The following is a 55,341-nucleotide window of genomic DNA, read 5'->3' as shown; positions in this document are numbered from 1 at the left end:
CGGCGTAAGGCGCGCTGTCGCCGCGTTCGGCGATCCACGCGGCGCGCAGCGCGTGCAGGCCGCGGTGCACGTCGATGGCCACCGCGGGGTCGGTGTAGGGGCCGGAGGTGTCGTACAGCGACACCGTCTCGCCATTGGTCAGCTGCACCTCGCGCAGCGGCACCTGCAGGTCGGCGCGCGAGCCGGCGAGGTAGGCCTTGCGCGAGGCCGGGAAAGGCTCACGCGTGAGCGCGAGGCGCTCGGCCAGCGGCGGCAGGTGTTCGGGGGCATTCATCGGCGGGCTCCTTGGTGCGACAGACAGTGCTCCGAAGGTCGCCCCCGAGACCTTGGCGCGCAGCAGCACGCGAAGCCGTGGGTGTGACAGCTCTTCTTACGCCGGTACTAACCGGTTCAAGTTCGCGGGTTCGGATTCACCGTCTCAGCACGCACCCTGCGTGCACCCCGGAGCGGGGCGGATTGTGCGAGCGGGCTTGCGGCGGTGTCAATTGACCGCGGGCAAGAAAGCCGCGCCGCGCATTGACAATGCGGGCCCGCCTGCCGTCCGACCCGATTTCCGGAGTGCCATCGCCATGACCGACCTGCCGACCCACCAGCTGACGATGACGGTGCTGATGACGCCCGATACCGCGAACTTCTCCGGCAAGGTGCATGGCGGCACGATCCTGAAGCTGCTGGACCAGGTGGCCTATGCCTGCGCCAGCCGCTACTCGGGCTCGTATGTCGTGACGCTGTCGGTCGACCAGGTGATGTTCCGCCAGGCCATCCAGGTGGGCGAGCTGGTGAGCTTCCTGGCCTCGGTCAACTACACCGGCAGTTCGTCGATGGAGGTCGGCATCAAGGTGCTGGCCGAGAACATCCGCAGCCGCACGACGCGGCATGTCAACAGCTGCTTCTTCACGATGGTGGCGGTGGGGGACGACGGCAAGCCGGTGCCGGTGCCGCCTCGGCAGCCGGCCAGCGACGACGAACGCCGCCGCCACGCCGCCGCCCAGTTGCGCCGGCAGCTGCGGCAGGAGCTGGAACAGCGCTCGCAGGCGATCCGTCAGGCCCCGGTCGGCAGTGGCGGCGCATGAGGCGACCGGGCGCAGCCAGAAGCGCCCGGAAGCGCCCCGGACACGGCCGCCAAGGCGCGAACAATGCCCCGATGGCCGGCCAAAAAGACCGCACGGCGCCAGCCAAAATCGCTAAAATAGAAATATGTTGTAAATAAGGCCGTTCGCGGCCGGGGCTTGCGTGTTGTTGTGAAGTCTGCCTTGTTGCGCGCGGCCGCCGCGGCGCTCGATGGCCTGGAAGTCGGCTTTTGCGCCTTCGACAGCCAGGACCGCACGCTGGCCTGGAACCAGACCTTCCTGGCGTTCTTCCCTGAGCACCGCGACGCGGTGCATGAAGGCGAGCCCTACGCGGAGAACCTGCGCCGCTTCTACGGGGTGCGCCTGTCGGCGGAGGAAATGCCGCGCATCGAGCGCTACATCGCCGAAGGCGTGCAGCGCCACCGCAGCCAGCGCCGGCCCTACGAGTTCGACCATCGCGGCGTCCGGGTGCGGGTGTCGTCGGTGGACATGGGCGCGTTCGGCCGCATCCGGGTCTGGCGCAAGGTGGCGGCGCTAGCCGACCCGGCGCTGGCAACGCGGCCGCTGCGCCCCTCGCTCGCCGAGGGGGCCTCGGCCATCCTGGAGAGCATGCCCGACGGCGTGCTGGTGGTCGACGCCGCCGATCGCCTGCTGTGGGCCAACCAGGCCTTCCTGGGCCTCTACGGCCTGCGCACGCTGGACGAAGTGGCCGGAGCCGGCTTCGAGGCGCTGTTCCGCCAGGCCTGGAGCACCGACCCGCGCGCGCCGGCCTTCCTGCAGAGCCTGGAGATCCTGCGCGAGAACCAGCGCTTCTCGGGGGCGCCGTTCGAGCTGGCGCTGCCGGGCGAGCGCTGGGTGCGCGTGATCGAGCAGCGCGGCCACACCAGCGACGGCCGGGGCTGCTTCGTGCACGTGGACATCACCAGCCTGAAGCGCCAGCAGCAGGCGCTGCGCGAGGCCGAGGCCCGCGCCCGCGCCAGCGAGGCCGGCTACCGCATGCTGGCCGAGCATTCGAGCGACACCGTCGCCACGCTGCGCGAGGGCCGGCTGAGCTATGTGTCGCCCAACGTCGCCAAGCTGCTCGGCTGGCGGCCCGATGAAATCCTGGGGCGCTCGGTGATCGACTTCTGCCACCCGCAGGACATCGCCACCGTGGTGGCGGCGCTGCAGCGCCTGCACGGCCAGCCCGAGGCCGACTACCGGGCCCGTGCGCTGCATGCGGACGGCCACTACGTGTGGATCGAGTCGCGTGCCAGCCGGCTGCCGCCGCGCGCAGGCGAGCCCGAGGCGCTGCCCGAACTGGTGATCAACATCCGCGGCATCGGCGCACGCAAGGCCATCGAGGATGAACTCGACCGCACCCGCCGCCGCCTGGAAGCGCTGGCGGTGACCGACAGCCTGACCGGCCTGGCCAACCGGCGCAGCTTCGACCTGGCGCTGGACACCGAATACCGCCGGGCCCAGCGCGAAGGCAGCCCGCTGGCGCTGCTGTTCATCGACCTGGACGACTTCAAGCAGTTGAACGACCGCTGCGGTCACCTGGCCGGCGACGCCGTGCTGCGCCAGGTGGCCGCGGTGCTGCAGTCCTGTGCCCAGCGCGCCGGCGACCTGGCCGCACGCTACGGCGGCGAGGAATTCGCGCTGCTGCTGCCGAACACCGAAGCGCTGCGGGCCGAGGCCATTGCCGAGAAGCTGCGCGCCAGCATCGAGGCGCTCGATGCGCCGGCGTCCAACGGCCGCGGCCTGAGCGTGAGCATCGGCCTGTGCGGCAGCGACAACCCGCGCCTGGACGACGCGCCCGAGGGCCTGCTGCGCCTGGCCGACGAAGCGCTGTACGCCGCCAAGCACGGCGGCAAGAACCAGGTGCGCCGCGCCGGGCAGACCGGCGCCGCGGCCGGCTGGACGCACTGATTCAGCGTTAGGCGCCGCCGGGCCGTGCCGCCTGCCGGCGGCGCGGTCTCCGGCGCGAACTTACACTCGGGCGCCATGAGTGCCGCCCAGCCGCAGTCCGGGGCCGCCATGCGGGCGCGCGCCGGCATCGTTGCTCAGACGATCGGTGCGGGCACCACGGCCTGCGCCACGGCCACCGTGTCGGTGTCGGCAGCGGCCCACAGGCTGTCGGCGTCGGCGACCAGCGCCAGCACCATCACGATGCCGATCAGCAGGGCGTTCAGGCGATCGTCCAGCAGGGTGGTCTTGAAGTTCATGGTGGGCTCCGTGGCAGTGGGGGTTGACTGGCTTGTCGTCGCTGCATCGCATCGACGTGGGTTCACTGTAAAAACCGCCGGCCTTGCGCGCGATGCCGCCGGTCACCCCGCCGGAGTGCGGTTTTCACACCCCCGCCGGAAGGCCCGGCCATGAGCCTGGAAGCGCTGGTCGCCGAAGGGGTCGCGCGGCTGGGCGAGACGGCCGCGGCGGTGCTGGCGTCGCCGCTGCAGCTGGTGGCGCACCTGGCCGCGGCCATCGCCATCGCGATGGTGGTGGCCGGCGCGCTGTGCCGCACGATGCTGCCGCTGCGCTGGCTGGCGGTGGGCAGCAACCTCGGGCTGCTGGTCTACGGCGCGCTGCACCCCTCGCCGATCACCCTGCTGATCGCCGCCTCGCTGCTGCCGATCAACCTGTACCGCGCGGTGGAACTGACGCGGCTGTCGCGCCGCGTCAAGGGCGCCGGCGTGGCCGCCGACATGGCCGCGCTGTGGCTGCGGCCGCACATGAAGGCCAGGCGCTTCAACGCCGGACAGACCCTGTTCAACAAGGGCGACAAGGCCGACAGCCTGTACCTGCTGGCCGAGGGCCGGCTGGCGCTGGCCGGCATCGGCGCGGAGATCGCGCCCGGGCGCATCTTCGGCGAGATCGCGCTGTTCTCGGCCGAGCACCGCCGCACGCAGACCGTGCGCTGCGTCACCGCCTGCACGGTGCTGCAGATCCACGAGAGCACGGTGCGCCAGCTCTTCTACCAGAACCCCGCGTTCGCCTTCCACCTGATGGCGATGCTGGCCCAGGGCCTGGGCAAGGACGTCGAGCGCGCATTGGCCACCGGGCCGCTGCGGCGGCCCATGGCGGATGCTGCCGCAGCGGCCGAGGCGCCTGCAGCGCCCGAAGCACCGGCCGCGGACGCACCGGTCGAGCGTTAGGCGTCCGCCGCGTCAGTGCAGCAGCTGGCGCAGCGTGGAGCCGTCGGCGTAGCGCAGGTCGTCGACGCGCCACTGGCCGTCCACCCGCTGCAGCACGTAGCGCACGCGCTCGTGCATGCCGTGCCCGCTGAAGCGCACCGCCACCTCGGCCTGCGTGCCACTGAGCTGGGCCGGTTCGAGCTGGAAGCGCGTCGGCAGGTCCTGGGCGTTGGTGAACGGGTCACCGTCGATGTCGGGCACCTCGTCGGCCGGCACCGGCCTGGCCAGCTGCTGCAGCAGGCGGCGCTGCAGGTCGGGCGTCAGGCGCGCGGCCTTGGCATTCACCGAGGCGGTGTTGAACACCATGTCGGTCTTGAAGTGCTGCTGCAGCAGGCCTTGCACGACGGCCTGGGCCGCGGCGGCCTCCGCCGGCGTGCCGGTGCTGGACCTGCTGGCGGCCACCGGTTGCGCGTGCAGCGGCAGGCCGGCGAGCAGGCCGCCCAGCACGAGCAGCAGGCCGGCCAGGCGCGAACGGTCGAAAGCGATCGGGTTCATGCCGGCAGTCTGAGGCGCCGCGGTTGCGGCGGCACGTCAGCCAGCCGTCGCGCGGGTTGCATTTGTTGCGGCCGGGGGGCCGCTCCTCATTCGACCGAGGATCAGAACCCGAACCCGGCGCCCGCGCCCAGCAAGGTCGCAACCCCCAGCGCGAAGAAGATCAGTGCCGCCACCGCATGCACCAGCTTCAGCGGAATGCGCGCGGCCAGCTTGTCGCCGGCGAACACCGCCGGCACGTCGGCGATCAGCATGCCCAGCGTGGTGCCGGCCACCACCAGCAGCGGGTTGGCGTAGTGCGCGGCCATCGCGACGGTGGCGATCTGCGTCTTGTCGCCCATCTCGGCCAGGAAGAAGGTGATCAGCGTGGCGCCGAACACGCCGAAGCGCTGCGCGACGGCGGCCTCCTCGTCCTCGATCTTGTCGGGGATCAGCGTCCACACCGCCATGCCGATGAACGACAGGCCCAGCACCCAGCGCAGCACGCCGGGGCCGAGCACGCTGGTGATCCAGGCGCCCAGCGCGCCGGCCAGGCCATGGTTGACCAGCGTGGCCACCAGGATGCCGGCGATGATGGGCCAGGGCTTCTTGAAGCGCGCGGCCAGCAGAAAGGCCAGCAGCTGGGTCTTGTCGCCGATTTCGGCGAGCGCGATGACGCCGGTGGAGACGAGCAGGGATTCCATGAGAACAAGCTTCCAGGGCCGGGACGGACAGACGATTGACCACGGCGCACGCCCGGCCAGATCGGGGCACCGTGGTCAAAGGTCTTGCCAGGCGCTGGATGCGAATCCAGGGCCGCCGACGCCATGGCCCGGGACCGGGCCAAGCATGTTGACGTCGGCTTCTTCAAGGCCCGTGAGGCGGGCGGTGAAGAGCGGCTACTCCCCCATGACCAATCGGAGTTTAACCGGCCGACCCGCAAGCCCGGCTTGAATATCGCGCGCGATTGATTGCAGATCAGCGGGCCGGAAGCGGGCAAGATGCCGGTTTGGCTCAAGACCCAGGGGTCGCATGGACAGGATCTGCATCGTCGGCGCCGGCGCGATCGGCGGTTTTCTCGGCACCCGGCTGGCCGCCACCGGCCGCCACCGGGTGGGTGCGCTGGCGCGCGGCGCCACGCTGGCTGCGCTGCGCACGCAGGGCTGGCAGCTGGACAGCGGCGGCGCGCTGCTGCAGGCGCCGGTGGCGCAGGCCAGCGACAGCGCCGCCGAACTCGGCCCGCAGGACCTGGTGATCATCGCGGTGAAGGGCCCGGCGCTGGCTGCGGTGGCGCAGCAATTCGGGCCGCTGCTGGGCCCGGCCACCGTGGTGATGCCGGCGATGAACGGCGTGCCCTGGTGGTTCTGCCAGGGCCTGGCCGGCTTCCCCGGCGGCGGCACGCTGCAGAGCGTGGACCCCGGCGGCACCATCGCCGCGGCCATCGATTTCGAGCGCGTGCTCGGCTGCGTGGTGCATGCCAGCACCGCCACCCGCGCGCCGGGCCTGGTGCAGCACAAGGTCGGCCAGGGCCTGATCGTCGGCGAGCCCCGCGGCGGCCACAGCCCCCGGGCGCAGGCGGTGGTCGACCTGCTGGCGCACGCCGGCTTCGAGGCCACCCACGCACCCGATGTGCGTTATGACATCTGGTACAAGCTGTGGGGCAACATGACGATGAACCCGATCAGCGCGATCACCGGCGCCACGATCGACCGGGTGCTGGCCGACCCGCTGCTGCGTGCCTTCTGCACCGCGGCGATGCAGGAAGCCGCCGCGGTGGGCCAGCGCATCGGCTGCCCCATCACCCAGAGCGCGGAAGACCGGCACGCCATCACCGCGCGGCTGGGCGCGTTCAAGACCTCGATGCTGCAGGACGTGGAGGCCGGCCGCGCGATCGAGCTCGACGCCATCGTCGGCGCGGTGCACGAGATCGGCCAGCGCGTCGGCGTGGCCACGCCGAGCATCGCCGCGCTGCTGGGCCTGACGCGGCTGTTCGGCCGGGTGCACGGGCTGTACCCGGCATCCGCCTGAATGAGGGATGACCCCGGGGCGGCGGCCGCGCTGCCCGGTGGTCAAATGCCCGTTCCGCCGTGAACGGAGCTGCCATGAATCGCTCGATCGCGCTCGCCGGTGTGCTGGCCGCGCTGGCTGTAGCCCCCCTCCACGCCGCCGAAGGCTGGCAGACCATCGACAACCCGCCGGCCATCATCGGTGCCGACGGACTGCCGCACCAGGCCACCTGCTCCGGCTTTCCGGGCACCAACCCGCGCTACCGCTTCTGGGTGCGCCCGGGCGACCCGAAGAAGCTGGCCGTCATCTTCGACGGCGGCGGCGCCTGCTGGGACGACCTGACCTGCAGCCACCCGTCCGGCGGCGTGCTGCGCCAGCCGCTGCTGCAGTTCTACACGCCGGCGATCCCGAAGGATGTCGACCCCAGCCAGTACGACGGCCTGCTGGACCTGAACAACCCGGCCAACCCGGTGAAGGACTGGACGCTGGTCGCGCTGCCCTACTGCACCGCCGACGTGCACCTGGGCTCCGCCGACCACGTCTACCAGAAGGTGGCGCGCCCGGGCTTCCCGCGCGGCGACACCATCACCATCCATCACCGCGGCTACGACAACTTCATGGTGGTGCTGGACTGGATCGGCAAGAACGTCGGCCCGGACCTCAGCGACCTGTTCGTCACCGGCGCCAGTGCCGGCGGCTATGGCGCGTCGGCCCACTTCCCGTGGCTGGCGCGGCAGTTTCCGCAGGCGCGGCTGTCGGTGCTGGCCGATGCCAGCCAGGGCGTCAGCACGCCGGCCTTCGATGCCAACGGTCGCGCCAACTGGAACGTGCAGCTGCCGGCCTGGGTGTTCGGCAGCACACCGCTCGCAGTGCCCTCGAACGACCTGCTGCGCCGCGGCGCCCAGGCCTACACCGGTGCGCGCTTCGCGCAGTACACCACCACGCAGGACGAGGTGCAGACCGGCTTCTACGGCTACATGAAGGTGTTCTACGGTCCCGGCGGCAACTGCCCGCTGATCACGCCGGACTGGAACCGCCAGATGCTCGGCACGCTGTCGCAGTACAAGACCAGCCTGCCGAACTTCCGCGCCTACGTGCTGCCCGGCACGAAGCACACGATCATCGGCGACAACGGCTTCTACGCCGATTCGCCGGCCGGCCCGACCATGGCCGCCTGGACCGGCGCGATGCTCGACTGGAACCCCAGCGCGCCGGCGTGGGACAACGCCGCCTGCCCCGATTGCCTGACGCCGATGCCCTGCCGGCGCCCCGCACCCTGAGCGGCAGGCCCTAGACCCGCACAACGAACCCGGCGCGGCCGCGCGTCGCCTCGATCAAGCGGGCGTTCGGCTCGTCGGTGTGCGCCACCCAGTCCGCGGCGGCCTCGGCGCTGCGGCCGAACTGCTGGTGGCGCTGCGCCAGGCGCTGCCGGCGCAGCGTCGGGTCCACGTCCACGTAGCCGACATCATCGAGCAGCGCTGCCACCGCGCCCCAGGCGCCCTCGGCCAGCAGCAGGTAGTTGCCTTCGGTGATGACCAGCGGCACCGCGGCGTCGACGGCGATCGCGCCGGCCAGCGCTTCCTCGAGGTCCCGGTGGTAGGCCGGCGCGTACACCGTCTCGCCCGCGGGCTGCGACCGCAGGCGGCGCAGCAATGCGGCATAGCCGGCGCTGTCGAAGGTATCGGGCGCGCCCTTGCGCCCGGCGCGGCCCAGCCGCTGCAATTCGGCGTTAGCCAGGTGGAAGCCGTCCATCGGCACGATCACCGACTGCGTCGGCAGCGCCGCCTGCAGCGCCTGCGCCAGCGTCGACTTGCCGCTGCCCGGCGGGCCCACCAGCCCCAGCAGCCGGCGACCGCCGGCCTGCAGCAGCGCGTGGGCGCGGGCCAGCAACGGTGCCGGTACGGCATGCGGGGTGGCGGGTGCCTGCATCGGAAGCGTCTGCACAATCGCGGTGGGGAAGCCGCCATTGTCGGCGCCCGGACCGAAGCCAGGAGATCGAGATGACGAGAGAGGTGGGCATGACGCGCCCGGTGGCCGAGCCGGTGTTCGCCCCCGGGCTCAAGGGCTTTCCGCACGACCAGCCGCCGATGACGCGCGCGCAGATCGCCGCCGCCGGCTGGCAGGTGCTGGACGGCCGGCTGCCGCTGCCGCTGGCGGTGCTGAAGCACGAGGCGCTAGCGCACAACATCGCCTGGATGCAGGCCTTCGTGCGCGAGCGCGGCATCGACCTGGCGCCGCATGGCAAGACGACGATGTCGCCGCAGCTGTTCCGGCGCCAGCTGGACGCCGGGGCCTGGGGCATCACGCTGGCCAACGTGACGCAGGCGGCCATCGGCGTGGCCGCCGGCGTGAAGCGCGTGCTGATCGCCAACCAGGTCTTCGCCGACGAGGACCTGCACGGGCTGCGCGCGCTGCGGGCGGCGCATGCCGACCTGCGCACCGTGTTCCTGGTCGACTCGACCGCGCAGCTGGCGCTGATCGAGGCCTGGTGCGCAACACATCCGGGCCCGGCCTTCGAGGTGCTGCTCGAGGTCGGCGTCGCCGGCGGCCGCACCGGCTGCCGCGGCCACGAGGAAGCCGCCGCGCTGGCGCGCGCGCTGCATGCCAGCCCGGCGGTGCGGCTGGTGGGCATCGAGTGCTACGAAGGCCTGGGCGCCAAGGGCGACAGCGCCAACGACGAGCCCTATGCGCGGGCGCTGATGGACCGCGTCGAGGCGCTGGCCACGCTGTGCGACCGCGAGCACCTGTTCGAGGCCGACGAGGTGCTGATGTCCGCCGGCGGCTCGGCGATCTTCGACCTGGTGGCCGGCCGGTTGAAGCCGTCTCTATCGCGCCAAGTACGCGGCCTGCTGCGCTCGGGCTGCTACGTCACGCACGACCACGGCAACTACCGCCGCATGCTGGCGGCCGTGGCCGCGCGCTGCGGCTGTGCCGAGACGCTGCGGCCCGCGCTGGAGGTGTGGACGCATGTGCAGTCGCGCCCCGAGCCGGGCCTGGCGATCCTGGCGGCCGGCCGGCGCGACCTGTCCTTCGACATCGAGATGCCGATCCCCTTCGCGCGCGCGCCGCGCGGCACGCTGGCGCCTCAGGCCATTCCCGGCAGCTGGCGGGTCACGGGCCTGAACGACCAGCATGCCCACCTGCGCTGGGACGCGGGCGACGAGGCCGCCGCGCCGGTGGTCGGCGAGCGCGTGGGCCTGGGCATCTCGCACCCCTGCACCACCTTCGACCGCTGGCAGTGGATGCCGGTGGTCGACGACGCCTACCGCGTGATCGACGCGGTGACGATGCACTTCTGACAATGCGGATCAGGGCAGCGTGCAGCTGCCGCTGCCGCCGTCGCGCACGTAGTGGTCGGTGGACAGCGCCGCATTCGCTGCGGAGATCACGTTCAGCCCCGCGCTCAAGAACACCGGCGTGTGCGGCCGGGTGCTGCTCAGCTGCGTCAGCGGCGTGTTGTTGATCGACACGTTCAGCAGGTAGCCGCCGTTGTCGAACAGGTTCACGTAGGGCTGCGCCCGGCCGGTGGCCGCGTTCAGCGCGCAACCCGGCGTCACCGTGGCGTAGGACTTGCCACTCGCCGCGTATTCGAGGTCGACCACCACCGAGTTGTTGCGCGTGTCCGGGATGCAGATGTTGGGCTGGCCCGGGAAGGTGGTGGCCGCGTCGAAGGCATAGCTGTCGGCCACGCGCCGGCTCAGCGCCACGGTCACCGTGTCGGCCCCGTCGGGCAACCACAGCGTGGCGCTCGGGCTGGCGAAGGTCACGCTGGCCACGGTCGCGCCGTTGACGCTGACCGTGGCGCTGGCGTGCTTGGCCGGGTTGTAGAGGCCGGCCGTGACCATCGGCGCCATGCCGCTGACCGGGTTCATGGCGCAGCTGATCGCGCTGGAGGCGAAGGTCTTGCCGCTGGGGCCGACCTGGATGCCGGTGGCGGCCGCTGCGGCCCAGCTGGCCGACAAGGCCAGCGCGGTGACCGCGACGCGGCCTGCGATCGACCGGACAACCCGGCTTCGGGCGAGTGGAGGCAGAGCCTGCATGGTGCGTTCCTTGGACTCGGCCGGCACGGCCGATCGCCCGCAACATATCCCCGCCGACCGCCCTGGCGGCCAAGCCGAGTTAAGGCGGTGTTGCGATGGGTCACGGGCGGCGCAGGGCGCGGCGCCGCGATTCGTCGGCCTTTCCCGTCGGTTGGCCGGCCCCGGCTTCCCCGGACGCCGCGGCGGGTGTCCACTCTCGCCCATGGACACGCCCCCGACCCCCTTCGATTCACCGCGCCGCCGCGCCCGGCGTGCGCTGTTCGGCCTTGGCATCGTCGGCATCGGCTCGCTCGCGCTGCTGGACAACCTGCAGCTGTTCGAGATGCCGGTGCTGCGCACCTTCTGGCCGCTGGCGCTCGTGCTCTGGGGCATCGGCCGGCTGCTGTGGCCGCATCACCTGTCGAGCCGGCTGTTCGGCCTGGTGCTGGTCGTGGTGGGCGTGCTGATGGTGATGCACAACCTCGGCCACATGAACATCGATTTCCGGCATTGGTGGCCGGTGTTCCTGATCCTGGCTGGCGTGGCCATCGTGCTGCGCGGGCTGTTCCCGCACCCTCGGCGCTGGCAGCGCCGCCAGCGCTTCGAAAGCTCGGCCATCGAGCACAGCGACGAGGTCGACATCGACGCCAGCTTCAGCGGCATCAAGCTGCGCAACGACTCGCGCCAGTTCAAGGGCGGGCGCATCAGCGCGCAGTTCGGTGGCGTCGAGCTCGACCTGCGCGAGGCGATGATGGCCGGACCCGAGGCCACGCTGACGATCCACGCCTCGTTCAGCGGCATCGAACTGCGCGTGCCGCGCGACTGGCAGGTGTCGGTGCAGATGAGCTCGACGCTGGGCGCGGTGGAGGACAAGACCTTCGCGCCGCCCGCGGCCGCGCACCGGCTGGTGCTGCGCGGGGACACGACGCTGGGCGGTGTCGAGATCCGGAACTGAGCCGCTGCCGTGCACCCGCTGCTGACCCGCCTGCGCGGCCTGGCCGCCTACCTGCTGGCCTGGTGGCTGGCCGGGCTGGCGCTGGCCGCCGCCTGCGTGCAGCCGCCGGCGACGACCTGGCCCTGGGCGCTGGGCTTCGCGCTGCCGGTGGCGCTGGGCTGCGGGCTGCTGGCGCTGGCGCTGTACCCGGTGTGCCGCAGCCAGCCGCTGACGCCGGCGCGCTGGATCAGCGCGTTGCAGCGCCGCGCGGCGGCGGCGCTGCTGCTGGCGCTGCTGGCCGGCGGCGGCGCGTCGCTGTGGAACGCGCTGGGCTGGGCCTTCGGCCGCGCCGGCCTGGTGGTGCTGCCGCCGGCGGGCTGGCTGGCGCTGCTGGCCATCGGCTTCATGGTGTTCGTGATCTCGGCGCTGGCGCACGACGCGCTGCTGTCGCTGCAGGCCGCGCAGGCCGCCGCCGCCGCCGAGGCGCAGGCCCGGCTGCACCTGCGCGACATGGAGCTGCAGGCGCTGCGCAACCAGATCGATCCGCACTTCCTGTTCAACGCGCTGAACTCGATCAGCGCGCTGACGCAGCTGGACCCGGCGGCCGCCCGCGCGATGACGATCGACCTGGCGCAGTTCTTCCGCCTAACGCTTTCAATGAGCGGCCGCCAGCGCATTGCGCTGGACGAGGAACTGGAACTGGTGCAGCGCTACCTGGCGATCGAGCAGCGCCGGCTGGGCGACAAGCTGCAGCTGGCGATCGACGCCGATGCCGACTGCCGCAGCGCGCTGCTGCCGCCCTTGGCGCTGCAGCCACTGGTCGAGAACGCCATCAAGCACGGCATCCGCCAGCTCGACGACGGCGGGCTGATCGACATCCGTGCCCGGCACGACGCGGGCCGGCTGCAGCTGCGCGTGGCGAACCCGGTGGAAGCCGCCGCGCCGCGCGACGCCACCGGGCTGGGACACGGCCTGCAGCACCTGCGCGCGCGGCTGCAGGCCCAGTACGCCGAACCCACCTTCGTCGACGTGCTGCAGGCCGACGGCCGCTTCACCGTGACCCTTCACCTCCCCTGGCAGACATGAGAATTCGTGCCCTGATCGCCGACGACGAACCGCTGGCCCGCGCGCTGCTGCGCGAGTACCTGCGGCCGCATGCCGACATCACCGTCGTCGCCGAGGTGGCCGACGGCCTGGCCGCGGCGCGCGACATCCAGGCGCTGGCGCCCGACCTGGTGCTGCTGGACATCCAGATGCCCAAGCTCACCGGGCTGGAGGTGCTGCAGGCCACCGGCCTGCGGCGCGGCGTGGTCTTCACCACCGCCTACGACGCGCATGCGCTGGCCGCCTTCGACCTGCATGCGGTGGACTACCTGCTCAAGCCCTTCAGCCAGGCCCGCTTCGACACCGCGCTGGCACGCGCACGCCAGCTGATGCAGGAGCCGGCGCCCGCGGCCGTCGAACGCCTGGTCCAGGCCCAGCCGCTGCGCCGCGTGCTGGTGCGCGACGGCGCCGACCAGCGCGTGCTGGCGCTCGACGAGGTCGACTACATCGAGGCCCAGGCCGACACCGTGGCCTTCCACCAGGGCCCGCAGGTGCACCTGAAGACGCAGCGCATCTCCGAGCTGGAGGCCCAGCTCGACCCCGCGCAGTTCGTGCGCGTGCACCGCAGCTTCATCATCAACCTGAACCAGCTGCAGACGCTGGAGCGCACCGATTCCGATGCGCATGCGGTGCGGCTGCGCAGCGGCAAGCGCATTCCGGTCAGCCGCAGCGGCTACGACAAATTGCGCGCGATGCTGTGATGTCGCGCCGGGATTGAGCCGTCTCAAGACCCGCCGCGGGATTCGGGTGCTCAATCAGGTTGTCGGCTGCTTTCCGGTGGCCCGCCTGCGCGAGATGTCCAAGCCTGCCAAACCCGCCCCCTTTCCCGATGGAGGTCACTGCCCCGGTTGCGGTGCGCTGGTCGAGCGCGTGCACCGCCATCCGCTCGACCGCTTCGTCAGCATGTTCGAATCGGTGCACCGCTACCGCTGCACCGACCCGCAGTGCGGCTGGGAAGGCGTGGTCGGCCGCGAGGACATCGCGCAGTCGCTGCACGCCACGCTGACCTGGCGCAGCCGGCTGCTGTGGATGGCCGGTGGCGTGGTGCTGGCCACCAGCGGCATGCTGGCCGCCCGCATGCTCACCGGCACGCGGCCGGCCGCACGCCCCACCGTGGCGGCGGCCGCAGCGGCAGCCTCGGCCAACCGCGACAGCGGCGAGTGGGACATGCTCGGCTCGCCGCCCGGGCTGCACCACGAAGGCACCGAGCTGGGCCCCGACGACGCGCGCGTGGCGAAGAACGTGACGCCACTGCAGCTGCGCCGCAACTGTGTCTGGGGCGTGCCGGGACGCACGCCCTACCGCGGCACGGTGGAGCAGGCCTTGATGGCGGCTCAACTCCCGCCCGAGGTGGTGCAGCGCATTGCCGAGATGGCGCGCAACGGCTTCACGCGGGACCGCGTCGAGATCTCGCGCACGGCAATCCGCTCGATCGACGGGCGGCGCATCTTCAAGCCGCAGATCCCGGCGATGAGCTTCGGCAACACGCTGTGCTTCGACACACAGGTCAACTTCCCGTCCGGGCATGTCGAGTACGCCGCGCTGTACGAGGCGGACGACCAGGCCGGGCGCCGCTACTCGGTGATGGTGCCCTTCGTCTGCAACAACGTCTCGGTGCTGGGCGTGCGCCGCGAGGGCGACGTGCCGCCGGGCGCCGTGCCCGAGCCGGGCACCTGGCTGCTGACCCTGACCGCGCTGGGCCTGCTGGCCTGGCTGCGCCGGCCCACCGCGAAAGGACGCACATGAACACCCTCCACCGGCACGGGACGCGGTCGGCCGTGGCGCTGCTGCTCGCCGCATCGGCGCTGGCGGGCGCGCAGACGCCGGGGGCCTCGGCGCCGGCTTCGGCAGCCACAGCTCCGGCGACGTCCGCCGCCGCTGCGTCGGTAGCGTCGGCGCCGGGCCGCAGCGTGCGCGAGCGCGCCGCCGCCGGCGACCTCGATGCGCAGTACGACCTGGGCGTGGCGATGCTGTGCCGGCGCAACCTCTCGCGCGACCCCGCCGAGGCCGGGCGCCTGCTGCAGGCCGCCGCGGAACAGGGCCACACCGGCGCGCAGAGCGTGCTGGGCTGGATGCTGATGAGCGGCCACCGCATCGCCCGCGACGACGTGCTGGCGGTGCGCTGGCTCACGCGGGCCGCCGAGGGCGGCGACACCGCGGCCCAGAACAACCTGGGCGTGATGTACGCCACCGGCCAGGGCGTGGCCAAGGACCCGGCCGCTGCCGAGCGCTGGTTCCGCGCCGCCGCGGACCGCGGCGCCGAGATGGCGCAGCGCAACCTGCACGTGCTGCGCGGCGAGCCGGTGGGCAAGCCCGCCGCTTCGAAGACCGCCGGCGCGCTGCACCCGGCCCTGGCCCGCGCCGGCTGCCGCACCGCACCGCGCACCTGAATCCTGCACGCCCGCGCCGCAGCGCGGGTTTGTCTGCAGCCCGCCGCCACGCCGGGCCCTCAAGAATGGGGCTGTTCAGCCGATGAACAGACCAGTCCCCTTCTTGAAGCCCTGCGATGCGCAAGCTGTTGATCGCCCTGGCCCTGGCCACCACCGCCGTCGCGAACCCCGCGCAGGCCCAGTCCAGCGAAGGCTTCGGCCGCCACCTGGCCGAGTTGATCAACGGCTACCGTGAACGCAACGGCCTGGCCCCGCTGACGATCTCGGAGGACCTGGTGGCGCTGGCCGGCGAACACAGCGCCGAGATGGCCGCGCAGCGGGTGCTCACGCACGAGGGCTTCGACGCCCGCTACACCCGCGCCCGCAGCCGCGTCTGCGTCGAGAACGTCGGCTGGAACTTCCAGACCGCCGAGGCGCTGATGGACGGCTGGCGCCATTCGCCGGCCCACCACCGCAACCTGCTCGAGGCCAAGGTCTCGCGCATGGGCATTGCGGTGGACGCGCGCTACGTGACCTTCTTCGCCTGCCTCTAGGGTCTGGGGCCAGGCCAGGCCACCGCGGCCCGGCGCCGCTGCGCGGCGGCCCCGGCCACCAGCGCCGCCACGAGGCCCAGCGCGGCCAGGCCCGGCGTGGCTGGCTCGGGGACCAGCAGCTGGTCGCTGAGGGTCAGCGCGAAACGCGTGTCGTCGTGGGCGACCCGGAAGAACAGGTTGTCCGAGCTCAGCAGCGACAGGTTCGCGCCGCCTGCGCCAGCGCTGGCCAGCAGCGGCTGAAAGCCCAGCACGGTGAGCTCGTCGTAGAAGGGCCGCAGCACGTCGAAGGGGTCGGCCGCGTCGCCGGCCACGGCATTCACCGAAGCCAGGCTGTGCAGATCCTGGTCGAGCAGGTCGAACTGCCAGTTGCCGGACATCTGGATCCCGCCCGCCACGGGGGTGGCCTGCGGCGTCACCTCGATGGCGGTCTTCGCAGGCGCCCGGTGGTCCACCGAATCCCCGCCGCCGTACCCGCTGGGTACCTTCGCTTCCACCTTGCCGATGTTGGGGGTGGTGCCTTGGGGATCGATCTTCAGCGCGTACATGATGCTGCCGTCGGGCAGCGTCTCTGAGCTGCGCGTGACCTTGTACGCCGCGCCGAACAACTTCATCGCGTTCTCGAAGTAGTCGATGACGGTCTGCGCCGTCTCGCCCTTCTGCACGTCCTTGTGCAGGCGGAACTGCACGTTGCCCTTGGCGTCCTGGAACTCATAGCTGATGGTGCTGTTCTGGCTGGCCGCATCGCCCAGCCGGATCGTCGCCGGGTCGGCGAGCACACCGAGCGGCCAGCCCAGCAGACTGACGGCCAGCGCCGCGGCCGCGGCCAGACGGGGGGACACCCGGCGGCGCGTTGGCCGCATCACCCAGGCCCCGGCCAGCAGCGCCACCAGGCCCAGCATCAGCGTTGCGGGCTCGTCGATCGCGCTGGGCGCCACGCCGAACTGCTGTCCGCCGGCGCTGACCAGCAGCCCGAGGTCGGGGCCGCGGTCGGTGTAGAAGACCAGGCGGCCCGGCGTGATGGCATCGGTGAGGTAGCTCGCGTCGGCGTCGAACTCGAGCAGGTCGCCGATGGCGGCCAGCCGGTCGATGTTCTCGCGCAGGCCCTGCGCGCCGTAGAGGCGGCTGGTGCCGTTGTCGACCGACTTCTCGTCGTCGTGCCAGACCTGCCAGGTCCAGTCGGCCAGCGCGCCCAGGCCCGCCGCGTAGTACACCGGCGCCGAATTGACCTCGACCTGGAAGTAGCTCAGCGCTTCGCCGGTGGCCCCGCGCTCGATGTCGTAGAGGTAGCGCCACACCCGCTCGACCCCGGGTGGCAGGCTGGCCAGCACCTCGGGCGGCAGCTCGGACAGGCTCTGCTGCTGGGCGCTGCCGTGCAGCTGCACCGCGGGTTGCGGGCCGTAGACGGACTTCAGCCCACCGGTCTCCTCGGCACCCAGGTTCAGCCGCTGGTCGAACAGGCTGGCATCGACCTGCATCACCTGGCCGCCGCCCTTGCTCTGCGCTGCCGAGTAGTGGTCGAGGCCGGCGAAATGACCGATCTCGTGCAGCGCGATGTTGTGGATCAGCGTCCTGGCGACCTCGTCGGTGCCGCCGAGCCGGTCGTTGGGCAGGAAGATGTCGCCGCTCTCGATCTGCCCGGCGGTGTCACCGGACAGCAGCCAGTTCAGCCGACCGCGTTCGGTGCCGCTGCCCATCGCCTGGATCGCGTCGGACGTGCGGAAGTAGATGCTGAGCGTGTTCTCCTTCTGCATCGACTTCTGCACCTCGGGGTACTTGGTCATGTCCGGCGCCGCGTCAGTGTCCTTGGCATAGGCCTGCGCCTGCTGGGCGTAGGCGGTGCGATCGATCGCCGTCTGCGGCGGATTGCCATCGCGCAAAGTGAGCGTCACCTGGTATTTGGCCAGCTCGGCCTGCCACTTCTGCAGCGCCGCGACGACTTCGGCCCGCGAGCCGGGGTTCTTCGGGTCGTTCTCGACGAACACGTCGTAGTGGCGCGCCCCCAGCCTGGCATTGCCGCCGTTGGTGTCGGTGAGCTGTACGTAGGCCCCGGCGCCCATCGCCCAGCACAGCGCGAGGCCGACACCCAGCCCCGCCAGGACACGCCGCCACCGTTGCCACATCGCCAGACTCCCGCGTTTGCGGTCACTTCTAGCAGCGCGGCGGCGCGGCGGGTTGAGCCAGCGCAATGCGCGCCGCCCAACGGCATCAGCCACGCCCCATCAGCCCCCAGGCCAGGGCCGCGCCGAACAGCAGCAGGTAGGCCCCCGTCACCGCCCAGACGCTGCGGCGTGCCGTCGCCGCGGGCCAGGCCGACACCGCCAGCCCCACCAGCGGCAGCAGCTGCTGCGCGTGGATGCCCAGGAAGTGGGCCGGGCGCAGGTCGCCGCCGGCCATCGACCAGCCGAGGACCGGCAGCAGCGCGGTCTCGGGTGGCTGCAGGCCGGACAGCAGGCCGCCGGCGCCAGCGCCGAGCACGAAGGTGAGCCCCAGGCCGAGGACGACCGCCAGCCGGTAGGCCGGCGCACGCTGCGGATCCGCGTGGCGCAGCAGCAGCCAGGCCAGTGCCGCCTGCGTGGCGGTGAGCGCCAGCGCGCCCACGCCCATCAGCGAATACATCACGGCATGGAAGGCGTCGCCGACGTTGAAGTGCGAGCCGCGGCCGAGCCCGGCCTGCAGCGTGATGTAGGCGAGCTCGAAGCTGGCACTGCCGATCAGCACCCAGACGATCAGGTCCACCGCGCGCCGCTGGCGCGTCGCTGGCAGCAGGTGGCCGACGAACCAGGCGGTGGTCAGCGCGAACAGGCCCAGCGACAGCGCGAACTTCATCGGCTTGAGCCAGACGTTGGCGCCGCGCAGCATGCGCTCGTCCAGCCCCCAGGCCAGGGCCAGTGGCAGCAGCAGCGCGAGCAGCACGAAGCCGAACAGCGCCAGGCGGCGCTCGCGCCGCAGCAGTTCGTGCAGGCAGGGGGTGAGGCGGGCGCGCAGCGCGGGCCGGCCGGACAACGGCAGCCGCAGTGGTGCGCAGGGCGGGGAGGCGTGGGTGGCAGAGGTGGCGTGGAGATTCATGGCAGCACGAGGGGGTGAGGCAGGTCAGGGATCGATGGACGGTCTTTTCGCACGCTAGGCCTCAGGCCGCGGCCGGCGATGCGCCTGCAGCGCGACGACGCCAGCCCCGCACGACGGCGGCCAGCGCCAGGAAGGCCAGCAGCCCGGCCGGGCCGAACAGGAAGGTCAGCGCCAGCAGCGGCAGCAGCACGGCATGCGGCAGGCCGAGCGCCGCAGCGCGCTCGGCGATCCACGTGCCGACGAAGAGGTCGAAGGCCAGGTAGTGCAGCCAGCCCGCGGTCAGCAGCTCCGGCACCGCGAAGAGCCGGCCGACCGCCGCCAGCGTGCCGTAGCCGCCGCCGGCCATGCCGGTGCGCACGAACAGCAGCACGTACACCGCGGCCAGCAGCAGCGGCACCACGCGGCCGGCGAACAGGCGTGCGGCACCGGCCCAGCGCGCACGCGCCGGTGACAGCGCCAGGGCCAGCCAGCCCAGCAGGGCCAGGCTGTTGGCGGCGCCGAACACGGCGTCGGGGGCGGGGAACGAAAGGGGGCTCATGGTGGATCTCCGGGGGCTGGAAGGGACGGGCGGCCGCGGCAGGCGCGGCCCGCCGGGCATTGATCTGAACAGCGTTCAAATTGATGTTCGGCTATTATCTGAACACTGTCAAGTCCATTCCACCGTTTCCGCCCTGTCCCCCATTGCGGCGCTTGCGCCGTCCCGACCCGCCCGGAGTCCGCCGCCATGTCCCGCCCGCCGCAGCGCCCTGTTTCGCAGGACGCCGCCGACCCCACGCCCCGCGACACCTACCACCACGGCGCGCTGCGCGACGCGCTGATCGCCGCCACCGAGTCCCTGATTGCCGAGCGCGGGGCCCACGGGTTCTCGCTGCGCGAGGTGGCCCGCCGCTCGGGCGTCTCGCCGTCGGCACCGGCGCATCACTTCGGCGATGCGGCCGGGCTGCTGGCGGCCGTCGCCCGGCTGGCCTTCGACCAGCTGACCGAGGCGCTCCAGGCCGGGAACGCGCGCGGCGGCGACGACCCGCTCGAGCGGCTGTGCGAACAGGGCGTCGGTTATGTCGGCTTCGCGCTGGCCTGGCCCGGCCGCTTCGCGCTGATGTTCCGCGCCGACCTGCTGCGCAGCGACGAGGCCCTGGCCGCCAGCGCCGATGCCGCCTACGGCGTGCTGGAGGACGGCATCCGCGACCTGTTCGCCCTGCCGCGCGGCGCGCCGCTGGACACGGCCCAGGAGCACGCGCTGCGCGCCACCTGGTCGATGGTGCATGGCTTCGCACACCTGATGCTCGCGGGCCAGTTCGATGGCCACCTGCCGCGCGGCGGTCGCAAGGCCCTGGTGCGCGAGACCGTGGCCCCCATGCTGCGCCAGCACCTGGTCGCGCTGCGACCGGCAAAGCTTGCGCAGGCTCAAGGCGCGCGGGGCCGGCAGGCCTAGTCTGGGACCCTGCAAGGGGGATCCGCGATGAACACCTTGACCAAACTGGCCCTCGGGCTGATCGGCCAGACCCGGCCGCGCCCGGCCGAAGGGGATGGCAGCCCGGCCCTGCGCCTGCCGCCGCCGCGGCGCGACGGCGGCCTGCCACTGATGCAGGCGCTGGCGCGCCGGCAGTCGCAGCGCGCGTTTTCGCCGGAGCCGCTGGACGAGGCGACGCTGGCCGACCTGCTGTGGGCGGCGGCCGGCGTGAACCGTGCCGAGCTGGGCGGCCGCACCGCCCCCAGCGCGATGAACGCGCAGGAGGTGCTGCTCTACGCCGCGATGCCGCAGGGCCTGTACCGCTACGAGCCGGTCGCGCACGAGCTGCAGCGCGTCGCCGCGCGCGACGTGCGCGGCGTGACCGGCTACCAGGACTTCGTCGACGACGCCGCGCTCGACCTGATCTACGTGGCCGACCATCGGCGCATGGGGCTGGTGCCGGCCTCGCAGCGCACCGCCTACGCCTTCGCGGCGGCTGGCGCGATGGCGCAGAACGTCTACCTCGCCTGTGCCTCGGCCGGGCTGGCGACCGTCGTGCGGGCCTGGTTCGACCGCGAGGCGCTGGCGCGCGCGATGGACCTGGCCAACGACGAGCAGCTGCTGCTGGCGCAGACCGTCGGCCGGCCGCCCCGCTGAGACCCTGCGACGAAGTCGACTATCCGGCGTCGAAGCGGTGAATTGCTAACCCCCATCCTGAGCGCCTTCTGGCAGGCACCCGCGGCCCGGCCTCGCCTCGCGCCAGCGCCGCCACGCTGCCGCCGATGACGCACCCCTAACGCGTTAGTCCCTCGCGCGCCAGCGCTGTGTACAAGTGCACCCGACGCCCCTCGGCGTCGGCATCGGGACTAGTCTTGCGACCGTTCCGGCCCCGCCGCCGTCCACCCACCCTGCCACCCGAGTCGTCCACCATGCCGGCCACCCCCTCCGCCGCTCCCGCCGCCCCGGGCGTGGGTCGCCGTCGCCGGCGTCGACGACGACGCGACCGCGCCGCCGGGCCCTGAGCCACGGCCGGCGCGCCGCTCTCTCCCGCTGACGGTGCACCCCAGCGCCGCGATGCCGCCCCCGGGCGGCGCGGTGGCGTGCGCCCCTGCCTGCCCCTGCGTCCCCTTCCCGCCCCGACCACCCCCTTTGACCAAGGAGTTCCCCATGAGCGCCTCGCAATCGAACCTCTCCGACCCGCACTACGGCTACGACCTCGTCGTCGCCGTCAGCCAGGCCAGCGTCAACGCCACGCTGGCGCAGCTGATGGCCGGGCTCAGCGCGCCCGAAGTCACGCTGTGCTACGTCTACGACAACGCCAACAACCTGGTGCCGATCGCCTACAGCACCCTGGTCGGCGATGCCCGCGGTTCCGACCCGTTCTCGGTACCCTCCGGTGCCGACCCCAGCACCAACCAGGACTTGAAGAACCTGGCCGCCGCCAACTTCGCCGGCGCGGTGCGCGCCCGCCTGGGCCTGCCCAACCTGCCCTTGTCCAGCCTGCCGCCGATCGCCACGCTGGGCGTCGGCAGCAGCGCGCCGGTGCTGTTCAACCTGCTGTGCGCCGACTTCCAGATCACCGGCTTCCAGTACGGCCCGCGCGGCAGCGCCAGCTGGATCAACCAGTCGCAGCCCAGCGGCAGCGGCACGCCCTGGTACTTCTCGGCCAACGTGCAGCTCAACAGCGCGACCCTGAACCCCAACTCGCCGGTGCCGCCGGCGGTGCAGCAGCGCATCACCCAGCTGCAGAACGACCCGACCAACGCCTTCACGATCCAGAAGCTATTCCTGGACCTGGACACCGCGATCCTGGAGACCACGCCCACCCTCCAGGGCATTCCCGCCGGCTGGCCGGTGTGGAACCTGATCAGCACGGTGTTCCTGGGCAGCTACTTCACGCAGCTGCGCCAGAACGGCGACCCGGTGCTGAGCTACAGCTTCACGGTGGCCTCACCGCGCCCCAGCACCTTGCAGCTGGGCGCCGTGGCGCGCGAATGCCTGCCCTTGATGAACAACGGGCAGCCCATCGTCAACCCCACGCCGGCGCAGCTGCAGGCCGCGGCGCTGGTGTACGTGGGCAGCACCGCCACCACGCCGCCGGTGCCGGTGCCCTTCGGCTGGAACTGGATCGAGCTCGCCGACGTGGCCGCCATCTCGGGCGTGCAGGCGGTGCGGCGCGACGTGTTCTTCACCTACCTGGCCGGGCTGCTGAACCCCGAGGTGGCGCCGCTGTGCATCGACACCAACGTGACCATGACGCACTCGGGCGAGGACTTCACCATCCTCTACAGCAGCAGCACCTCGGGCTCGCCGCAGTCCTTCCGCCCGGTGGCGACGATCGCGCCGCCCGCGGCGGACGGCTTCACCACGCTGCTGGCGCTGAACTTCAACCACAACGCGCACGACGACTCCACCTCGTCCACCCACCTGGTGGAGATCTGGGGCGACTTCAACTACACGCTCACCGGCTCGGTGGCGGTGCAGGGCAACCAGATCCGCGTGCAGGTGCAGGCCCAGGCCTACATGCAGTTCGCGCACCGCGAGGTGTTCGTCAACTACACCGACCTTCCGGGCAAGAACTACTACGACAAGACGCTGACCGTGCTGTACACGCTGGGCGTGGACCAGAACGGCGCGCTGCAGGTGACCGAGACGCACAACGTGACCGACAACTCGGCGGCCTGGGACTACGACCCGCAGGGCATCCTGGGCAAGTTCGGCTTCGAGAACAACCTCAAGCAGGGCGTCACCAGCGTGCAGCAGAACCTGGCCGCGGTGATCGACTCGGCCTTCACCGGCTACGTGCAGCAGATGACGGCCACGATCAACGGCTACCAGGGCTGGGTGTTCCCGGGCAACGACGCGTTCACCTTCAAGAACGTCGCGTTCTCCACCGGCCAGGACCTGATCGCGCAGCTCACCTACGTGAACCCGAACTGAGCCGCGCACACCTCACACCCCCCTTCTGGAGCACATCATGGGCACCTACACGATCACCGCCTCGGCCGAGCTGATGGAGAACTATGTCCAGGCCGATGTCCTGCAGCCGCAGGCCAAGTTCATGGCGCTGCAGTCCGACGCCGGCGCGTCGCTGCTGCTGTCGATCTCCAGCGCCGGCGTGCTGCTGCTGACGCTGGAGCAGCCCGGCCAGGGCGCCACCTGGCGCCAGGTGGACCTGTCGAGCGCTCGCATCCAGGCCGACTTCGGCGGCCACGGCACGGTCAAGACCTTCGGCGCCGCGCAGACGGTGCCGGCCACCGCCGGCGGGCCGACGACGCTGCAGCTGGCGATGGTGGTGAACGACGGCACCAGCGACCACCTGTACCTGAGCCTGGGCCACTCGGCCACCGACCTGAGCTGGGTCGACCCCAGCCTGGCCTGGACGGCCGCTCCTTTCAACGCCCAGGACGGCACCCACCAGCCGATCGTGCCGCCCAGCCCGTTCACGATCGACAACGTGTTCATCAGCGAGTCCAGCGACCGCGAGCTGATCGTGGTCGACACGCTGCGCAACCCCGGCCAGCCGGTGGGCGTGCTGTCGCGCTACTACCTCGACGCCGCGATCGCCGGCGCTCCGCAGTGGCAGCCGCACGACCTGCCGGTGGACGTGCAGGCGCAGGGCTACAGCTCGTGCCTGGGCCGCAGCGCGCAGGCCTATGGCGTGGACGGCCTGTACACCAGCGGCGTGGTCGGCGGCTCGGCACAGCTGGTCTACACGCCGCTGTACAACGCCTTCGACAGCTCGGTGCCGCCGCTGCCCTCGCGCCTGGCGCTGCCCGGCGGCGGCGTGGCCGATGCCATCGCCGCGCTGCGCAACGACGACAACACCTCCGACCTGTACGTCGCCTCGCAAGGCGCGCTGTACTGGTTTGCCGCCGGCAACCAGAAGAGCGGCGCCATCGGCCTGCAGGTGGCCACCAGCGCGCTGCTGGGCGCGGTGCGCGCGCTGTTCGTCGACGCCGGCAACGACGGCGACACGCCGGTCATCACCGTGTGGGGCCTGAACGGCAACGACCAGGTGTTCTACCTGCGCGTGCCGGCCGGGCAGCAGGGGCAGTCGGCCGCGTGGAGCACGCCGCTGCCCATCCTGTCGGGCGTCGATGCGATCTCGCCCTTCATCAACCGGCCCTTCGGTGCCAACACCTTCTTCGCGCACAGCACCGGCGGGCTCACCAAGCTGCTGAAGTCGCCGACCACCGGGCTGTGGAGCCAGCAGCCCATCGTGCTGCCGCCGTCGGCCAGCACGCAGCCGGCCACGCCGATCCATTCGTACACCACGCACGTGCAGGCCACCGATGCGAACGGCCAGGCCGCGCCGAACCTGCCGCTGACGATCACCGCCAGCAACGTCACCGCGGTGTCGATCAACCACCTGTACTACCTGGTGGGGCCGCAGCCCATCACCGTGCCGACCGACCTGCTGGGCACGCTGACCATCGTCGAGCTCACCACCACGCTGGCGGGCACGCGCTACACCGTGGCCGCCGCGGGCCAGGCCCCGGTGGCGGTGAACACGATGGACAGCGCCTGGCAGCGCAACGCGCAGTACACCTCGGTGGCCAGCCTGCAGGCCGCGCAGATCGTGAACCGCGACGGCAGCAGCACGCCCTTCGTGCCGGCCGGCACCAGCAGCGCCGACCTGCAGCGCGTGGCCGCGTCCAACCAGGCGCTGGCCCAGGCCTACACCAGCGTGGCCGCCGCGCCGCCCCCGGGCGCCCGCGTGCGCGCGCTGGCCGCGCCGCGACCGCTGGCCCTGCCCGCCGGCAGCGTGGCGGCCGCGGCCGGCGTGTCCGGCCTGGCGGTCGACATCGGCGACCTGTTCCGCTGGCTCGAGAGCGGCATCGACGCAGCGATCGAACTGGTCAAGGACGCCGCCAACGACGTATGGCACTTCGTCGTCACCGTCGGCAAGGACATCTACACCGCGGTGCTGGACTGCGTGGAGGCCGTGGTCGCCGCCGCGACCTGGGTCTACAACGAGATCAAGATCGCCGTCGACGACGTGCTGAAGTTCCTGCAGTTCCTGTTCGGCTGGCAGGACATCCTGGTCACGCACCGCGTGCTGCGCAACGTGATGCAGCGCCTGGGCGAGGCGGCCATTGCCGGCATCGGCAACACCAAGGCCGAGGTGGCGGGGCTGTTCCAGCAGATGCAGAGCGCGATCAACGGCTGGGCCGACATTCCCAACTTCAACCAGACGGCCACCAGCACCCAGGCCGCCAACCCGCCGCAGCCGGGCCAGGGCAGCGCACCGTCCAACCTGGGGCTGCACCACTTCCAGGGCGGCCTGGGCACCAGCAGCGCCGCGCTGTCGCCGGTGAGCCCGGCGCAGGCCATCCTGAACGACCTGGTCGGGCTGATGCAGTCCGAAGGCGCGGCGCTGGCCGCGGCGGCGCAGGCGATCCAGACCGACATCATCGAGCCCTTCGCCACGCTGAGCGTCACCGACGTCATCAAGCGCTTCCTGGCCATCGTCACCGACACCGTGCTGCAGACGGCCGAGAACGTGGTCGTCACGATGCTGGACGTGCTGCAGCAGCTGATGCAGGGGATGATGGACATCCTGACCATGCCGCTGGACATTCCGGTGCTCAGCTGGCTGTACCAGGACCTGACCGGCGACACGCTCACCTTCCTGGACGTGATCTGCCTGATCACCGCGATTCCGGCCACGCTGATCTACAAGGCCGCGGCCCAGCAGTCGCCCTTCCCCGCCAATGACGCGTTCACCCAGGGCCTGATCGACGCGCCGGACTTCGACGCGATCCAGGCGCTGTTCGTGCAGACGTCGCCGGCCCAGGCGCCGCGCCCGGCGATGGCGCTGCGGGCCACCGCCGCGGCCAGCGCCACCGCCGCGGCCGCCGAGGCGAGCGACGACCCGCAGCCGGTGATGGACCAGTCCAAGCTCAAGACCTTCGGCTTCGTCACCGGCATCGTCTCGCTGGTGGGCGGCGCGGCGCTGGTGGTGGTGACCAACTTCCAGCGCGTGTTCGACATGCTCAGCGTGCCGGTGCCGTTCGCGAAGACGGTGGCCACGCTGGGCTGCGTGGCCAACATCGCCTACGTGTCGCCCAACATCACCTCGTTCGTCAACGCGCGCACCGACAACTGGTACGCCAACCTGAACGCGGCGCTCACCGGCATCAGCATCCTCAAGGGCATGGCGGCCATCCCGGCCGCGGCCTACAACAACGCCACGGTGGGCAAGGTGTTCGCGTTCGTCGAGAGCTTCATCAACGTGGTGTGGAACGTGCCGGTCATCGCCAACATCGTGGTCAACAAGGACAAGTGGGACACCAGCTACAAGTCGCTGATCCCGGAGTCCATCGGCAACTTCGCGTTCAACATCGGCGGCATCATGGAGTTCCCGATCGCGCTGATCAGCGACCCCAAGGCCAAGGTCATCACCGCGGCGGTGCAGGCCGGCTTCATGGTGGGCTACGGCGTGTTCATGATCATCGCCGGCGCCATCTACGAGTTCGCGCCGAACCAGTCCCACTAACGCGCGGCCAGTGCGAGCGGAGCCCGCCCCTGCGCCGGTCGGCAGGCTCAGGCGCTATCGGCCAGGATTCGCCGCGAACCGGCGGCGCCTCAGGCAGCGGCCAGCCGCCGGCGTTCGCGCCGTGCGAGCAGCGCTGCGACGACGGCAGAGATCGCGAAGCCCGCACCGGCCACGAGGCGCTCGAGGCTGCCGTCGCCACCGTCCGGCGCCTCGTCGAACAGGCGCTCGATCCACATGGGCTCCACAAGCGTCAGCGCAAGCAGCAGGACGCTGGCAATCGAGACGGCGACTTCGATGCGGTAGAGCCACTGGCGGGAAATGGACATCGGTACTCTCCTGCTTTCGGATGCGCGATCCTGCTACGGGCCCGATCGCTTGCCAAGGGTTTCGAGTCCGCGTCGACGGCTACCCCCCCGATTGCGGGTCCGCCAAGCCGCTGGCTACCCCCACGGCTCAGCGGCGGCCCGGGCCGCGCCAGGCGAACCATGCGACACCGACCAGGGCGAGCGCGCCACCGGCCAGGAAGGTGCGCTCGGGCCCGGCATGCTCCCACAGCCAGGACGCCAGCAGCGGCGCCGGCGCGTACGCGAAAGAGCGCAGACCCCAGTAGAGCCCGACCGAGCGCGCGCGCGTTTCGGCAGGGAAGCCGCCCGCGATCAGGGCTTTGCGGGCCGGCTCTCCAATCTCGCGCAGACCATTGATGACGTAGGTGCCGACGAGTCCGGCGGCCAGCGGCAGACCGAGCCAGGCTGACGCCCGCGGCAGAACGACGAGCAGGATCGGAAACAGCGCGAACAGCACGAAGGTCAGACCGATGAACGGCCGCGGCGACGGCGATTGGTCCACCCACTTGGCCACCGGCACGTAGGTTGCCAGCGCCACCAGGTTGCCCACCGCGACCAAGGTTCCGACCATCGCCGCTGCCGCCGGGGCGGCCCAGCCGCCCGCGTGGGTCAGCAGGTCGAACACGTACAGCGCCGCGAAGCCGCGCACGAACCACTCGCCAAAGCGGATCAGGATCTCCGCCGCCAGCAGACGACGAAGCTCCGAAGGCATATCGCGCAGCAGGCGCGCCAGCGGCAGCGCCGGCGGATCCGCCTTCGGGCGCAGGCGCCGCATCAGCGAGTGCTGCACGGCGACCGCGAAGCCCAGCAGCACGAATGCCAGCGTCACGTTGGCCCAGTAGCCCAGGCCGACGAACATCGCCGCGCCAAGCGCCGGCCCGATCACTTTCGGCAAACGCTTCTGGATGCTTTGCAGCGCGAAGGCGATCGTGCGCCGGCCTTTCGGCACCTCGCTGCCGACGACATCGAAGGTCGCCGGCACCGAAAGCGGGTCCCAAGCCGTCATCAGCACCGCTCCAGCAACGATCACCCACGGCGACGACACGAGCAGCATCAGCGCGAAGCCGAGCGCCGGCGGAAGCGCCGACACCGCGAGCGCCCGGCGTGCGCCCAGCCGGTGCGCGAGTGAACCGCCCACCAGGTAACCGCAGCCTTCCAGGAGCGCCTGCGCGAAGCCGAGCACGCCGACCAACTCCACCGCGCGCGCGATCGAACCGGCACGATCGGCCAGGTGCAGCGAGAGGTAGCTCGACCAGATCTCCTCGCTCAGCCCCAGGCAGCCGACAACCACCAGCACGGCGAGCGTGGCCCGGTTCAGACCGAACCAGTCTGCGAGCGCGTGCGCTCGCGCGGAGTCGTCGTGCTGGGTGTCGGCCATGGCCCCAAGGATGCCACGTGCCGAAGGCCGCCATGTCAGGCGTTCGCGAAGACGGTGGCCGCGCTGACCTGCGTGGCCAACATCGCCTACGGGTCGCCCAACATCACCTCGTCGGTCAACGCGCGCATCGACCCTAGCGCCCGAAGTGCGCCTGATCGGTCCGCGCCGCTTCGGCGTGGACCCAGGCGAGGAAGGCCTCCACCGGGGGCCGCTTCGCGTGCCGGGCCGGGTACACCACGAAGTGCGCCTTGACCCGGATGGCCTTGTCCAGCCCGAAGACCGGCTTGAGCTTGCCGGTCGACAGGTGCGGCCCGGCATTGACGACGCTCTCGAGCGCGACGCCCAGGCCTTGCGTGGCCGCGTCGAGCGACATCTGGGCGCGATCGAAGCGCAGCGCGAACCGCTGCGGCGAGCGCTTTTCCGAGAAGGCCTGCAGCCAGTCGGACCACTGCACGACGCTGACGTTGCTCTGGATCAGCGGCACCTCGAAGAGCTGGTCGATGCGCCTGAGGCGGTGCTCGCGGATGAACGCCGGACTGGCCAGCGGCACGATGCGCTCCTCGAACAGCGGCTCGACGACCAGGTCGCCCCACTGCGGCACGCCGTAGCGGATGTCCACGTCCGCCTGCCCGAGCGCGAAGTCGCTCGGCGTGTGGGCCGCCGAGAGGTTGAGCGCGATGTCCGGATGCGCCTGCGCGAAGCGCCGCAGCCGCGGCATCAACCACAGGCTGGCGATGCTGGGCGCGGAGTGCACGTAGAGACTGTTGCTGACGCCCTTGCGCAGGTCCTCGGTCGCCGCGGAGATGGCCGACAGGGCGCCTGAGACGCGCTCCAGGTAGCGCTCGCCGGCGGTGCTCAGGCGCACGCCGTGCGCGCTGCGCTCGAACAGCCGCACGCCGAGGTCGGCCTCCAGCCGTGCCACCTGGTGGCTGATGGCCGATGCCGTGAGGTGCAGCTCGGCGGCAGCGAACGCAAAACTGCGCCGCCGCGCGACGGCCTCGAACGCCAGCAGGTTCGCCACGGGAGGCAGGGAGGCCATAGGGTTCACCCAGTGGTTACATGACGATTCATCATCCTAGCCTGAGGATTGATCGTTTGCCATCATGCAGGCGGCCGCCGAACATCCGCTCCATCGCACCTCGTGCCCCACCAGATCGATGGAGATCGACGACATGCTGCTCAAGGACAAGGTTGCCGTGATCACCGGCGGCGCCGGCCTCAACGGACTCGGATTCGCCACGGCGCGGCTGATGGCCGCGCAGGGCGCCCGCGTCGCCGTGCTCGACCTCGCACGCGCCGAGCCGGCCACGGCCGCGGCGCAGCTCGGGGCCGGCCACCTCGGCCTCGTCGCCGACGTGACCGACAAGGCCTCCTGCGAGGCCGCGGCCGCCGCCGTGCTGAAGGCCTTCGGCCGCATCGACGTGCTGGTCAACAACGCCGGCATCACGCAGCCGGCCAAGACCTGCGACATCACCGGCGCCGACTACGACCGCATCCTCGACGTGAGCCTGCGCGGCACGCTCTACATGTCGCAGGCGGTGCTGCCGGCGATGCAGGCGCAGAAGAGCGGCTCCATCGTCTGCATCTCGTCGGTCTCCGCGCAGCGCGGTGGCGGCATCCTCGGCGGCCCGCACTACTCGGCGGCCAAGGCCGGCGTGCTGGGCCTGGCCCGCGCGATGGCGCGCGAGTTCGGCCCCGACAACATCCGCGTCAACAGCATCACGCCGGGCCTGATCGGCACCGACATCATCAAGGGCAAGCTCACCGAAGAGAAGAAGGCCGAGATCGCCGAAACGATCCCGCTGGCCCGCCTGGGCCGCGCCGACGACATCGGCGGCGCCTGCGTCTTCCTCGCCAGCGACCTGTCGCTGTACTGCACCGGCATCACGCTCGACGTGAACGGCGGCATGTTGATCCACTGAGCCTTCGTTCCATCACCTCCAGGAGACAAGCGACCATGAATCGCCACACCTTCGTTCGCACGCTGCTCGCCGCCGCGGCCGGCATCGCCTGCGCCGCCGGCGCCCAGGCCCAGGCCATCAAGCTCACGCTCGGCCACGGCGCCGCCGTCGGCAATCCCCGTCACGAGGCCTCGGTCAGGTTCGCCGAGGTCGTGAAGGCGAAATCCGGTGGTCGCATCGAGGTGCAGGTGGCCCCCTCGGCCCAGCTCGGCGACGACGCGGCGATGGTCACCGCGCTGCGCACCGGCGCGCTCGACATGAGCGCCAACTCGCAAGGCGCGCTGGCCAACGCGGTGCCCGAATACGCGGCCTTCGGCATGCCCTTCGCGTTCTCCAGCCCGGCGGCGGCCTTCAAGCTGCTCGACGGGCCGCTCGGCAAGGAACTCGCCGACAAGTCGGCCGAGAAGGGCCTGATCCTGCTGGGCACCTGGGACAACGGCATCCGCCAGATGACCAACAGCAAGCGCCCGATCACCAAGGTCGAGGACATGAAGGGCCTGAAGATGCGCGTGCCGCCCGATGCCACGCTGGTGGACATCATGACGGCGCTCGGCGCCGAGTCGCAGCAGATCAAGTTCGCGGAGCTGTACGTCGCGCTGCAGCAGGGCGTGGTCGACGGGCAGGAGAACCCGCTGGTCAACATCCACGCCAGCAAGCTCTACGAGGTGCAGAAGTACCTGACGATGACGAATCACCAGTTCCAGATGACGCCGTTCCTGATGAGCAAGCGCACCTGGGACCGGCTGGGCGAGGCCGACCGCAAGGCCGTGCAGGAGGCCGCCGCGGAAGCCACCGCGCTGCAGCGAAGGCTCTCGGCGGAGGCCGACGAGAAGCTGCTGGCCGACCTGAAGTCCAGGGGCGTGCAGGTGAGCACGGTCGACAAGGCAGCGTTCGCCAAGGCCACCGCCGAGGTGGCCGCCAAGTGGGAAGCGGGCCCCATCGGCCCGTACGTCAAGAAGGTACTGGCCGCGGCGCGCGCCCAGTGACCTGACGCGCGTTCCCTCAACCACCCCGAGACGTCTTCGCGGACGCCCAGGCGCCCGCGCGGGACGCGCATGGAGACTTGCATGGAAACGGTCCAACGCAATCGGCTCGAGAGCAGCATCGTCGCCGTCTGCAGCGTCGTGATGTGGGTGACCACCGTGGTGATCTTCCTGATCCTCACGGCCAACACCGTGCTGCGCTACGTGGGCGGCACCGGCCTGCAGTGGGCCAACGAGCTGCCGGAGCTGCTGTTCCCCTGGCTGGTGATGGCCGGCGTGGTGCTGGCCGCCGAGAAGGGCGGCCACATCGCCACCGTGTTCCTGATGGAAGCGCTGCCCAGGGGCGCGCAGCGCGTCGTCGGCGTCGTCGGCTGGCTCGTCGTCGCGGCGCTGTACGGCACCTTGTCCAAGGCCACCTACGGCATGCTGGACATCGTCCACGACGAGAAGTCGCCGATCCTGCACGTGCCGGGCTCCGTCACCTACGCCTGCGTGCTAGGTGGCATGACCATGCTCGCGCTGCTGGCGCTGCAGTCGGCCTGGCGCGCCTGGCAGCCGCAGCGGGCGCAGGCCCCGGCGATGGCGCCCGAAGTCCAGGCCCCGCACTGGTAAGCACGAGCCCCCAAGGAGAGCCCCCATGAGCCTGCTGATCCTCGTCGTCTTCCTCGGTGGCGCCGTCGCCGCCATTCCGATCGCCCATGCGCTGCTGCTGGCGGCCATGGCCGCCGCCGCCACCACCGACCGCGTGCCGCTGGACCTGCTGGTGCAGCAGATGGTGGCCCAGGTGCAGAGCTTCCCGCTGATCGCGATCCCGTTCTTCATGCTGACCGGCGCCCTGATGATGGGCGGCCGGCTCGGCGAGGCCATCGTCGGCACGCTGTCGGCGCTGGTCGGTCGCTGGCACGGCGGCCCGGCGCAGGTCAGCGTGCTGTCGTCGACGCTGTTTGGCGGCGTCTCGGGCTCGGCAGTGGCCGACGCCTCGGCCATCGGCTCGCTGCTGATGCCCTGGCACCGCCGGCTCGGCTACCCGATGGCCTTCTCGGCCGCGGCGCTGGCCTCCGCCGCGACCATCGACATCATCATCCCGCCCTCGATCCCGATGATCCTGTTCGCGCTGACCGCGAACGAGTCGATCGCCGCGCTGTTCTATGCCGGCATCCTGCCGGGCCTGCTGCTGTGCGCCGGCTTCATGACGGCATGCTGGTGGGTCGGCAAGCGCCGCAACCTGCCGCGCGAGACCGGCAAGGTCGACCGCGCCGCGCTGCGCCACAACCTCGTGTTCTCGGCGCCCGCCATCGTGCTGCCGGTGGCCATCATCGTGCTGCTGCGCTTCGGCATCGCGACGCCGACCGAGGTCGCGGTGCTGTCGACGCTGTACGCGGCGGCCGTGTCGGTGCTGATCTACCGCGACCTGTCGATCCGCCGGCTGCATGCGGCCATCGTCGAGGCCGGCCTGGCCACCGGGGTGGTGCTGCTCGTCATCATGGCCTCGGCGGCGGTCGGCTGGCTGCTGACCTTCGACCAGATGCCGCAGGGCGTGGCGGCGTGGGTGCAGCAGAACGTCCATGCCAAGTGGCTGGTGATCCTGCTGATGAACCTGATGATGCTGTTCATCGGCATGTTCATCGACCTGCCGGCGGCGATCCTGCTGCTGACGCCGGTCTTCCTGCCCCTGGCCAAGACCATCGGCATGGAGCCCGTCCAGCTCGGCCTGATGATGGTGCTGAACCTCGCCGTCGGCCTGTACACGCCGCCGGTGGGCACGACCCTGTTCATCACCAGCTCGATCGCCAAGGTCAAGGTCGGCGAGACGGTGCGCGCCATGGGGCCGTTCTACCTGGTCGCCTTCCTCGTGCTCGCCCTGATCTCGTACGTCCCGGCCAGCGTGCTGCGCTGACTGCCCCCATCCCACCAGGAGAAACCAATATGTCCGAGCCAACATCCGACCTGGCCCGCCTCGCCAGCTGCGCCCACCGCATCCGCCGCTACGCGCTGCGCATGGGCGAGGTGCAGGGCCAGGGCTACATCGGCCAGGCCCTGGGCTGGGCCGACGTGCTGGCCGTGGCCTACTGCCATGCGATGAAGCTGCGCCCGCAGGAACCGCAGTGGGAGGGGCGCGACCGCTTCCTGCTGTCGCACGGCCACTACGCCATCGCCCACTACGCCGCGCTGATCGAGGCCGGCGTCATTCCCGAGAGCGAACTGGACACCTACGGCAGCGACGACAGCCGCCTGCCGATGTCGGGCATGGCCACCTACACGCCGGGCATGGAGATCTCCGGCGGCTCGCTGGGTCAGGGCCTGATCATCGGCGTGGGCATGGCCCTGGGCCTGAAGCAGAAGCAGAACCCGGCCTTCGTCTACAACTCGATGTCCGACGGCGAGCTCGACGAGGGCTCGACCTGGGAGGCGGCGATGTCCGCCGCGCACCACCAGCTGGACAACCTGGTCTGCCTGGTCGACGTCAACAACCAGCAGGCCGACGGCCCGTCGGGCAGAGTGCTCGGCTTCGAGCCGCTGGCCGACAAGTGGGCGGCCTTCGGCTGGCATGTCCAGCGCGTGCGGGGCAACGACCTGCCCGCCGTCATCGCGGCCTTCGACGCCGCGCGCCAGCTCGCCGAGCCCAAGCCGCGCGTCATCCTGTTCGACACGCTGATGGGCCAGGGCGTGCCCTTCCTCGAATCGCGCGAGAAGAACCACTTCATCCGGGTCGATCCGCCCGAGTGGCAGCAGGCGCTCGCCGTCCTCGACCAGTCCCGCGTCCAGCCCGAAGGAGCCTCGGCATGAGCACCGCCACCGCAGACAAGAAGCCCCGCCTGACGACCTCCGCGATGATCGCGTCCATCGCGTCCGAAGGGCAGCGCGTGAAGGCCGCGCCGTTCGGCAAGGCGCTGGTCGAGTACGCCGCGAACCGGCCCGAAGTCGTCGGGCTGACCGCGGACCTGGCCAAGTACACCGACCTGCACCTCTTCGCGCAGGCCTACCCCGAGCGCTTTTACCAGATGGGCATGGCCGAGCAGCTGCTGATGGGCGCGGCCGGCGGCATGGCCAAGGAAGGGCTGGTGCCGTTCGCGACCACCTACGCCGTGTTCGGCACGCGGCGGGCCTACGACTTCATCCACCAGGTGATTGCCGAGGAGAACCTCAAGGTCAAGATCTGCTGCGCGCTGCCGGGCCTGACCACGGGCTACGGCCCCAGCCACCAGGCCACCGAAGACCTGGCGATGATGCGCGGCATCCCCGGCCTGACCATCGTCGACCCCTGCGACGCGCTGGACATCGAGCAGGCCGTGCCGCAGATCGCCGCGCACCCGGGCCCGGTCTACATGCGGCTGCTGCGCGGCCAGGTGCCGCTGGTGCTGGACGAGGTCGAGGGCTACCGCTTCGAGCTGGGCAAGGCCAAGCTGCTGCGCGAAGGCGCCGACGTGCTGGTGATCTCCAGCGGCATCCTGACGATGCGCGCGCTGGAAGTGGCGCAGGACCTGGCGCAGGACAGGATCGGCGTGGCGGTGCTGCACTGCCCCACCATCAAGCCGCTGGACGAAGCCGCCATCGTCGAAGCGGTGCGCTACCGGCACCGGCTGGTCGTCGTCGCGGAGAACCACTCGGTCGTGGGCGGCCTCGGCGAAGCCGTGGCCAGCGCCCTGCTGCGGCACCGGGTCCAGCCAGCCGGCTTCCAGCTGGCCGGCCTGCCCGACGCGTTCCTGGACGCCGGCGCGCTGCCGACGCTGCATGACCGCTACGGCATCAGCCGCGAGGCGCTGGCGGGGCGGATCAAGGGCTGGATGGGGTGAGGCGCGGAGGCTGAAGGATCACGCCGCGAGGCGTGGCGTGCCCTGCCCTGCCCTGATGCCATTGAGAAAGACGGTCAGGCGCTCATCTAGCAAAGGTCTGCACAACGGGATGTGAAGCGCCGTTTGAGGTGAGCTGATGCCCCGACGTTGCCAGCAAGCCCGATGAGTGTTGCCTCGACGCAGTTTGCTCCGCGGCGCGAGGCGCTCGTCGCACCCCGCGAGGACCCCGTATCGGCTTCGGGCGCACTCATCCCGCCGCTCCCATAGAGTGCCGCCGCGCTGACCTGCCCCCAGGGCAGGGTACGGCGCTCTTGTGTCACGCAGCATTGCAGTCCGCAGCCCCCGTCGAACAGTCCCACTCACCCACCCATCCCGGGGGGACATCGGTTTCATCTCAATTGATGACATTGCGATCTCGCCAAACTGCGCATTGCAAGTTTTGGCGCCCTCTTGGACACTGCGCCCTCTAAGAATTCACGGCGAATCCTGGGAGGGAGTCATGCGGCGTACGGATCGGCTTGGACTTGTCGTCGCGGTCCTGAGCGGAGTTCTCGCTTCATGCGGTGGCGGTGGCGAGTCGCCGCCGGCCACGATTACCGCCACGGCGGATGCGGCAACGCTGACCTGGAACAGCCCGGCAACCTTGGATGTAGTGGCCAATGACATGGTCAGTCGAGGCACTGCCGAAGTGGCCGCAATCACCAGCTCGCCTGCCCATGGCACAGCGGCCATCGCTTCAGGCAAAGTGATTTACACGCCCGCAGCGGGTTACTTTGGTGAGGATCGCTTCTCGTACGCGGCCCGAGCCTCCGCGGGTGGCGCTCTGTCAAGCGCCGAGGTGAAACTCACGATCAGTGCGTCGCTGAAGATCGAAGGCCGTGTCGCACCGCAAACCATGTCCGGTGCAAGCCTGTCTATCACGATTGGTGATCGCAGTGCCCAGGCAGTCGCCGACGCAAAAGGAGCCTACACGGTAACACTGACGAGCAGCGATCCGGCAGAGATGGTCACGCTCGTTGCAACCGGCGCTGGAAACAAGAACAAGGTCAAGCTGACAAGTCTGGCTGGCAATATCGCAGGGCTGGCGCAGCAGGCGGACGCTCGCGGAGTGCTCGCAGCGGACCGCGTGCCGCCGTTCAACGTGTCGCCCTTGACCTCGGCCGTCGCTGCATTGATCGTCGAAGCCAATGGAGGTCGGGGACCAGCGGATGGCGCGACGCTGCGGTCGCTGTTGGTAGGGCTGCCTCCACAGCGAATCATGGACCTGGCGGCGGTGGTGTCTCTGGTGGCTGACGAGACCGTGGAGTTGCCTGAGGACACCGCCGACACGCAGTCATTGATCGCGCAGCCGGCCAGCGAGTCCTACAAGGCGCTGGTGGCCTATCAGTTCTACTCAACCGGCTATCGCCAGGCGCAGTTCGCCCAGGCGCGTTCGGATGTGACCTCCAGCGCTGCGCCGTCTGGCACCCCGGCGTTTGCCGCATCAGGCCCAGTAGATCGGGCCTATGTCATGGCGTTTCGCGCAACAAGTTCAGTGCAATCCGTGTTCGTGAACTATCGGCCAGACGGCACAGCCACCCTCACAGGCGCTTATGGCTCGAGAGCAGGAACCTGGAAGACCGTCGACGGGAGCATCCGCATTGCGTTGGAGCAATCGCTTTCGGTGCCGTGGTCTGACTTTGATCCAATCACCGAGCAACTCGTGAGTTATCGCAACGAGGTCACTGGCTACACGATTCGGCAGTTTGCCGGCGACTCGCAGCATGGGGCGGCCGTGGTCGCGCAGACTGGCACCACGCATGTTCTCGACGGTCCGAGTGCGGGCAGCACGCAACCCATTGCCGACTCCGGCATGGTCCTGTCGGTCATCGACCCTTCCCAGTCCACCCCTCTGTCGGCAGCTGACTTCGCGGTGGGTTCACGCTGGACAGGTATTCCCCTCGATAGCGCGCTCGAATCGCCACCACAGATGGTGGATACCTTGGAGATTCTCGATGGTAAGGCAGCCAAGTACATCCGAACAGGCACGCCGATTCAGTGGACTGTCAAGGACGGATGGCTGCAACTGATTCAGGGATCCAGCGATCGCCGCTACCTGCGGCTGCTGCGGAATCAAGTTTCGGGTGAGGAGCGCTGGCTCGTCGCCGACTTCGCTGATGGCAAGGTCTTGCGCGCAAACGAGATCATGGTCATCAGCCCCAAGGCTCAGAAGTTTGTCGCGCAAGGAGATCTGTTCCGCCGATGGCAACCAGGCACCGAGGATCTCGGGGTCACCTGGCCCGTCTATTTCCTCGACTTGATGGCTGACGGCAAGGCCAGGCAGGGATACACCTATGCCTACGCGGACGAGGCTCGCAACGATGCCAAATGGAACATCGACACCGATGGCCAATTCAACATGACGATCTACCAGCGAAATGGCAGTGTTCTGAACTCCCGAACTTGGTCGCTCGTCGGCCGCACAGCCACGCAGTTCTTCGTACTGGAGCACACCACAGTCAATGCGCAGGAGTTTTGGCGCCTGAATGTCTATACCGATTCAGGGCCGGTTCCCCAGTAGAGTGTTGGCGCCGACTGAAATTTGAACCACTTGTGAAGTGAACCCCTGAAGCCGGACTGGCGGGGAACATCGGACTGATACGCTGGCTGGGCCTTCATCAAGGAGAGAAGGTCTATGTCACGAGGCCCCTACCGCAGGCACTCGCCGCAGTTCAAGCTGCAGTTGTGCAACGACATCCGCGCCGGCACGATCGGCCGCAAGGAGGCGCAGCGCAAGTACGCATTGGCGGCCGACGGACTTTCTTTTCGCCCGACGGACATTATTTCTTGCCGTCAGCCCGACTCCCCCACCGGCCGCGTCATTCAACCGTTACGCTCTTGGCCAGGTTGCGCGGCTTGTCGACGTCCGTGCCCCGTGCGCAGGCGGTGTGATAGGCCAGCAGCTGCAGCGGCACCACGTGCAGGATGGGTGACAGCGGGCCGTAGTGCTCGGGCATGCGGATGACGTGCACGCCGGCGTCGGACTCGATGCGGGTGTCGGCATCGGCGAAGACGAACAGCTCGCCGCCGCGGGCGCGCACTTCCTGCAGGTTGCTCTTCAGCTTCTCGAGCAGCGCGTCGTTGGGCGCCACGGTGACCACCGGCATCGCGGCGGTCACCAGCGCCAGCGGGCCGTGCTTGAGTTCTCCGGCCGGGTAGGCCTCGGCGTGGATGTAGCTGATCTCCTTGAGCTTCAGCGCGCCTTCCAGCGCGACGGGATAGTGCAGGCCGCGGCCGAGGAACAGCGCGTTCTCCTTGCGCGCAAACTGCTCGGCCCAGGCCACCACCTGCGGCTCCAGCGCCAGCACCGCCTGCACCGCGCTGGGCAGGTGGCGCAGCGCCTTCAGGTGCTCGGCCTCCTGTGCGTCGGTGAGGCGGCCGCGGGTCTGCGCCAGTGCCAGCGTCAGCAGGAACAGCGCCACCAGCTGCGTCGTGAAGGCCTTGGTCGAGGCCACGCCGATCTCCACGCCGGCGCGGGTGACGAAGGCATGCACGCATTCGCGCACCATCGCGCTGGTGGCCACGTTGCAGATCGTCAGCGTGTGCGGCATGCCCAGCGAGCGCGCGTGCTTCAGCGCCGCGATGGTGTCGGCGGTCTCGCCACTCTGGCTGATGGTGACGACCAGCGTCTTCGGGTTCGGCACGCTGTCGCGGTAGCGGTATTCGCTGGCGATCTCGACGTTGGTGGGAATGCCGGCAATCGACTCGAGCCAGTACTTGGCCGTACTGCCCGAGTAGTAGCTGGTGCCGCAGGCCAGGATCAGCACCTGCTCCACGTCCTTGAAGGCCTTGAAGGCCTGGTCGCCGAACAGCTCGGGCGAGATGCCGCCCACGCCTTCCAGCGTGTCGGCAATCGCGCGCGGCTGCTCGAAGATTTCCTTCTGCATGTAGTGCCGGTACGGGCCCAGCTCGGCCGCGCCGGAGTGGGCATGCACGGTGCGCACCTCGCGCTGCACCGGCTTGTGCGTGCCGTCGGCCTGGCGCGCGACGATCCAGTGCTTGCCCAGTTGCAGGTCGACGATGTCGCCCTCTTCGAGGTAGGCGATCTGGTCGGTGACACCGGCCAGTGCCATCGCATCGGACGCCAGGAAGGTCTCGCCCTTGCCCACGCCCAGCACCAGTGGCGAGCCTTCACGGGCGCCGACCACGCGCTGCGGCTCGTCGCGGCAGAACACCGCGATGGCATAGGCGCCCTTCAGCCGGCGGGTGGCGCGCTGCACCGCGTCGAACAGGTCGCCGTCGTACAGGTGGTTCACCAGGTGCGCAATGACCTCGGTGTCGGTCTGGCTGGCGAACTTGAAGCCCTTGGCCTGCAGTTCGGCGCGCAGCTCGTCGTGGTTCTCGATGATGCCGTTGTGCACCAGCGCGATCCGGTCCACGCCCTTGGCGCCGGCCGAGAAGTGCGGGTGCGCGTTGTGCACCGCCGGCGCACCGTGCGTGGCCCAGCGGGTGTGGGCGATGCCGGTGCCGGACTGCACCGCTTCCTGCGCCACCTGGGCTTCGAGCTCGGCCACGCGCGCGGTGCTGCGGGTGCGCCGCAGGCCGCCGTCCTGGTGCACCGCGACGCCGCAGCTGTCGTAGCCCCGGTACTCCAGGCGCTTCAGGCCTTCGACCAGGATCGGAACGATGTTGCGGGCGCTGACCGCGCCGACGATGCCACACATCTGGTTTGCCCCTTGGCGTTGAACGATGGGGCGGATGCTAGAGAGGGCCAGAAGAAACAGGCGTGCAAAATTCTCCGGTTTCTGAAATCCAATCGCACGCGAATCGAGTGGTGTCAGATAATTTCATTCGCACGTCATTCATGAAATTCAGATGCCGATGATGGAACTGGATGCCCTGGACCGCCGGCTGCTCGACCTGCTGCAGACGGATGCCTCGCTGTCGAACCAGGCGCTGGCGGAGGCCGCCCATGCGTCGCCGGCCACGACGCTGCGGCGCGTGCGCCGGCTGCTGGACAGCGGCGTCATCGAACGTCAGGTGGCCATCGTCTCGGCGCAGCAGGTGGCCGGGCTGACCGCGCTGGTCGAGGTCTCGCTCGATGCGCAGGGGGCCGAGCACCTGGCGGCCTTCGAGCAGCGCGCGGTGGCCGAGCCGCAGGTGCAGCAGTGCTACCGCGTCTCGCCGGGGCCGGACTTCATGCTGGTGGTGTGGGCGCCGGACATGGCGGGCTACCACGCGCTGGTGCAGCGCCTGTTCACGCAGGACGCCAACGTGCGCAACGTGAAGGCCTTCTTCAGCGTGCACCGCGCGAAGTTCGAGCCGCGCGTGCAGCTGCCAGCGGCGCCCGCCGCGTAGGCGGCCCGCTCGCGCTCAGCGCTCAGTTCGCCACCAGCGCCAGGCCCTTCAGGTACTCGCCCTCGGGGAAGCACAGCGTGGTCGGGTGGTCCGGCGCCGCTTCCAGCCGCTGCAGGATGACCGCGTCGACGCCGGCATCGTGGCCGGCCCCGGCGACGATCTTGTGGAACAGCTCGGCGCCGATGCCGCCCGAGCACGAGAAGGTCAGCAGCAGCCCGCCCGGCGCCAGCAGCTTCAGCCCCAGGCGGTTGATGTCCTTGTAGGCACGCGAGGCGCGTTCGGCATGCGCCGCGCTGGGCGCGAACTTCGGCGGGTCGAGCACGATGGCGTCGAAGCGCCGGCCGTCCTTCAGCGCCTGGCGCAGGAACTGGTTCACGTCCGCGTCGGCGAAGGCCTGCTGCGCCGGATCGAAACCGTTGCGCCGCAGGTTGGCGCGTGCCTGGTCCAGCGCCGGGCCGGAGGAATCGACGCTGGTCACCTCCCGCGCGCCACCGGCCAGCGCCGCAACGCTGAAGCCGCCGGTGTAGCTGTAGCAGTTCAGCACCCGCTCGCAGCCGAACTGGCGCACCAGCTGCGCAAAGCGATGGCGGTTGTCGCGCTGGTCGAGGTAGTAGCCGGTCTTGTGGCCCAGCGCCACGTCCAGGCCCAGCGAGAGGCCGTGCTCGGTGATCGCCAGCTCGGTGCTGCCCTCGCCGCTCAACCAGCCGGTGCGCGGCGGCAGGCCCTCGAGCCCGCGCACGCCAGAATCCGAACGTTCGTACAGGCGCTGCAGCCCGGTGGCCGCCAGCAGCTGGCGCACGATCACGTCGCGCCAGCGCTCGACGCCGGCGGACAGGAACTGCGCGCTCAGCGTGTCGGCGTAGCGGTCGACGATGAGCCCGGGCAGGCCGTCGGCCTCGCCATGGATCAGCCGCACGCCGTCGCTCTGGATGCCCAGGCGCGCACGCAGCGCCACCGCGCGCTGCACGCGGCGGGCGAAGAAGGCTTCGTCGATGCGCTCGGCCTCGTCGAAGCTCCAGGCGCGCACGCGGATCTGCGAGCTCGGGCTGAACGCGGCCCAGGCCAGGAACTGGCCCTCGTGCGATTCGACGCGCACCGTCTCGCCGGCATCGCCGCCGCCCTTGGCGATGCTGCCCTGGAACACCCAGGGATGGCGGCGCAGCAGCGAGCGCTCCTTGCCCTCGCGCAGTTTGATGATCTTCATGTCGGGGTCTTGGCCGGCTTGGCCCGGGCACGCGGGTGGGCCGCGTCGTACACCTTGGCCAGGTGCTGGAAATCGAGCTTGGTATAGACCTGGGTGGTCGCGATGTTGGCGTGGCCCAGCAGCTCCTGCACCGCGCGCAGGTCGCCGCTGGACTGCAGCAGGTGCGACGCGAAGCTGTGCCGCAGCATGTGCGGATGCACCCGCGCCGGCAGCCCGGCCGCGAGCGACAGCGCCTGCAGCCGTGAACGCACCTGGCTGGCCGACAGCCGCGTGCCGCGCTGGCTGACGAACAGCGCCGCCTCGCCGGCCTGCGCCAGCTGGCCGCGGCAGGCCAGCCAGCCGGCCAGCGCCTGCAGCGCCGCGCGGCCCACCGGCACGCTGCGCCGCTTGCTGCCCTTGCCCAGCACATGCGCCGTGGCATCGGCGGCGTCGATCCAGCCGGCCGCCGCCGCACTGGCCTGCAGGTCCAGCCCGACCAGCTCGCCAATGCGCAGGCCGCAGCCGTAGAGCAGCTCGACGATGCAGTGGTCGCGCGCGCGCAGCACCGGCGCGCAGGCGCTGTCGCCGTCCTGCGGCGCGCTGCCGGCACCGGCTTCCATCAGGGCCACGGCCTGGTCGACCGGCAAGGCCTTGGGCAGGCTTTGCGGCGCCTTCGGCGGTTTCAGGCCCTCGACCGGGTTGCCGGCCACCAGGCGCTCGCGGCCCCAGTGGCGGTACAGCCCGCGCCAGGCCGCCAGCGTGATCGCGATGCTGCGCGGCCCCAGGCCGCGTTCGCGCAGGCGGGCGACCCAGCGCCGCAGGTGGTGCGGCTGTGCCGACGGCAAGGCCACACGGTCGGCCGCGGCCTGTGCCTGCAGCGTGGCCAGCGCGTCCGCATACAGCGCCAGCGTGCGCGCGGCCAGCCGCCGCTCGACGCGCAGGTGCTGCAGGAAGGCGGCAATGCCCTCGTCCACCGGCGCGGCGGGGGCGGCCGGCATGCTCAGCCCTGCAGCGGCGGCAGCAGGCGCGCGAGGCCGGCGCTGGCGATCTCGCCGATGCGCTGCAGGAACTCGGTGCCCATCTCGGCGCTGTAGCGCGTGGGATCGGGCGAGCCCAGCACCAGCAGGCCGAAGGCCTCGTCGCGGCCCGGGCGGTACAGCGGGATCAGCGCGATCGACATCACGGTGGCGGTGTCGCCCAGCCAGGCGCTGGCCTCGAAGCCGGAATTCAGCCCGCAGTACGGCAGCACCAGGCTGGAGCTGAAGTTGCGCACGTCCTCGGACACGGCCGCGGCGAACGGCAGCGCCGCGTGGGCCGCGTCCACGCCCCACAGGCGCAGCGCCGCCATCGGCACCAGGAACTCGTGCTTCAGCGTGCTGACCAGCACGTCGGGCAGCGCGCCCGCGCTCGGCGCCAGCAGGATCGAGCGCGTCCAGCGGTGCAGCCGGTCGGCGATGGCCACGTTCTCCTGGCCGTGGCGGATCATCTCCATGATCTTCTGCTCGAGGCCGCGCACCTTCTCGCGCAGCATCTCCATCTGCCGCTCCTGCAGCGAGACGGCACGCTGGCCATGCGGGCTGGTCAGCTGGATCGTCGACAGCAGCTCGGCATGGCGCTCGAAGAAGCCCGGCGTGTTGGCCAGGTAGTTGGCGATGTCGCCCTCGGTAATCGCGCCCTCGAGGCTCATAGTTCAATCTCTCCTTGGTACACGGTCTCGGCCGGGCCGGTCATCAGCACATGGGCGTCGTCGTCGGGCCATTCGATGGTCAGCACGCCGCCGCGGGCCTGCACATCGACGCGCCGGTCTAGCCAGCCCAGCCGGATGCCGGCCACCACCGCGGCGCAGGCGCCGGTGCCGCAGGCCAGCGTCTCGCCGGCACCGCGCTCGAACACGCGCAGCGCGATCTGGCTGCGCGACAGCACCTGCATGAAGCCGGCGTTCACCTTGCGCGGGAAGCGCGGGTGCGCCTCGATGCGCGCGCCCAGCTCGAGCACCGGCGCCTCGCGCACGTCGGCCACGCGCTGCACCGCATGCGGATTGCCCATCGACAGCACCGCCACCTCGACCCGGCGGCCTTCGTCCAGCTCCAGCGGCCAGAGCTCGAAGCCGCCTTCGTGGCGCGGCACCAGGCCGCTCGCATTGAACGGTAGGCGGTCATGCTCGAACATCGGCCGGTTCATGTCCACCGTGACACGGCCATCGTCCTGCAGCTGCAGCTCGAGCAGGTTGTTCACGGTCTCGACGCGGATGCGCTTGCGGTCGGTCAGGCCGTGCTCGTGCACGTAGCGCACGAAGCAGCGCGCGCCGTTGCCGCAGTGCTCGACCTCGTCGCCGGTGTTGTTGAAGATGCGGTAGCGGAAGTCCACGCCTTCGGTGCGGCTGGGCTCGACGATCAGGATCTGGTCGGCGCCGACGCCGAAGCGCCGGTCGCCCAGCCGGCGCAGCTGCTCGGGCTGCAGCTCGATCGGCGTGCGCGTGCCGTCGAGCACGACGAAGTCGTTGCCCGCGCCGTGCATCTTGGTGAAGTGCAGGATCATGGGGCGCGATTATCGTCCGCGCACCTCGGGCCTACCGCGCAACGCGTCAATACAGCGAGGGCTCGCCCGCGGGACGGGTCTTGAAGCGCCGGTGCACCCACAGGTACTGCGCCGGGTTGCGCCGCACCTCGTCGGCGATCCAGCGGTTCATGCGCGCGCTGGCGGCCTCGTCGTCCGCGTCGCCGGGAAAGTCGTCCCACGGCGGCAGGAAGCGCACGCGGTAGCCCTGGCCGCCGGGCAGCAGTTCGGCCAGCACCGGCTGCACCACCATGCCCAGCGAGCGCGCCATGCGCGCCGGCGCCAGCAAGGTGGCCGCCGGCACGCCGAAGAAGGGCACGAAGGCCGCGTCCTTGGTGCCGAAGTCCATGTCCGGCAGGTTGAAGAACACATGGCCCCGCTTGACCGCACGCACCAGCGGCAGCGCCGTCTCATGGCGCGAGAACACCTGGCCCTGGTTGTAGCGCAGCCGGCCCTTGCGGATCGCCGCGTCGAACACCGGATTGCTCTGCGCCTGGTAGATCGACGCCACCTGCTTGCGCTGGAACAGCTGTGTCGACGCCCCCGCGACGTCCAGCGCCACGAAGTGCGGCACCAGCCACATCACCGGCCTGTCGCTGCGCTCGGCCAGGCCGATGTCGCCCTCGACATGAATCAGCCGCTTCAGGCGCTCGGCCGGCGCCCACCACAGCAGCCCGCGCTCGAGCAGGCTGCGGCCCAGCCACTGGAAATGCTCGCGCACCAGCGCCTCGCGGGCCTGGGCATCGAGCTCCGGCAGGCACAGCTCGACGTTGCGCAGCGCCACCCGGCGGCGCGAGCCGGCCAGCGCGAAGAGCAGCCGGCCGATGCCACGGCCCACGGCCGCCTGCGCGCCCAGCGGCAGCCAGTGCACCAGCCACAACACGCCCAGCAGCAACCGGGCCAGCAGGTTCTTCATGCGGGGGCCTGCTCCATGCCCGCGGCATCGGCGCGGCGCGGCTGCTTGTAGCGGTGATAGCCCCACAGGTACTGGCCAGGCGCCTCGCGGATCAGCCGCTCCATGTCCTGGTTGATCGCGGTGGCGCAGGCCAGCTGCAGCGCGTCGCCGTCGGCGGCCTCGGCCGGCAAGGGCTGCGGTGCGCGCACGTGCATCACGTAGCCGGCCCCGCGCGGCAGGCGCTCGGCCCACACCATCAGCAGGGCGGCACCGGTCTGCTGCACCAGGCGCGCGGCCAGCGTCATCGTGTACGCGGGCTGGCCGAAGAACGGCGCCCACACGCCCATGCCTTCGGGCGGCACCTGGTCGGGCAGCAGGCCCACCGATTCACCGCGGCGCAGCGCGCGGATCATCTGCCGCACGCCGCTCAGCGCTGCCGGCACGGTGTCCAGCCCGGGGCGGCGGCGCGCGCGTTCCTCGATGTCGCGCAGCCAGGCCTGGCGCGCCGGGCGGTACATCACGGTCAGTTTCATGCGCTGGCTGTAGCGCTCGATGGTGGCCTGCGCCGTCACCTCCCAGCAGCCCAGGTGCGGGGTGAGCAACACCAGGCCGCGACCGGCATCCAGCGCCGCGTCGATCAGCGCCGCATCGCTGCCCCAGCGCACCAGGGCCCCCAGCAGCTGGTCCTGCGGGCGCAGCCACAGCCGCGGCAGCTCGGCCACCATGCGGCCGCCTTCGGCGATCGCGCGGCGGCGCTGCGCGGCGCTCAGCCCGGCCCGGTCGGCGTTGGCGCGCAGGCGCCGGCGATAGCTGGCCGAACTCAGGTACACCAGCCAGCCCAGCAAGGCGCCCCAAGCGTGAAGAGTTGCCAGGGAACGCCGGGCGAGCCATCGCATCAGGGTCAACATGCGCTTCGTATAATTCGGGCGTCGCCGAGTTAAAGGACAACTTGCGGGGCGATACGCGGAATCTCCTTCCGCCCAAATACCGCTAAAGCGTTCGCCGCATACACCCCCACAGGAACCGGCGAGCGGGTTTCAATTGGCTCAGGAGTGTATTGAAGTGGCGAACGACTTTCTCTTCACCTCGGAATCGGTCTCCGAAGGTCACCCCGACAAGGTGGCCGACCAGATCTCGGACGCGATCCTCGACGCGATCTACACGCAGGACCCGCGCAGCCGCGTGGCCGCCGAGACGCTGTGCAACACCGGCCTGGTGGTGCTGGCCGGCGAGATCACGACCAACGCGCATGTCGACTACATCCAGGTCGCGCGCGACACCATCAAGCGCATCGGCTACGACAACACCGAGTACGGCATCGACTACAAGGGCTGCGCGGTGCTGGTGGCCTACGACAAGCAGAGCAACGACATCGCCCAGGGCGTCGACCACGCCAGCGACGACCACCTGAACACCGGTGCCGGCGACCAGGGCCTGATGTTCGGCTACGCCTGCGACGAGACGCCCGAGCTGATGCCCGCGCCGATCTATTACGCGCACCGCCTGGTCGAGCGCCAGGCCCAGCTGCGCAAGGACGGCCGGCTGCCCTTCCTGCGGCCGGACGCCAAGAGCCAGGTGACGATGCGCTACGTCGACGGCAAGCCGCACTCGATCGACACCGTGGTGCTCAGCAGCCAGCACGCGCCGGAGATGAGCCTGGGCGACAAGATGAAGCCCGAGTTCTACGAGGCGGTGATCGAGGAGATCATCAAGCCGGTGCTGCCCAAGGAGTGGCTGAAGGACACGCGCTACCTGGTGAACCCGACCGGCCGCTTCGTCATCGGCGGCCCGCAGGGCGACTGCGGCCTCACCGGCCGCAAGATCATCGTCGACACCTACGGCGGCGCCTGCCCGCACGGCGGTGGCGCGTTCTCGGGCAAGGACCCGACCAAGGTCGACCGCTCGGCCGCGTATGCCGCGCGTTATGTCGCGAAGAACATCGTCGCCGCCGGCCTGGCGCGCCAGTGCCAGATCCAGGTGGCCTATGCCATCGGCGTGGCCAAGCCGATGAACGTGACGGTCTACACCGAAGGCACCGGCGTGCTGCCGGACGACAAGATCGCCGCCATCGTCAACGAGGTGTTCGACCTGCGCCCGAAGGGCATCATCCAGATGCTCGACCTGCTGCGCCCGATCTACCAGAAGACCGCCGCCTACGGCCACTTCGGCCGCGAGGAACCCGAGTTCAGCTGGGAAGCGCGCGACAAGGTCGCCGTGCTGCGCGACCTGGCAGGCCTGAAGGGCTGAAGTCTGCGCACGGCAACCGGGCCGCGCGGCCCGGCTGCCAAACCGCTCACTGTGCCCGGTCGACCTGCACCGTGGCGCGGTACTGGTCCAGCGGCACCTGCACGCCGCTGCGCGGTGCCGGCTCCAGGCCCTGCAGCGACAGCCGATAGCCGCGATAGGACGCGTCCCCCGGCAGCTTCATCTCGGCCGGCGCGGGCGTGCCGATCTGCACCGTCTCGGCCGGCTGGCCGGCCTGCGTCACCTGCACCGTGGCCACCGCCTGGCCCGCCCAGACGCACATCACATCGATCGGGCAGCGGGTGTCGGTCACCGCGGTCAGCTGCAGGCTCAGCGATTCCGGCGCGATCACCGTCGCCTGGCCGCTGCGCAGCGTGACGGTGTAGCTGGCCTTGGCCACGCCGCTCATCGGGCCGCCGGCATCGCTGCCGCCGCCGCCGCAGGCGCTCACCAGCCAGGCAGCGGCCAGCGCCGCGGAAGAGATCATCAGGCTTCGCATCGGGTCTCCCCTGTCGTTGGTTGTCCGAAACCGCGATGCTAGAACGCTTGTGTTTCAAAGCCGGCGCCCATGCGACGAACCGCGGCATCGGCCGACCGGCGGCTGACACAATGACCGGACCACAACACCAGGGAGGTTTGTCATGCGTCTTGCTTCATCCTGGCCCAGCGCACTGCTCACGCTGGCCTTGATCGCCGTTGGCGCCCGCGCCGCCGATGCGCCACAACCGGCGCCCAGCCCCGAAGAGCGTGCCCGCAGCGCCTTCGCCGAAGCCCAGAAGGCCGCGCGCCCCGGCCCGGCCGACATCGAGCTGAACGGCCAGGCCGTGCTGCACCTGCCCGCGGGCCATCAGTGGATTCCGCAACCGCAGGCCACCGCGCTGCTGCACGCGATGGGCAACCCGGGCCAGGACCCGCGGCTGCAAGGCCTGGTGTTCCCGACCAACGGCCAGCAATGGTTCATGCCGGTGCGCTTCGAGGCCGCCGGCTATGTGAAGGACGACGATGCCCGCGACTGGAAGGCCGACGAGCTGTTGAAGACCTACCGCGAAGGCACCGAGGCCGCGAATGCCGAACGCGCGAAGCTTGGCGCCACGCCGATCGAGGTGACCGGCTGGGCCGAAGCGCCGGCCTACGATGCAAGCGCCCACCGCCTGGTGTGGGCGATGGCCTCGCGCGAGAAGAACGCGCCGGCCGGCGCCGAGCAGGGCGTCAACTACAACACCTATGCGCTGGGCCGGGAAGGCTACTTCTCGCTGAACCTGGTCACCGGCCTGGACCAGCTGCCGCAGCACAAGCCGGCCGCCCAGGCCATGCTGGCGGCGCTGGACTACAAGCCCGGCAAGCGCTACGCCGATTTCGATGCCAAGACCGACCATGTGGCCGAATACGGACTGGCCGCGCTGGTGGTCGGCGTGGCCGCCAAGAAGCTCGGGCTGATCGCATTGGCCGGCGTCTTCTTCGCCAAGTTCGCGAAACTGATCCTGATCGGCCTGGCCCTGGTCGGCGGCGCGGCCGCCAAGCTGTTCAAGCGCAGGCCTGCCACCGGCACCTGACCACGAAGCACTGCACGACGCCATGCTGAAACTGCTCGCCCTGCTGCTGTCCGGCGCCAAGTTCGGCAAGCTGCTGGCCAGCGGCGGCTCGATGCTGCTGTCGCTGGCGGTCTACGCCTGGCTTTACGGCTGGCGCTATGCCGCCGGCTTCATCGCGCTGCTGTTCGTGCACGAGGCCGGCCACTACATCGCCGCGCGCAAGCGCGGGCTCGACGTCGGGCTGCCGACCTTCATTCCCTTCCTCGGCGCCTGGATCGAGCTGAAGGAGCGGCCGCACGACGCCGAGACCGAAGCCTTCGTCGGCCTCGGCGGTCCGCTGCTGGGCAGCGTCGGCGCGCTGGTGTGCTTCGTCTTCGCCCGCAACTGGCAGGCCGACTGGCTGCTGGCCGTGGCCTACGCCGGCTTCATGTTGAACCTGTTCAACCTGATCCCGCTGTCGCCGCTGGACGGTGGCCGCATCACGGCGGTGTTGTCGCCGCGCATCTGGCTGCTCGGCGTGCCGATCCTGGTGGCGCTGTTCTTCTACCGACCCAGCCCGATGCTGCTGATCATCGCGCTGCTGGCCGCACCGCAGGTCTTGCAGGCCCTGCGCTTCCGCGCCGACAGCCCCGAGGCACAGACCTACTACGCGGTGCCCACCGCGAAGAAGTGGGAATACGGCCTGACCTACCTGCTGCTGGCCGCCTTCCTGGCACTGATGAGCCACGACACGCACGAGATGCTGACGACCTTGCGCCGCCACGGCTGGGGTGGCTGATGGTCGCACGGCCGCTCACATTGGACGCTTTGCGCCGCTATGCGGTGGCGCGCACGCTGTTCACGCCGACCACGCTGCCGAAGGCGATCGAGCGGCTCGGCTTCGTGCAGGCCGACCCCATCCGCGCGCCGGCGCGTGCGCAGGACCTGACGCTGCGCCACCGTGTCGTGGACTACCGCGCCGGCGAGCTCGAGCGCCGCTACCCGCGGCTGACGATCGAGGAGGATTTCTTCGTCAACTACGGCTTCCTGCCGCGTCGCACGCAGGCGCTGATGCACCCGCGCGTGCCGCCGCAGCCGTGGTCCGCGCAGCGCCAGCGCCAGGCCGCCGAGGTGCTGGCCTTCGTGCGCGAGCACGGCCGCGTGCACCCGCGCGAGGTCGACGCGCACTTCGCGCACGGCAAGGTGCGCAACTGGTTCGGTGGCTCGGGCAATGCCAGCACGCAGCTGCTCGATGCCATGCACTACCGCGGCCTGCTGCGCATTGCCGGGCGCGAAGGCGGCGTGCGGCTGTATGCGCCGCGCGAGCAGACCGCCTGCCCGCACACGCCCGAGCAGGCGCTGGACGCGCTGATCGAGGTGATCGTGCGCCAGTACGCGCCGCTGCCCTCGGCCTCGCTCGGCCAGCTGGTGGGCCTGCTGCGCGGCGGTGTGCCGCAATGGCCGGCGCAGCGCACGGCAGCACTGAAGCGGGCGCGCGAGCGCCTGCCCCGCGTGCGCATCGACGGCGTCGACTGGCTGTGGCCCGAGGACGACCAGCCCGGCTCGGCGCGCCATGCGCCGGACGACGCGGTGCGGCTGCTGGCGCCCTTCGACCCCATCGTCTGGGACCGCCGCCGCTTCGAGCTGCTGTGGGGCTGGACCTACCGCTTCGAGGCCTACACGCCGGCACCGAAGCGCGTGCGCGGCTACTACGCGCTGCCGCTGCTGTGGCGCGACCAGGTCATCGGCTGGGCCAATCTCTCGCAGCGCGAAGGTTCGCTGCAGGCCGAGTTCGGCCATGCCAGCGGCCGCGCGCCGCGCGACGCAGCGTTCCGTCGCGCACTCGACGACGAGCTGCAGCGCATGGCCGTGTTCCTCGGCGCCTAGCTCACGAACGCAGCGGCCGCTGCAGCCAGGCCAGCAGCGACCCCAGCAGCAGCGCGGCGGCGCTGATCGCCAGGCCGCGCGCCAGCCCGCCGGCGCCATCGGCCACCCGGCCGACCAGGCTGGGCCCGACGATCTGGCCCGCGGCGAACACGATCGTGAAGGCCGAGATGCCCAGGCTCCAGGCCGCCGGCGGCAGGTTGTGCCGCACCAGCGCGGTGGTCGAGGCCACCACCGACAGGAACACCGCGCCGAACAGCGCGCCCGAGGCGAACACCAGCAGCGGCTGCGCGCTCAGCACCGGCAGCACGGTGGCCAGCGCCAGCAGCGCGTTCAGCAGCGCCATCGGACCGCCGCCGCGAAAGCGCTGCAGCAGCCCGGCCCACAGCCACGACGAGGCGATGACGCCCGCGCCGAGCAGCGCATAGAACGCGGTGATCGCGCCGCCGCCCAGGCCCTGCTCGCGCAGCAGCGTGACGATGAAGGTCATGTAGCCGATGTAGCCCAGGCCGAACAGGCAGTAGCCCGCCAGCCCCCAGCCCAGTGCGCGGGCCAAGGCAGGCCAGCGCCACGGCAGGCTGCCGCCGGGTGCGCCCGCTGCGCCCGCGGCCGCCGGCACGACAACGGACACGCCCCACAGCGCCGTCAAGGCCGTGCAAGCCGCGGCCGCCAGCGCCAGCGCCAGCCAGGCCGCCGGCCAGCGCGCGGCGCCGGCGGCCAGCACCGCCGGCACCAGCAGCGCCGACAGCACGATGCCCAGCCCGGTGCCGCCGTAGTAGATGCCTAGCACCAATCCAGAGCGGCCAGCGGCCGCCGGCAGGGCCGCCAGCCGCGCCGCCAGCACGCCACCGCCGACGAAGCTGGCCGCGCTGGCCACGCCCAGCGCGAAGCGCAGGGCCAGCAGCGCGGCGTCATCGCGCAGCAGCGCGTGCGCGGCCAGGCCCAGCGCGGCGCCGGCACCGCCGGCCAGCATCAGGCGCCGCGCGTCGTGCCGGGCCAGCCAGCGCGGCATCAGCAGCGCACCCAGCAGGTAGCCGGCGGCGTTGACGGTGTTCATCGCGCCGGCGGTGAAGTAGCGCCAGCCCAGGTCGGCGCGCATCGGCGGCAGCAGCAGCGCATAGGCAAAGCGCGCCAGCCCCAGCGAGACGGCCGCGGCCAGCGCCAGCGCCAGGGCCTGGCGCAGCACGGCGGCACGGCTGTCGACCATGCGCTCGCGCCCGCCTCAGCCCCGCGCCACCAGCAGCGCCGCGGCCAGCTCGGCGAAGCCTGCGCCGCGCTCGCCGCGGCACAGCCAGGCCGGCCAGGCCTTCAGCTGCGGCACGAAGCGCGCGATGTTGGCCACGCCCACCGTCAGCGGCATGCGCTCGAACATCAGCTGGTCGTTGGTGGAGTCGCCGATGAAGGCCCAGCCCGCCGGATCGAAGGCCTGGCCCAGCACCGCCTGCACCGCCCAGTTCGCCGCGGTCCATTTGCTGTGGTCGCCGATCCAGCCGTTGACGTGGATCGAGCTCACCGTCGCGGTCAGGCCATGGCGGCGCATCACCGCGACGACCTGCGCGATCGCCGCCGCATCGAGGTGCCGGTGCTCGCTGTGGTCGATGGCGATGTCGGTCAGCCGGCCCGGGCTGTCTTCGGCCAGGGTCGCGGCCGGCACCTCGGCCAGCACGGCCCGGGCGCAGGCCTGCAGCCGGGCGAACTGGGCCGCGCGGGTGGCCTCGTCGGTGGTGAACAGGCGCTGCAAGCCGCCATCGGCACCGCGCCGCAGCAGCACGCCGCCGTTCTCGGCCACGATCGCGCGCACCGGCCACTGCAGCGCGAAGGGCTCGCTCCAGCCGGCCGGCCGGCCAGTGATGGCGATCACCGGCAGGCCGGCCGCGGCCAGCGCCTGCAGCGCGTCCAGGGCCGCGGGCTCGATGGCGCCGTCGCGCGTCAGGGTGTCGTCGATGTCGGTCAGCACGCCGCGGATGCCGCGCAGCGCCGCGGCCGGCAGCGCGGCCAGCGGGCGCAGGCGGTCGGCGGGAACGCCCGCGGGCGTGACAGGTTCGGCAGACATCACGGCAGTCTCCCACAGCGCCTGCCCCCAAGCCGCGGCCGAATGGCTAGAATCCTGCCCACTTTCCGAGGAGCGTTGCAACCCCATCCTCCAGGGGCCAGGCTCGGAACAGATTCTCTGCAACGGCGCTCACCTGCACGATGGTTGTCGTGGGTGAGCTTCAAACCCCCTCCCATTCCGCCCATCGGTGCAGGCATTCCCAACGCCTGGAGCACGACCATGAACGCCATCCTGAAACCCGCCGTCGACCACGCCATTGCCGATATCAGCCTCGCCGCCTGGGGCCGCAAGGAAATCACCATCGCCGAGAGCGAGATGCCCGCGCTGATGGCCATCCGCGCCGAGTACGCGAACGCCCAGCCGCTGAAGGGCGCGCGCGTCACTGGCAGCCTGCACATGACGATCCAGACCGCCGTGCTGGTGGAAACGCTGCAGGCGCTGGGCGCCGAGGTGCGCTGGGCCTCGTGCAACATCTTCAGCACGCAGGACCATGCCGCCGCCGCGCTGGTGGACGCCGGCACGCCGGTGTTCGCCTACAAGGGCGAATCGCTGAAGGACTACTGGGACTACACCCACCGCATCTTCGACTTCGGCCCGGCCGGCAGCCCGACCGAAGGCCCGAACATGATCCTGGACGACGGCGGTGACGCCACGCTGCTGATGCACCTGGGCAAGCGCGCCGAGAAGGACGCCTCGGTCATTGCCAACCCCGGCAGCGAGGAAGAGCGCGAGCTGTTCGCCGCGATCAAGGCCAAGCTGGCGGTGGACCCCAGCTGGTACAGCCGCAAGAGCGCCCACATCATCGGCGTGACCGAGGAAACCACCACCGGCGTGCACCGCCTGAAGGAAATGAGCGCCAAGGGCACGCTGATGTTCCGCGCCATCAACGTCAACGACTCGGTGACCAAGAGCAAGTTCGACAACCTCTACGGCTGCCGCGAGAGCCTGGTCGACGGCATCAAGCGCGCCACCGACGTGATGATCGCCGGCAAGATCGCCGTGGTCTGCGGCTATGGCGACGTGGGCAAGGGCTCGGCGCAGGCGCTGCGCGCGCTGTCGGCCCAGGTGTGGGTGACCGAGATCGACCCGATCAACGCGCTGCAGGCCTGCATGGAAGGCTACCGCGTCGTGACGATGGACTGGGCCGCCGACAAGGCCGACATCTTCGTCACCACCACCGGCAACAAGCGCGTCATCACGCACGACCACATGAAGGCGATGAAGCACAACGCCATCGTCTGCAACATCGGCCACTTCGACAACGAGATCGACATCGCCGCGCTCGAGCACTACACCTGGGAAGAGATCAAGCCGCAGGTCGACCACGTGATCTTCCCGGACGGCAAGCGCATCATCATGCTGGCCAAGGGCCGGCTGGTGAACCTGGGCTGCGGCACCGGCCACCCGAGCTACGTGATGAGCTCCTCGTTCGCCAACCAGACCATCGCGCAGATCGAGCTGTTCACGCACAGCGATTTCTACGAGGTCGGCAAGGTCTACGTGCTGCCCAAGCACCTGGACGAGAAGGTCGCGCGCCTGCAGCTGAAGACGCTGAATGCGCAACTCACCGAGCTGACCGACGAGCAGGCCGCCTACATCGGCGTGCCCAAGGAAGGGCCGTACAAGCCCGACTCGTACCGCTACTGATCGCACGGCCATGGCAAGCGCACACGACTTGCCGGTCAGCGTCGAGTTCTTCCCCCCGAACACCCCCGTCGGCAGCGAGAAGCTGAAGACGGTGGTGCAGGAACTCGCCGCGATCCGGCCCGAGTACTTCAGCGTCACCTACGGTGCCGGCGGCTCCACGCGCGAGAAGACGCTGGCCACCGTGCGCGACATCGCCGCGGCCGGCTTCGAGGCCGCGCCGCACCTCTCGTGCGTGGGCTCCACGCGCGCGGGCATCGCCGAGATCCTGGCCACCTACCGGGCCCAGGGCATCCGCCGCATCGTCGCGCTGCGCGGCGACCTGCCCAGCGGCATGGCGGTGGCCGGCGAGTTCCGCTATGCCAGCGAGCTGATCCGCTTCATCCGCGAGACGCAGGGCCCCGACTGGACCATCGAGGTCGCCGCCTATCCCGAGTACCACCCCGAGCAGCGCTACGCGCGGCGCGACCTGCAGCACTTCGCCGACAAGGTCCAGGCCGGCGCCAACAGCGCGATCACGCAGTTCTTCTTCAACCCCGACGCCTACTTCCACTTCGTCGACGAGGTGCGGGCGCTGGGCGTGAACGTGCCGATCGTGCCGGGCATCATGCCCTTCCACAACTACGCCAAGGTGGCGCAGTTCGCACAGCGCGACGGCATCGACATCCCGCGCTGGGTGGCGATGAAGATGGAAGGCTTCATGGACGACGCCGCGTCGATCCGCGCCTTCGGGCTCGATGTGGTGACGCGGCTGTGCGAACGCCTGATCGCCGGCGGCGCGCCGGGCATCCACTTCTACGCGCTGAACCAGTCGGGGCTGACGCTGGAGATCTGCAGGCGCCTGGGGCGGATGGG

Annotated in this window: 52 protein-coding genes and 3 riboswitches (1 of these 55 only partly in view); of the genes, 30 read left to right on the top strand and 22 right to left on the bottom strand. The window is 70.6% G+C overall.

What is annotated here, in order from left to right; genetic code table 11:
- Positions 1-274 carry the 5' portion of a phosphomethylpyrimidine synthase ThiC gene (thiC, locus tag ACILR4_RS17715; protein WP_395702187.1) on the bottom strand. 1,637 nt of this gene lie to the left of the window's left edge, so only the first 274 of its 1,911 coding nucleotides appear in the window; the start codon lies at positions 272-274; the stop codon falls past the left edge of the window.
- A gap of 76 nt (positions 275-350) precedes the next feature.
- Positions 351-454: riboswitch (TPP riboswitch) on the bottom strand.
- A 115-nt stretch (positions 455-569) separates the two neighbouring features.
- Here thiC and ACILR4_RS17710 point away from each other — a divergent pair.
- Together ACILR4_RS17710 and ACILR4_RS17705 are read left to right on the top strand one after the other, a co-directional pair.
- The gene (locus ACILR4_RS17710) at positions 570-1,073 is read left to right on the top strand and encodes an acyl-CoA thioesterase (RefSeq protein ID WP_395702186.1); all 504 of its coding nucleotides are present in this window, start codon (positions 570-572) and stop codon (positions 1,071-1,073) included.
- Between the two features lie 168 nt (positions 1,074-1,241).
- A complete protein-coding gene (locus ACILR4_RS17705) occupies positions 1,242-2,981 on the top strand; it encodes a diguanylate cyclase domain-containing protein (RefSeq protein ID WP_395702185.1) in 1,740 nt (579 codons plus the stop codon).
- Between the two features lie 134 nt (positions 2,982-3,115).
- Here ACILR4_RS17705 and ACILR4_RS17700 read toward each other — a convergent pair whose 3' ends face one another.
- Positions 3,116-3,277, bottom strand: a complete 162-nt coding sequence (locus ACILR4_RS17700) for a hypothetical protein (RefSeq protein WP_395702184.1) — start codon at positions 3,275-3,277, stop codon at positions 3,116-3,118.
- Positions 3,278-3,427: 150 nt separating this feature from the next.
- Here ACILR4_RS17700 and ACILR4_RS17695 point away from each other — a divergent pair, with 150 nt between their 5' ends.
- A complete protein-coding gene (locus ACILR4_RS17695) occupies positions 3,428-4,204 on the top strand; it encodes a cyclic nucleotide-binding domain-containing protein (protein ID WP_395702183.1) in 777 nt (258 codons plus the stop codon).
- A 12-nt stretch (positions 4,205-4,216) separates the two neighbouring features.
- Here ACILR4_RS17695 and ACILR4_RS17690 read toward each other — a convergent pair whose 3' ends face one another.
- Positions 4,217-4,738: a hypothetical protein gene (locus ACILR4_RS17690; RefSeq protein ID WP_395702182.1), complete on the bottom strand. Its 522-nt coding sequence runs from the start codon at positions 4,736-4,738 to the stop codon at positions 4,217-4,219.
- A 101-nt stretch (positions 4,739-4,839) separates the two neighbouring features.
- Entirely contained in the window at positions 4,840-5,418 is a 579-nt protein-coding gene (locus ACILR4_RS17685) for a TMEM165/GDT1 family protein (RefSeq protein WP_395702181.1), read from the bottom strand.
- A gap of 6 nt (positions 5,419-5,424) precedes the next feature.
- A riboswitch (yybP-ykoY riboswitch) is annotated at positions 5,425-5,634 on the bottom strand.
- A 112-nt stretch (positions 5,635-5,746) separates the two neighbouring features.
- Between ACILR4_RS17685 and ACILR4_RS17680 the strand changes: the two genes are divergently transcribed.
- Positions 5,747-6,742, top strand: a complete 996-nt coding sequence (locus tag ACILR4_RS17680) for a 2-dehydropantoate 2-reductase (protein ID WP_395702180.1) — start codon at positions 5,747-5,749, stop codon at positions 6,740-6,742.
- 74 nt (positions 6,743-6,816) lie between these two features.
- Entirely contained in the window at positions 6,817-8,001 is a 1,185-nt protein-coding gene (locus ACILR4_RS17675) for a pectin acetylesterase-family hydrolase (protein ID WP_395702179.1), read from the top strand.
- A 10-nt stretch (positions 8,002-8,011) separates the two neighbouring features.
- On the opposite strand, the gene ACILR4_RS17670 is transcribed toward ACILR4_RS17675, so the two are convergent.
- On the bottom strand, positions 8,012-8,650 hold the full coding sequence (locus tag ACILR4_RS17670) for a nucleoside/nucleotide kinase family protein (RefSeq protein WP_395702178.1): 639 nt from the start codon (positions 8,648-8,650) through the stop codon (positions 8,012-8,014).
- A 71-nt stretch (positions 8,651-8,721) separates the two neighbouring features.
- Between ACILR4_RS17670 and ACILR4_RS17665 the strand changes: the two genes are divergently transcribed.
- Positions 8,722-10,020, top strand: coding sequence for an alanine racemase (locus ACILR4_RS17665; protein ID WP_395702177.1), 1,299 nt, complete (start codon positions 8,722-8,724; stop codon positions 10,018-10,020).
- A gap of 9 nt (positions 10,021-10,029) precedes the next feature.
- Here ACILR4_RS17665 and ACILR4_RS17660 read toward each other — a convergent pair whose 3' ends face one another.
- Positions 10,030-10,761, bottom strand: a complete 732-nt coding sequence (locus ACILR4_RS17660; protein WP_395702176.1) for a hypothetical protein — start codon at positions 10,759-10,761, stop codon at positions 10,030-10,032.
- A 202-nt stretch (positions 10,762-10,963) separates the two neighbouring features.
- On the opposite strand from ACILR4_RS17660, the gene ACILR4_RS17655 reads away from it, so the two are divergent.
- The 6 genes from ACILR4_RS17655 to ACILR4_RS17630 all read left to right on the top strand — a co-directional run bounded on the left by ACILR4_RS17655 (position 10,964) and on the right by ACILR4_RS17630 (position 15,701).
- A complete protein-coding gene (locus ACILR4_RS17655; protein WP_395702175.1) occupies positions 10,964-11,695 on the top strand; it encodes a LiaI-LiaF-like domain-containing protein in 732 nt (243 codons plus the stop codon).
- Between the two features lie 9 nt (positions 11,696-11,704).
- On the top strand, positions 11,705-12,760 hold the full coding sequence (locus ACILR4_RS17650; protein ID WP_395702174.1) for a sensor histidine kinase: 1,056 nt from the start codon (positions 11,705-11,707) through the stop codon (positions 12,758-12,760).
- A complete protein-coding gene (locus tag ACILR4_RS17645) occupies positions 12,757-13,479 on the top strand; it encodes a LytR/AlgR family response regulator transcription factor (protein ID WP_395702173.1) in 723 nt (240 codons plus the stop codon). The genes ACILR4_RS17650 and ACILR4_RS17645 overlap by 4 nt, the downstream gene beginning before the upstream one ends.
- Positions 13,480-13,648: 169 nt before the next feature.
- Positions 13,649-14,524, top strand: coding sequence for a PEP-CTERM sorting domain-containing protein (locus ACILR4_RS17640; protein ID WP_395702172.1), 876 nt, complete (start codon positions 13,649-13,651; stop codon positions 14,522-14,524).
- The gene (locus ACILR4_RS17635) at positions 14,521-15,168 is read left to right on the top strand and encodes a tetratricopeptide repeat protein (RefSeq protein WP_395702171.1); all 648 of its coding nucleotides are present in this window, start codon (positions 14,521-14,523) and stop codon (positions 15,166-15,168) included. The genes ACILR4_RS17640 and ACILR4_RS17635 overlap by 4 nt, the downstream gene beginning before the upstream one ends.
- Positions 15,169-15,284: 116 nt before the next feature.
- Complete coding sequence (locus ACILR4_RS17630) at positions 15,285-15,701, top strand: CAP domain-containing protein (RefSeq protein ID WP_395702170.1); 417 nt, start codon at positions 15,285-15,287, stop codon at positions 15,699-15,701.
- Here ACILR4_RS17630 and ACILR4_RS17625 read toward each other — a convergent pair.
- The 3 genes from ACILR4_RS17625 to ACILR4_RS17615 all read right to left on the bottom strand — a co-directional run bounded on the left by ACILR4_RS17625 (position 15,698) and on the right by ACILR4_RS17615 (position 19,305).
- Complete coding sequence (locus ACILR4_RS17625; RefSeq protein ID WP_395702169.1) at positions 15,698-17,821, bottom strand: hypothetical protein; 2,124 nt, start codon at positions 17,819-17,821, stop codon at positions 15,698-15,700. The genes ACILR4_RS17630 and ACILR4_RS17625 overlap by 4 nt on opposite strands.
- 85 nt (positions 17,822-17,906) lie before the next feature.
- The gene (locus ACILR4_RS17620) at positions 17,907-18,767 is read right to left on the bottom strand and encodes a hypothetical protein (RefSeq protein ID WP_395702168.1); all 861 of its coding nucleotides are present in this window, start codon (positions 18,765-18,767) and stop codon (positions 17,907-17,909) included.
- Between the two features lie 61 nt (positions 18,768-18,828).
- Positions 18,829-19,305, bottom strand: a complete 477-nt coding sequence (locus tag ACILR4_RS17615; RefSeq protein ID WP_395702167.1) for an abscisic acid-deficient protein Aba4 family protein — start codon at positions 19,303-19,305, stop codon at positions 18,829-18,831.
- Between the two features lie 186 nt (positions 19,306-19,491).
- Here ACILR4_RS17615 and ACILR4_RS17610 point away from each other — a divergent pair, with 186 nt between their 5' ends.
- The 4 genes from ACILR4_RS17610 (at position 19,492) to ACILR4_RS17595 (ending at position 26,719) form a co-directional block, all read left to right on the top strand.
- Positions 19,492-20,199, top strand: a complete 708-nt coding sequence (locus ACILR4_RS17610) for a TetR/AcrR family transcriptional regulator (RefSeq protein WP_395702166.1) — start codon at positions 19,492-19,494, stop codon at positions 20,197-20,199.
- A 27-nt stretch (positions 20,200-20,226) separates the two neighbouring features.
- Positions 20,227-20,874 carry a nitroreductase family protein gene (locus ACILR4_RS17605; RefSeq protein ID WP_395702165.1) on the top strand — a complete coding sequence of 216 codons (648 nt, stop codon included), beginning with the start codon at positions 20,227-20,229 and terminating at the stop codon, positions 20,872-20,874.
- A 510-nt stretch (positions 20,875-21,384) separates the two neighbouring features.
- The gene (locus ACILR4_RS17600) at positions 21,385-23,157 is read left to right on the top strand and encodes a hypothetical protein (protein ID WP_395702164.1); all 1,773 of its coding nucleotides are present in this window, start codon (positions 21,385-21,387) and stop codon (positions 23,155-23,157) included.
- Positions 23,158-23,194: 37 nt separating this feature from the next.
- On the top strand, positions 23,195-26,719 hold the full coding sequence (locus ACILR4_RS17595) for a hypothetical protein (protein WP_395702163.1): 3,525 nt from the start codon (positions 23,195-23,197) through the stop codon (positions 26,717-26,719).
- An 89-nt stretch (positions 26,720-26,808) separates the two neighbouring features.
- Here ACILR4_RS17595 and ACILR4_RS17590 read toward each other — a convergent pair whose 3' ends face one another.
- The 3 genes from ACILR4_RS17590 to ACILR4_RS17580 form a co-directional block, all read right to left on the bottom strand.
- Positions 26,809-27,045: a hypothetical protein gene (locus ACILR4_RS17590; protein WP_395702162.1), complete on the bottom strand. Its 237-nt coding sequence runs from the start codon at positions 27,043-27,045 to the stop codon at positions 26,809-26,811.
- Between the two features lie 127 nt (positions 27,046-27,172).
- Positions 27,173-28,441: an MFS transporter gene (locus ACILR4_RS17585; protein ID WP_395702161.1), complete on the bottom strand. Its 1,269-nt coding sequence runs from the start codon at positions 28,439-28,441 to the stop codon at positions 27,173-27,175.
- 133 nt (positions 28,442-28,574) lie between these two features.
- On the bottom strand, positions 28,575-29,480 hold the full coding sequence (locus ACILR4_RS17580; protein WP_395702160.1) for a LysR substrate-binding domain-containing protein: 906 nt from the start codon (positions 29,478-29,480) through the stop codon (positions 28,575-28,577).
- Between the two features lie 133 nt (positions 29,481-29,613).
- Between ACILR4_RS17580 and ACILR4_RS17575 the strand changes: the two genes are divergently transcribed.
- The 7 genes from ACILR4_RS17575 (at position 29,614) to ACILR4_RS17545 (ending at position 37,739) form a co-directional block, all read left to right on the top strand.
- Positions 29,614-30,363 (top strand): SDR family NAD(P)-dependent oxidoreductase, encoded by a 750-nt coding sequence (locus ACILR4_RS17575; protein ID WP_395702190.1) that lies wholly within the window; start codon positions 29,614-29,616, stop codon positions 30,361-30,363.
- Between the two features lie 35 nt (positions 30,364-30,398).
- Complete coding sequence (locus ACILR4_RS17570; protein WP_395702159.1) at positions 30,399-31,388, top strand: TRAP transporter substrate-binding protein; 990 nt, start codon at positions 30,399-30,401, stop codon at positions 31,386-31,388.
- An 81-nt stretch (positions 31,389-31,469) separates the two neighbouring features.
- Positions 31,470-31,997 carry a TRAP transporter small permease gene (locus tag ACILR4_RS17565; protein WP_395702158.1) on the top strand — a complete coding sequence of 176 codons (528 nt, stop codon included), beginning with the start codon at positions 31,470-31,472 and terminating at the stop codon, positions 31,995-31,997.
- 25 nt (positions 31,998-32,022) lie between these two features.
- A complete protein-coding gene (locus tag ACILR4_RS17560; protein ID WP_395702157.1) occupies positions 32,023-33,282 on the top strand; it encodes a TRAP transporter large permease in 1,260 nt (419 codons plus the stop codon).
- Between the two features lie 29 nt (positions 33,283-33,311).
- A complete protein-coding gene (locus ACILR4_RS17555; protein WP_395702156.1) occupies positions 33,312-34,172 on the top strand; it encodes a transketolase in 861 nt (286 codons plus the stop codon).
- On the top strand, positions 34,169-35,179 hold the full coding sequence (locus ACILR4_RS17550; protein ID WP_395702155.1) for a transketolase family protein: 1,011 nt from the start codon (positions 34,169-34,171) through the stop codon (positions 35,177-35,179). Before ACILR4_RS17555 ends, ACILR4_RS17550 begins: the two co-directional genes overlap by 4 nt.
- Positions 35,180-35,678: 499 nt before the next feature.
- Positions 35,679-37,739, top strand: coding sequence for an Ig-like domain-containing protein (locus ACILR4_RS17545; RefSeq protein WP_395702154.1), 2,061 nt, complete (start codon positions 35,679-35,681; stop codon positions 37,737-37,739).
- Between the two features lie 298 nt (positions 37,740-38,037).
- Here ACILR4_RS17545 and glmS read toward each other — a convergent pair whose 3' ends face one another.
- Positions 38,038-39,882, bottom strand: coding sequence for a glutamine--fructose-6-phosphate transaminase (isomerizing) (gene glmS, locus ACILR4_RS17540; protein WP_395702153.1), 1,845 nt, complete (start codon positions 39,880-39,882; stop codon positions 38,038-38,040).
- Positions 39,883-40,042: 160 nt separating this feature from the next.
- On the opposite strand from glmS, the gene ACILR4_RS17535 reads away from it, so the two are divergent.
- The gene (locus ACILR4_RS17535; protein ID WP_395702152.1) at positions 40,043-40,516 is read left to right on the top strand and encodes an Lrp/AsnC family transcriptional regulator; all 474 of its coding nucleotides are present in this window, start codon (positions 40,043-40,045) and stop codon (positions 40,514-40,516) included.
- A 22-nt stretch (positions 40,517-40,538) separates the two neighbouring features.
- Here ACILR4_RS17535 and ACILR4_RS17530 read toward each other — a convergent pair whose 3' ends face one another.
- Genes ACILR4_RS17530 through ACILR4_RS17505 form a run of 6 tightly spaced genes read right to left on the bottom strand, consistent with a single transcriptional unit; the run spans position 40,539 to position 46,058 of the window.
- A complete protein-coding gene (locus tag ACILR4_RS17530; RefSeq protein ID WP_395702151.1) occupies positions 40,539-41,720 on the bottom strand; it encodes a class I SAM-dependent rRNA methyltransferase in 1,182 nt (393 codons plus the stop codon).
- Positions 41,717-42,697 (bottom strand): tyrosine recombinase XerC, encoded by a 981-nt coding sequence (locus tag ACILR4_RS17525; protein WP_395702150.1) that lies wholly within the window; start codon positions 42,695-42,697, stop codon positions 41,717-41,719. Before ACILR4_RS17525 ends, ACILR4_RS17530 begins: the two co-directional genes overlap by 4 nt.
- 2 nt (positions 42,698-42,699) lie before the next feature.
- Positions 42,700-43,386: a DUF484 family protein gene (locus ACILR4_RS17520; RefSeq protein WP_395702149.1), complete on the bottom strand. Its 687-nt coding sequence runs from the start codon at positions 43,384-43,386 to the stop codon at positions 42,700-42,702.
- The gene (gene dapF, locus ACILR4_RS17515; protein ID WP_395702148.1) at positions 43,383-44,237 is read right to left on the bottom strand and encodes a diaminopimelate epimerase; all 855 of its coding nucleotides are present in this window, start codon (positions 44,235-44,237) and stop codon (positions 43,383-43,385) included. The genes ACILR4_RS17520 and dapF overlap by 4 nt, the downstream gene beginning before the upstream one ends.
- A 46-nt stretch (positions 44,238-44,283) precedes the next feature.
- Positions 44,284-45,171, bottom strand: coding sequence for a lysophospholipid acyltransferase family protein (locus tag ACILR4_RS17510; protein WP_395702147.1), 888 nt, complete (start codon positions 45,169-45,171; stop codon positions 44,284-44,286).
- Positions 45,168-46,058, bottom strand: a complete 891-nt coding sequence (locus ACILR4_RS17505) for a lysophospholipid acyltransferase family protein (protein ID WP_395702146.1) — start codon at positions 46,056-46,058, stop codon at positions 45,168-45,170. The genes ACILR4_RS17510 and ACILR4_RS17505 overlap by 4 nt, the downstream gene beginning before the upstream one ends.
- Positions 46,059-46,212: 154 nt before the next feature.
- Between ACILR4_RS17505 and metK the strand changes: the two genes are divergently transcribed.
- Positions 46,213-47,397: a methionine adenosyltransferase gene (metK, locus tag ACILR4_RS17500; RefSeq protein WP_395702145.1), complete on the top strand. Its 1,185-nt coding sequence runs from the start codon at positions 46,213-46,215 to the stop codon at positions 47,395-47,397.
- A 46-nt stretch (positions 47,398-47,443) separates the two neighbouring features.
- Here metK and ACILR4_RS17495 read toward each other — a convergent pair whose 3' ends face one another.
- Complete coding sequence (locus tag ACILR4_RS17495) at positions 47,444-47,893, bottom strand: hypothetical protein (protein ID WP_395702144.1); 450 nt, start codon at positions 47,891-47,893, stop codon at positions 47,444-47,446.
- A 142-nt stretch (positions 47,894-48,035) separates the two neighbouring features.
- Here ACILR4_RS17495 and ACILR4_RS17490 point away from each other — a divergent pair, with 142 nt between their 5' ends.
- From ACILR4_RS17490 to ACILR4_RS17480, 3 genes are read left to right on the top strand one after another with little or no spacing between them, the layout of a single operon-like run.
- Entirely contained in the window at positions 48,036-48,947 is a 912-nt protein-coding gene (locus ACILR4_RS17490) for a DUF2167 domain-containing protein (RefSeq protein WP_395702143.1), read from the top strand.
- 22 nt (positions 48,948-48,969) lie between these two features.
- Positions 48,970-49,704 (top strand): site-2 protease family protein, encoded by a 735-nt coding sequence (locus ACILR4_RS17485; protein ID WP_395702142.1) that lies wholly within the window; start codon positions 48,970-48,972, stop codon positions 49,702-49,704.
- The gene (locus ACILR4_RS17480; RefSeq protein WP_395702141.1) at positions 49,704-50,792 is read left to right on the top strand and encodes a DNA glycosylase AlkZ-like family protein; all 1,089 of its coding nucleotides are present in this window, start codon (positions 49,704-49,706) and stop codon (positions 50,790-50,792) included. Before ACILR4_RS17485 ends, ACILR4_RS17480 begins: the two co-directional genes overlap by 1 nt.
- 1 nt (position 50,793) lies before the next feature.
- Here ACILR4_RS17480 and ACILR4_RS17475 read toward each other — a convergent pair whose 3' ends face one another.
- Together ACILR4_RS17475 and ACILR4_RS17470 are read right to left on the bottom strand one after the other, a co-directional pair.
- Positions 50,794-51,996 (bottom strand): YbfB/YjiJ family MFS transporter, encoded by a 1,203-nt coding sequence (locus tag ACILR4_RS17475; RefSeq protein ID WP_395702140.1) that lies wholly within the window; start codon positions 51,994-51,996, stop codon positions 50,794-50,796.
- Between the two features lie 15 nt (positions 51,997-52,011).
- The gene (locus tag ACILR4_RS17470; protein ID WP_395702139.1) at positions 52,012-52,842 is read right to left on the bottom strand and encodes an HAD-IIB family hydrolase; all 831 of its coding nucleotides are present in this window, start codon (positions 52,840-52,842) and stop codon (positions 52,012-52,014) included.
- A 61-nt stretch (positions 52,843-52,903) separates the two neighbouring features.
- Positions 52,904-52,980: riboswitch (S-adenosyl-L-homocysteine riboswitch) on the top strand.
- An 81-nt stretch (positions 52,981-53,061) separates the two neighbouring features.
- Between ACILR4_RS17470 and ahcY the strand changes: the two genes are divergently transcribed.
- Complete coding sequence (ahcY, locus tag ACILR4_RS17465) at positions 53,062-54,489, top strand: adenosylhomocysteinase (protein WP_395702138.1); 1,428 nt, start codon at positions 53,062-53,064, stop codon at positions 54,487-54,489.
- Between the two features lie 10 nt (positions 54,490-54,499).
- The coding region (gene metF, locus ACILR4_RS17460) for a methylenetetrahydrofolate reductase [NAD(P)H] (RefSeq protein ID WP_395702137.1) at positions 54,500-55,341 on the top strand (842 nt) is incomplete at its 3' end.

This window comes from Aquabacterium sp. (genome assembly GCF_044226965.1).
In the GTDB taxonomy this organism is placed as follows: Bacteria; Pseudomonadota; Gammaproteobacteria; order Burkholderiales; family Burkholderiaceae_C; genus Pseudaquabacterium.
Note: the sequence above shows the minus strand (reverse complement) of the source record. Positions and strands in the feature narration are given on the sequence as shown.

Excerpts from the sequence above, each read along its gene's own strand:
- ACILR4_RS17580 (WP_395702160.1), bottom strand. The coding sequence starts at position 29,480 with ATGGCCTCCCTGCCTCCCGTGGCGAACCTGCTGGCGTTCGAGGCCGTC.
- ACILR4_RS17610 (WP_395702166.1), top strand. The coding sequence starts at position 19,492 with ATGTCCCGCCCGCCGCAGCGCCCTGTTTCGCAGGACGCCGCCGACCCC.
- glmS (WP_395702153.1), bottom strand. The coding sequence starts at position 39,882 with ATGTGTGGCATCGTCGGCGCGGTCAGCGCCCGCAACATCGTTCCGATC.
- ACILR4_RS17710 (WP_395702186.1), top strand. The coding sequence starts at position 570 with ATGACCGACCTGCCGACCCACCAGCTGACGATGACGGTGCTGATGACG.
- ACILR4_RS17520 (WP_395702149.1), bottom strand. The coding sequence starts at position 43,386 with ATGAGCCTCGAGGGCGCGATTACCGAGGGCGACATCGCCAACTACCTG.
- ACILR4_RS17615 (WP_395702167.1), bottom strand. The coding sequence starts at position 19,305 with ATGAGCCCCCTTTCGTTCCCCGCCCCCGACGCCGTGTTCGGCGCCGCC.
- ACILR4_RS17595 (WP_395702163.1), top strand. The coding sequence starts at position 23,195 with ATGGGCACCTACACGATCACCGCCTCGGCCGAGCTGATGGAGAACTAT.
- ACILR4_RS17590 (WP_395702162.1), bottom strand. The coding sequence starts at position 27,045 with ATGTCCATTTCCCGCCAGTGGCTCTACCGCATCGAAGTCGCCGTCTCG.
- ACILR4_RS17555 (WP_395702156.1), top strand. The coding sequence starts at position 33,312 with ATGTCCGAGCCAACATCCGACCTGGCCCGCCTCGCCAGCTGCGCCCAC.
- ACILR4_RS17700 (WP_395702184.1), bottom strand. The coding sequence starts at position 3,277 with ATGAACTTCAAGACCACCCTGCTGGACGATCGCCTGAACGCCCTGCTG.
- ACILR4_RS17480 (WP_395702141.1), top strand. The coding sequence starts at position 49,704 with ATGGTCGCACGGCCGCTCACATTGGACGCTTTGCGCCGCTATGCGGTG.
- ACILR4_RS17600 (WP_395702164.1), top strand. The coding sequence starts at position 21,385 with ATGAGCGCCTCGCAATCGAACCTCTCCGACCCGCACTACGGCTACGAC.
- ACILR4_RS17490 (WP_395702143.1), top strand. The coding sequence starts at position 48,036 with ATGCGTCTTGCTTCATCCTGGCCCAGCGCACTGCTCACGCTGGCCTTG.
- ACILR4_RS17505 (WP_395702146.1), bottom strand. The coding sequence starts at position 46,058 with ATGTTGACCCTGATGCGATGGCTCGCCCGGCGTTCCCTGGCAACTCTT.
- ACILR4_RS17470 (WP_395702139.1), bottom strand. The coding sequence starts at position 52,842 with ATGTCTGCCGAACCTGTCACGCCCGCGGGCGTTCCCGCCGACCGCCTG.
- ACILR4_RS17565 (WP_395702158.1), top strand. The coding sequence starts at position 31,470 with ATGGAAACGGTCCAACGCAATCGGCTCGAGAGCAGCATCGTCGCCGTC.
- ACILR4_RS17510 (WP_395702147.1), bottom strand. The coding sequence starts at position 45,171 with ATGAAGAACCTGCTGGCCCGGTTGCTGCTGGGCGTGTTGTGGCTGGTG.
- ACILR4_RS17560 (WP_395702157.1), top strand. The coding sequence starts at position 32,023 with ATGAGCCTGCTGATCCTCGTCGTCTTCCTCGGTGGCGCCGTCGCCGCC.
- ACILR4_RS17530 (WP_395702151.1), bottom strand. The coding sequence starts at position 41,720 with ATGAAGATCATCAAACTGCGCGAGGGCAAGGAGCGCTCGCTGCTGCGC.
- ACILR4_RS17495 (WP_395702144.1), bottom strand. The coding sequence starts at position 47,893 with ATGCGAAGCCTGATGATCTCTTCCGCGGCGCTGGCCGCTGCCTGGCTG.
- ACILR4_RS17690 (WP_395702182.1), bottom strand. The coding sequence starts at position 4,738 with ATGAACCCGATCGCTTTCGACCGTTCGCGCCTGGCCGGCCTGCTGCTC.
- ACILR4_RS17665 (WP_395702177.1), top strand. The coding sequence starts at position 8,722 with ATGACGAGAGAGGTGGGCATGACGCGCCCGGTGGCCGAGCCGGTGTTC.
- ACILR4_RS17525 (WP_395702150.1), bottom strand. The coding sequence starts at position 42,697 with ATGCCGGCCGCCCCCGCCGCGCCGGTGGACGAGGGCATTGCCGCCTTC.
- ACILR4_RS17575 (WP_395702190.1), top strand. The coding sequence starts at position 29,614 with ATGCTGCTCAAGGACAAGGTTGCCGTGATCACCGGCGGCGCCGGCCTC.
- ACILR4_RS17635 (WP_395702171.1), top strand. The coding sequence starts at position 14,521 with ATGAACACCCTCCACCGGCACGGGACGCGGTCGGCCGTGGCGCTGCTG.
- ACILR4_RS17625 (WP_395702169.1), bottom strand. The coding sequence starts at position 17,821 with ATGTGGCAACGGTGGCGGCGTGTCCTGGCGGGGCTGGGTGTCGGCCTC.
- ACILR4_RS17685 (WP_395702181.1), bottom strand. The coding sequence starts at position 5,418 with ATGGAATCCCTGCTCGTCTCCACCGGCGTCATCGCGCTCGCCGAAATC.
- ACILR4_RS17645 (WP_395702173.1), top strand. The coding sequence starts at position 12,757 with ATGAGAATTCGTGCCCTGATCGCCGACGACGAACCGCTGGCCCGCGCG.
- ACILR4_RS17620 (WP_395702168.1), bottom strand. The coding sequence starts at position 18,767 with ATGAATCTCCACGCCACCTCTGCCACCCACGCCTCCCCGCCCTGCGCA.
- ACILR4_RS17630 (WP_395702170.1), top strand. The coding sequence starts at position 15,285 with ATGCGCAAGCTGTTGATCGCCCTGGCCCTGGCCACCACCGCCGTCGCG.
- ACILR4_RS17680 (WP_395702180.1), top strand. The coding sequence starts at position 5,747 with ATGGACAGGATCTGCATCGTCGGCGCCGGCGCGATCGGCGGTTTTCTC.
- ACILR4_RS17695 (WP_395702183.1), top strand. The coding sequence starts at position 3,428 with ATGAGCCTGGAAGCGCTGGTCGCCGAAGGGGTCGCGCGGCTGGGCGAG.
- dapF (WP_395702148.1), bottom strand. The coding sequence starts at position 44,237 with ATGATCCTGCACTTCACCAAGATGCACGGCGCGGGCAACGACTTCGTC.
- ACILR4_RS17535 (WP_395702152.1), top strand. The coding sequence starts at position 40,043 with ATGGAACTGGATGCCCTGGACCGCCGGCTGCTCGACCTGCTGCAGACG.
- ACILR4_RS17585 (WP_395702161.1), bottom strand. The coding sequence starts at position 28,441 with ATGGCCGACACCCAGCACGACGACTCCGCGCGAGCGCACGCGCTCGCA.
- ACILR4_RS17570 (WP_395702159.1), top strand. The coding sequence starts at position 30,399 with ATGAATCGCCACACCTTCGTTCGCACGCTGCTCGCCGCCGCGGCCGGC.
- ACILR4_RS17475 (WP_395702140.1), bottom strand. The coding sequence starts at position 51,996 with ATGGTCGACAGCCGTGCCGCCGTGCTGCGCCAGGCCCTGGCGCTGGCG.
- ACILR4_RS17670 (WP_395702178.1), bottom strand. The coding sequence starts at position 8,650 with ATGCAGGCACCCGCCACCCCGCATGCCGTACCGGCACCGTTGCTGGCC.
- ACILR4_RS17485 (WP_395702142.1), top strand. The coding sequence starts at position 48,970 with ATGCTGAAACTGCTCGCCCTGCTGCTGTCCGGCGCCAAGTTCGGCAAG.
- ACILR4_RS17605 (WP_395702165.1), top strand. The coding sequence starts at position 20,227 with ATGAACACCTTGACCAAACTGGCCCTCGGGCTGATCGGCCAGACCCGG.
- ACILR4_RS17655 (WP_395702175.1), top strand. The coding sequence starts at position 10,964 with ATGGACACGCCCCCGACCCCCTTCGATTCACCGCGCCGCCGCGCCCGG.
- ACILR4_RS17550 (WP_395702155.1), top strand. The coding sequence starts at position 34,169 with ATGAGCACCGCCACCGCAGACAAGAAGCCCCGCCTGACGACCTCCGCG.
- ahcY (WP_395702138.1), top strand. The coding sequence starts at position 53,062 with ATGAACGCCATCCTGAAACCCGCCGTCGACCACGCCATTGCCGATATC.
- ACILR4_RS17545 (WP_395702154.1), top strand. The coding sequence starts at position 35,679 with ATGCGGCGTACGGATCGGCTTGGACTTGTCGTCGCGGTCCTGAGCGGA.
- ACILR4_RS17660 (WP_395702176.1), bottom strand. The coding sequence starts at position 10,761 with ATGCAGGCTCTGCCTCCACTCGCCCGAAGCCGGGTTGTCCGGTCGATC.
- ACILR4_RS17675 (WP_395702179.1), top strand. The coding sequence starts at position 6,817 with ATGAATCGCTCGATCGCGCTCGCCGGTGTGCTGGCCGCGCTGGCTGTA.